Source organism: Vibrio cholerae ATCC 14035, assembly GCF_000621645.1.
Taxonomy (GTDB): Bacteria; Pseudomonadota; Gammaproteobacteria; order Enterobacterales; family Vibrionaceae; genus Vibrio; species Vibrio cholerae.
Window position 1 is genome coordinate 1 of record NZ_JHXR01000019.1, and the last position, 57,011, is coordinate 57,011.

Annotated in this window: 57 protein-coding genes, 1 rRNA gene and 1 riboswitch (1 of these 59 running past the window's edge); of the genes, 35 read left to right on the plus strand and 23 right to left on the minus strand. The window is 49.7% G+C overall.

All coding sequences use genetic code 11. The features are described 5' to 3' along the window. Together T411_RS0111515 and T411_RS1000000121105 are read right to left on the minus strand one after the other, a co-directional pair. Positions 1-123: ribosomal RNA gene (locus T411_RS0111515) — 16S ribosomal RNA — on the minus strand; the annotation flags it as partial. Positions 124-301: 178 nt separating this feature from the next. After that, complete coding sequence (locus tag T411_RS1000000121105) at positions 302-442, minus strand: hypothetical protein (RefSeq protein ID WP_000615344.1); 141 nt, start codon at positions 440-442, stop codon at positions 302-304. Positions 443-630: 188 nt separating this feature from the next. On the opposite strand from T411_RS1000000121105, the gene T411_RS0111525 reads away from it, so the two are divergent. Beyond that, complete coding sequence (locus T411_RS0111525; protein WP_000095101.1) at positions 631-1,182, plus strand: gamma carbonic anhydrase family protein; 552 nt, start codon at positions 631-633, stop codon at positions 1,180-1,182. Here T411_RS0111525 and T411_RS0111530 read toward each other — a convergent pair. From T411_RS0111530 to tsaC, 4 genes are all read right to left on the minus strand, one after another. Then, positions 1,163-1,438 (minus strand): DUF1488 family protein, encoded by a 276-nt coding sequence (locus T411_RS0111530; protein WP_001076442.1) that lies wholly within the window; start codon positions 1,436-1,438, stop codon positions 1,163-1,165. The two genes, T411_RS0111525 and T411_RS0111530, sit on opposite strands and share 20 nt — an antisense overlap. Next, positions 1,435-2,271, minus strand: a complete 837-nt coding sequence (gene aroE, locus T411_RS0111535; protein ID WP_000168154.1) for a shikimate dehydrogenase — start codon at positions 2,269-2,271, stop codon at positions 1,435-1,437. Before aroE ends, T411_RS0111530 begins: the two co-directional genes overlap by 4 nt. A 61-nt stretch (positions 2,272-2,332) precedes the next feature. Next, positions 2,333-3,250 carry an oxygen-dependent coproporphyrinogen oxidase gene (hemF, locus tag T411_RS0111540; protein ID WP_000443976.1) on the minus strand — a complete coding sequence of 306 codons (918 nt, stop codon included), beginning with the start codon at positions 3,248-3,250 and terminating at the stop codon, positions 2,333-2,335. Between the two features lie 18 nt (positions 3,251-3,268). Next, positions 3,269-3,826 (minus strand): L-threonylcarbamoyladenylate synthase type 1 TsaC, encoded by a 558-nt coding sequence (tsaC, locus tag T411_RS0111545; RefSeq protein WP_001911770.1) that lies wholly within the window; start codon positions 3,824-3,826, stop codon positions 3,269-3,271. A gap of 166 nt (positions 3,827-3,992) precedes the next feature. Between tsaC and purE the strand changes: the two genes are divergently transcribed. Beyond that, positions 3,993-4,478, plus strand: a complete 486-nt coding sequence (purE, locus tag T411_RS0111550; protein ID WP_000215768.1) for a 5-(carboxyamino)imidazole ribonucleotide mutase — start codon at positions 3,993-3,995, stop codon at positions 4,476-4,478. A 3-nt stretch (positions 4,479-4,481) separates the two neighbouring features. Beyond that, entirely contained in the window at positions 4,482-5,615 is a 1,134-nt protein-coding gene (locus tag T411_RS0111555; RefSeq protein ID WP_001265400.1) for a 5-(carboxyamino)imidazole ribonucleotide synthase, read from the plus strand. 72 nt (positions 5,616-5,687) lie between these two features. Here the strand turns inward: T411_RS0111555 and T411_RS0111560 are convergent, their stop codons facing one another. Genes T411_RS0111560 through T411_RS0111575 form a run of 4 tightly spaced genes read right to left on the minus strand, consistent with a single transcriptional unit; the run spans position 5,688 to position 8,991 of the window. After that, a complete protein-coding gene (locus T411_RS0111560) occupies positions 5,688-6,254 on the minus strand; it encodes a DNA topoisomerase family protein (RefSeq protein ID WP_000087525.1) in 567 nt (188 codons plus the stop codon). Between the two features lie 15 nt (positions 6,255-6,269). After that, positions 6,270-6,746 (minus strand): DUF494 family protein, encoded by a 477-nt coding sequence (locus T411_RS0111565; protein ID WP_000979769.1) that lies wholly within the window; start codon positions 6,744-6,746, stop codon positions 6,270-6,272. 2 nt (positions 6,747-6,748) lie between these two features. Beyond that, positions 6,749-7,864 (minus strand): DNA-processing protein DprA, encoded by a 1,116-nt coding sequence (dprA, locus tag T411_RS0111570; protein WP_000654772.1) that lies wholly within the window; start codon positions 7,862-7,864, stop codon positions 6,749-6,751. Then, positions 7,864-8,991, minus strand: a complete 1,128-nt coding sequence (locus T411_RS0111575) for a LysM peptidoglycan-binding domain-containing protein (protein ID WP_000113384.1) — start codon at positions 8,989-8,991, stop codon at positions 7,864-7,866. The genes dprA and T411_RS0111575 overlap by 1 nt, the downstream gene beginning before the upstream one ends. Before the next feature lie 139 nt (positions 8,992-9,130). On the opposite strand from T411_RS0111575, the gene def reads away from it, so the two are divergent. The 6 genes from def (at position 9,131) to T411_RS0111605 (ending at position 15,405) form a co-directional block, all read left to right on the plus strand. After that, entirely contained in the window at positions 9,131-9,640 is a 510-nt protein-coding gene (def, locus tag T411_RS0111580) for a peptide deformylase (RefSeq protein ID WP_000115010.1), read from the plus strand. Between the two features lie 17 nt (positions 9,641-9,657). Beyond that, positions 9,658-10,605, plus strand: coding sequence for a methionyl-tRNA formyltransferase (gene fmt, locus T411_RS0111585; RefSeq protein ID WP_000083540.1), 948 nt, complete (start codon positions 9,658-9,660; stop codon positions 10,603-10,605). 55 nt (positions 10,606-10,660) lie between these two features. After that, complete coding sequence (gene rsmB, locus T411_RS0111590) at positions 10,661-11,941, plus strand: 16S rRNA (cytosine(967)-C(5))-methyltransferase RsmB (protein WP_001102807.1); 1,281 nt, start codon at positions 10,661-10,663, stop codon at positions 11,939-11,941. A gap of 61 nt (positions 11,942-12,002) precedes the next feature. Then, a complete protein-coding gene (gene trkA / locus T411_RS0111595; RefSeq protein WP_000691366.1) occupies positions 12,003-13,379 on the plus strand; it encodes a Trk system potassium transporter TrkA in 1,377 nt (458 codons plus the stop codon). Positions 13,380-13,390: 11 nt separating this feature from the next. Continuing rightward, a complete protein-coding gene (locus T411_RS0111600) occupies positions 13,391-14,836 on the plus strand; it encodes a TrkH family potassium uptake protein (RefSeq protein ID WP_000933527.1) in 1,446 nt (481 codons plus the stop codon). A gap of 11 nt (positions 14,837-14,847) precedes the next feature. Then, entirely contained in the window at positions 14,848-15,405 is a 558-nt protein-coding gene (locus T411_RS0111605) for a DUF3157 family protein (protein WP_000733640.1), read from the plus strand. Between the two features lie 38 nt (positions 15,406-15,443). On the opposite strand, the gene trhA is transcribed toward T411_RS0111605, so the two are convergent. Together trhA and T411_RS0111615 are read right to left on the minus strand one after the other, a co-directional pair. Then, on the minus strand, positions 15,444-16,085 hold the full coding sequence (gene trhA / locus T411_RS0111610) for a PAQR family membrane homeostasis protein TrhA (protein WP_000072082.1): 642 nt from the start codon (positions 16,083-16,085) through the stop codon (positions 15,444-15,446). 83 nt (positions 16,086-16,168) lie between these two features. Beyond that, positions 16,169-16,960, minus strand: a complete 792-nt coding sequence (locus T411_RS0111615) for a sporulation protein (protein ID WP_000008126.1) — start codon at positions 16,958-16,960, stop codon at positions 16,169-16,171. Positions 16,961-17,520: 560 nt separating this feature from the next. Between T411_RS0111615 and T411_RS0111625 the strand changes: the two genes are divergently transcribed. The 4 genes from T411_RS0111625 (at position 17,521) to T411_RS0111640 (ending at position 21,295) form a co-directional block, all read left to right on the plus strand. Continuing rightward, positions 17,521-17,787, plus strand: a complete 267-nt coding sequence (locus T411_RS0111625; RefSeq protein WP_000649654.1) for a YihD family protein — start codon at positions 17,521-17,523, stop codon at positions 17,785-17,787. A 416-nt stretch (positions 17,788-18,203) separates the two neighbouring features. After that, positions 18,204-19,628, plus strand: a complete 1,425-nt coding sequence (gene ccoG, locus T411_RS0111630; protein WP_000076153.1) for a cytochrome c oxidase accessory protein CcoG — start codon at positions 18,204-18,206, stop codon at positions 19,626-19,628. 47 nt (positions 19,629-19,675) lie between these two features. Next, positions 19,676-20,662, plus strand: coding sequence for a serine/threonine protein kinase (locus T411_RS0111635; protein WP_000189625.1), 987 nt, complete (start codon positions 19,676-19,678; stop codon positions 20,660-20,662). A gap of 30 nt (positions 20,663-20,692) precedes the next feature. Then, the gene (locus T411_RS0111640; RefSeq protein ID WP_000732282.1) at positions 20,693-21,295 is read left to right on the plus strand and encodes a thiol:disulfide interchange protein DsbA/DsbL; all 603 of its coding nucleotides are present in this window, start codon (positions 20,693-20,695) and stop codon (positions 21,293-21,295) included. 76 nt (positions 21,296-21,371) lie between these two features. Here the strand turns inward: T411_RS0111640 and T411_RS0111645 are convergent, their stop codons facing one another. After that, on the minus strand, positions 21,372-22,256 hold the full coding sequence (locus tag T411_RS0111645) for a 1-acylglycerol-3-phosphate O-acyltransferase, YihG family (RefSeq protein ID WP_000881906.1): 885 nt from the start codon (positions 22,254-22,256) through the stop codon (positions 21,372-21,374). 89 nt (positions 22,257-22,345) lie between these two features. After that, positions 22,346-23,869 (minus strand): YifB family Mg chelatase-like AAA ATPase, encoded by a 1,524-nt coding sequence (locus T411_RS0111650; RefSeq protein ID WP_000521788.1) that lies wholly within the window; start codon positions 23,867-23,869, stop codon positions 22,346-22,348. Positions 23,870-24,402: 533 nt separating this feature from the next. On the opposite strand from T411_RS0111650, the gene ilvG reads away from it, so the two are divergent. The 6 genes from ilvG to acuI all read left to right on the plus strand — a co-directional run bounded on the left by ilvG (position 24,403) and on the right by acuI (position 31,910). Further along, the gene (gene ilvG / locus T411_RS0111655) at positions 24,403-26,049 is read left to right on the plus strand and encodes an acetolactate synthase 2 catalytic subunit (protein ID WP_000145254.1); all 1,647 of its coding nucleotides are present in this window, start codon (positions 24,403-24,405) and stop codon (positions 26,047-26,049) included. A gap of 11 nt (positions 26,050-26,060) precedes the next feature. Further along, positions 26,061-26,345: an acetolactate synthase 2 small subunit gene (ilvM, locus tag T411_RS0111660; RefSeq protein ID WP_001190200.1), complete on the plus strand. Its 285-nt coding sequence runs from the start codon at positions 26,061-26,063 to the stop codon at positions 26,343-26,345. Positions 26,346-26,356: 11 nt separating this feature from the next. After that, complete coding sequence (gene ilvE, locus T411_RS0111665; RefSeq protein ID WP_000201999.1) at positions 26,357-27,295, plus strand: branched-chain-amino-acid transaminase; 939 nt, start codon at positions 26,357-26,359, stop codon at positions 27,293-27,295. Positions 27,296-27,304: 9 nt separating this feature from the next. Next, entirely contained in the window at positions 27,305-29,146 is a 1,842-nt protein-coding gene (gene ilvD, locus T411_RS0111670; RefSeq protein ID WP_001127457.1) for a dihydroxy-acid dehydratase, read from the plus strand. Positions 29,147-29,149: 3 nt separating this feature from the next. After that, positions 29,150-30,682 (plus strand): threonine ammonia-lyase, biosynthetic, encoded by a 1,533-nt coding sequence (gene ilvA / locus T411_RS0111675; protein WP_000524712.1) that lies wholly within the window; start codon positions 29,150-29,152, stop codon positions 30,680-30,682. A 247-nt stretch (positions 30,683-30,929) separates the two neighbouring features. Then, positions 30,930-31,910: an acrylyl-CoA reductase (NADPH) gene (acuI, locus tag T411_RS0111680; RefSeq protein ID WP_000481249.1), complete on the plus strand. Its 981-nt coding sequence runs from the start codon at positions 30,930-30,932 to the stop codon at positions 31,908-31,910. A gap of 171 nt (positions 31,911-32,081) precedes the next feature. On the opposite strand, the gene T411_RS0111685 is transcribed toward acuI, so the two are convergent. Further along, entirely contained in the window at positions 32,082-32,267 is a 186-nt protein-coding gene (locus T411_RS0111685) for a hypothetical protein (protein ID WP_000958278.1), read from the minus strand. Between the two features lie 135 nt (positions 32,268-32,402). Between T411_RS0111685 and tusA the strand changes: the two genes are divergently transcribed. Continuing rightward, positions 32,403-32,651, plus strand: a complete 249-nt coding sequence (gene tusA, locus T411_RS0111690) for a sulfurtransferase TusA (RefSeq protein ID WP_000143763.1) — start codon at positions 32,403-32,405, stop codon at positions 32,649-32,651. 86 nt (positions 32,652-32,737) lie between these two features. On the opposite strand, the gene T411_RS0111695 is transcribed toward tusA, so the two are convergent. Next, positions 32,738-32,995: a hypothetical protein gene (locus tag T411_RS0111695; protein ID WP_000958000.1), complete on the minus strand. Its 258-nt coding sequence runs from the start codon at positions 32,993-32,995 to the stop codon at positions 32,738-32,740. Between the two features lie 105 nt (positions 32,996-33,100). Beyond that, positions 33,101-33,655: a TMEM165/GDT1 family protein gene (locus T411_RS0111700; protein WP_000114374.1), complete on the minus strand. Its 555-nt coding sequence runs from the start codon at positions 33,653-33,655 to the stop codon at positions 33,101-33,103. A gap of 91 nt (positions 33,656-33,746) precedes the next feature. Beyond that, positions 33,747-33,857: riboswitch (yybP-ykoY riboswitch) on the minus strand. Between the two features lie 213 nt (positions 33,858-34,070). Here T411_RS0111700 and glyQ point away from each other — a divergent pair. The 3 genes from glyQ (at position 34,071) to T411_RS0111715 (ending at position 38,644) form a co-directional block, all read left to right on the plus strand. After that, positions 34,071-34,988 carry a glycine--tRNA ligase subunit alpha gene (gene glyQ / locus T411_RS0111705; protein WP_001174901.1) on the plus strand — a complete coding sequence of 306 codons (918 nt, stop codon included), beginning with the start codon at positions 34,071-34,073 and terminating at the stop codon, positions 34,986-34,988. A gap of 14 nt (positions 34,989-35,002) precedes the next feature. Beyond that, a complete protein-coding gene (gene glyS / locus T411_RS0111710) occupies positions 35,003-37,069 on the plus strand; it encodes a glycine--tRNA ligase subunit beta (protein ID WP_001040221.1) in 2,067 nt (688 codons plus the stop codon). A 318-nt stretch (positions 37,070-37,387) separates the two neighbouring features. Beyond that, positions 37,388-38,644, plus strand: coding sequence for a valine--pyruvate transaminase (locus T411_RS0111715; protein WP_001200164.1), 1,257 nt, complete (start codon positions 37,388-37,390; stop codon positions 38,642-38,644). An 87-nt stretch (positions 38,645-38,731) separates the two neighbouring features. Here T411_RS0111715 and T411_RS0111720 read toward each other — a convergent pair whose 3' ends face one another. The 6 genes from T411_RS0111720 to dnaA all read right to left on the minus strand — a co-directional run bounded on the left by T411_RS0111720 (position 38,732) and on the right by dnaA (position 46,526). Then, positions 38,732-39,169, minus strand: coding sequence for an Hsp20 family protein (locus tag T411_RS0111720; RefSeq protein ID WP_001261062.1), 438 nt, complete (start codon positions 39,167-39,169; stop codon positions 38,732-38,734). 401 nt (positions 39,170-39,570) lie between these two features. Beyond that, positions 39,571-39,993 carry a hypothetical protein gene (locus tag T411_RS0111730; RefSeq protein ID WP_000934723.1) on the minus strand — a complete coding sequence of 141 codons (423 nt, stop codon included), beginning with the start codon at positions 39,991-39,993 and terminating at the stop codon, positions 39,571-39,573. Positions 39,994-40,417: 424 nt separating this feature from the next. Beyond that, positions 40,418-42,835 carry a DNA topoisomerase (ATP-hydrolyzing) subunit B gene (gene gyrB, locus T411_RS0111735; protein ID WP_000070020.1) on the minus strand — a complete coding sequence of 806 codons (2,418 nt, stop codon included), beginning with the start codon at positions 42,833-42,835 and terminating at the stop codon, positions 40,418-40,420. A gap of 20 nt (positions 42,836-42,855) precedes the next feature. Continuing rightward, positions 42,856-43,947, minus strand: coding sequence for a DNA replication/repair protein RecF (gene recF / locus T411_RS0111740; protein ID WP_001884355.1), 1,092 nt, complete (start codon positions 43,945-43,947; stop codon positions 42,856-42,858). 17 nt (positions 43,948-43,964) lie between these two features. Beyond that, a complete protein-coding gene (gene dnaN, locus T411_RS0111745; protein WP_000673176.1) occupies positions 43,965-45,065 on the minus strand; it encodes a DNA polymerase III subunit beta in 1,101 nt (366 codons plus the stop codon). Positions 45,066-45,122: 57 nt separating this feature from the next. Further along, entirely contained in the window at positions 45,123-46,526 is a 1,404-nt protein-coding gene (gene dnaA / locus T411_RS0111750; RefSeq protein ID WP_000099214.1) for a chromosomal replication initiator protein DnaA, read from the minus strand. Positions 46,527-46,837: 311 nt separating this feature from the next. Between dnaA and T411_RS0111755 the strand changes: the two genes are divergently transcribed. From T411_RS0111755 to T411_RS0111805, 12 genes are all read left to right on the plus strand, one after another. Further along, complete coding sequence (locus tag T411_RS0111755) at positions 46,838-47,584, plus strand: amino acid ABC transporter substrate-binding protein (RefSeq protein WP_000683500.1); 747 nt, start codon at positions 46,838-46,840, stop codon at positions 47,582-47,584. Positions 47,585-47,661: 77 nt separating this feature from the next. Continuing rightward, the gene (locus T411_RS0111760) at positions 47,662-48,333 is read left to right on the plus strand and encodes an amino acid ABC transporter permease (RefSeq protein WP_000505205.1); all 672 of its coding nucleotides are present in this window, start codon (positions 47,662-47,664) and stop codon (positions 48,331-48,333) included. After that, entirely contained in the window at positions 48,330-49,067 is a 738-nt protein-coding gene (locus T411_RS0111765) for an amino acid ABC transporter ATP-binding protein (protein ID WP_000593852.1), read from the plus strand. The genes T411_RS0111760 and T411_RS0111765 overlap by 4 nt, the downstream gene beginning before the upstream one ends. A 241-nt stretch (positions 49,068-49,308) precedes the next feature. Then, on the plus strand, positions 49,309-49,446 hold the full coding sequence (rpmH, locus tag T411_RS0111770) for a 50S ribosomal protein L34 (protein WP_000044781.1): 138 nt from the start codon (positions 49,309-49,311) through the stop codon (positions 49,444-49,446). A gap of 45 nt (positions 49,447-49,491) precedes the next feature. After that, a complete protein-coding gene (rnpA, locus tag T411_RS0111775; protein ID WP_000957257.1) occupies positions 49,492-49,815 on the plus strand; it encodes a ribonuclease P protein component in 324 nt (107 codons plus the stop codon). After that, the gene (gene yidD / locus T411_RS01000000119375; protein ID WP_001886301.1) at positions 49,782-50,039 is read left to right on the plus strand and encodes a membrane protein insertion efficiency factor YidD; all 258 of its coding nucleotides are present in this window, start codon (positions 49,782-49,784) and stop codon (positions 50,037-50,039) included. Before rnpA ends, yidD begins: the two co-directional genes overlap by 34 nt. 2 nt (positions 50,040-50,041) lie before the next feature. Further along, positions 50,042-51,667, plus strand: coding sequence for a membrane protein insertase YidC (gene yidC, locus T411_RS0111780; RefSeq protein WP_000378235.1), 1,626 nt, complete (start codon positions 50,042-50,044; stop codon positions 51,665-51,667). Between the two features lie 93 nt (positions 51,668-51,760). Continuing rightward, positions 51,761-53,122 (plus strand): tRNA uridine-5-carboxymethylaminomethyl(34) synthesis GTPase MnmE, encoded by a 1,362-nt coding sequence (gene mnmE / locus T411_RS0111785; protein ID WP_000205956.1) that lies wholly within the window; start codon positions 51,761-51,763, stop codon positions 53,120-53,122. Positions 53,123-53,131: 9 nt separating this feature from the next. Beyond that, positions 53,132-53,566 carry an FMN-binding protein MioC gene (gene mioC / locus T411_RS0111790; protein ID WP_000581314.1) on the plus strand — a complete coding sequence of 145 codons (435 nt, stop codon included), beginning with the start codon at positions 53,132-53,134 and terminating at the stop codon, positions 53,564-53,566. Between the two features lie 474 nt (positions 53,567-54,040). Next, on the plus strand, positions 54,041-55,936 hold the full coding sequence (gene mnmG / locus T411_RS0111795; protein ID WP_000965608.1) for a tRNA uridine-5-carboxymethylaminomethyl(34) synthesis enzyme MnmG: 1,896 nt from the start codon (positions 54,041-54,043) through the stop codon (positions 55,934-55,936). Beyond that, positions 55,936-56,568 carry a 16S rRNA (guanine(527)-N(7))-methyltransferase RsmG gene (rsmG, locus tag T411_RS0111800; protein WP_001068942.1) on the plus strand — a complete coding sequence of 211 codons (633 nt, stop codon included), beginning with the start codon at positions 55,936-55,938 and terminating at the stop codon, positions 56,566-56,568. Before mnmG ends, rsmG begins: the two co-directional genes overlap by 1 nt. A gap of 14 nt (positions 56,569-56,582) precedes the next feature. Further along, positions 56,583-57,011 carry the 5' portion of a ParA family protein gene (locus tag T411_RS0111805; protein ID WP_000516546.1) on the plus strand. Its footprint extends 345 nt past the window's final position, so only the first 429 of its 774 coding nucleotides appear in the window; its start codon is at positions 56,583-56,585; its stop codon lies beyond the right edge, outside the window.

The following is a 57,011-nucleotide window of genomic DNA, read 5'->3' on the forward strand; positions in this document are numbered from 1 at the left end:
GCATTACTCACCCGTCCGCCGCTCGCCACCCAAGGAACAAGTTCCTCTGTGCTGCCGCTCGACTTGCATGTGTTAGGCCTGCCGCCAGCGTTCAATCTGAGCCATGATCAAACTCTTCAATTAAAAGTTTTTTGAAGCTTTCGCTTCGGCTCAATGAATACTGATTACATTCTTTGCTTAATTAAAAAGCGAAGTAATGTTGAATTGACTGTGCTGAATGATTGCTCATTCAAATGGTCACTCAGTTCATTGATAAATCTTTTTGATTATCATCAACGAGTGCCCACACAGATTGATTGGTTTATATTGTTAAAGAGCGTTCTTCTTTGCAGTCTGCTTCAGAATAGGCGGCCATTTTAGCGAGATAAACTGTTGTGTCAAACACTTTTTTCAGTTTATTTTCGTTGGCGATTTCGCGACCTAAAACACCGAGCTGAATCACTGCTAACGCTTACTGCGTCTGCCGTATCAGTGAGGGCGGATTATAGAGAACCTAGTTATATTGGCAAGTACTTTTTAGAAGTTTTTTAAAGTTTTCGAGCACTTGGTGATGTTTTAGGCAGAACAGGCTATTTGTTAATGATTAAGCCATCTACTATACCTACCACTTGCTTATAAAAGGGTGAAATGATGAGTTCAATTCGTAGCTACAAAGGCATAGTGCCCAAGCTTGGTGAAGGGGTTTATGTAGATAGCAGTGCTGTGCTTGTGGGTGATATAGAACTGGGCGACGATGCCAGTATTTGGCCTTTAGTGGCAGCACGGGGCGATGTTAACCATATTCGGATTGGTAAACGCACCAATATTCAAGATGGTTCGGTACTGCATGTCACTCACAAAAATGCCGAAAACCCGAATGGGTATCCGTTATGCATTGGGGATGATGTGACCATTGGCCATAAGGTTATGCTGCACGGCTGCACCATTCATGATCGAGTTCTCGTCGGCATGGGGTCTATCGTGTTAGACGGGGCGGTGATTGAAAATGATGTCATGATCGGTGCGGGAAGTTTAGTTCCGCCCGGGAAAAGGCTCGAAAGTGGCTTTCTGTACATGGGTAGCCCGGTCAAGCAAGCACGTCCTCTCAGTGATAAGGAGCGTGCTTTTCTCGTTAAATCGTCCAGTAATTATGTTCAGAGTAAGAATGACTATCTGAATGACGTTAAAACCGTTCGCGAGTGATCTCAATTTGGCCTAGAGAGTTAAACATTTCGTTTTCAATCGCCTGTTCGGCGAGTTCCTCTAGGTCAAAACGCCACTCACTGAAGGCCGTCATCACGTGTTGCGATTCTGCTAAAGCTTCACCTGAGAGCTCTTGTAGAACTTGTCGCGCCACAAGACATTCGATTAATGCTCCGTTTTGCTGAGCAAAAAATACAACAGCTTGTTTTGCCTCATCCCAATGCTGTAAATCGGGAAACAAGATGGATTGGTTCATAGCGCACCTTCTAGATTTTTACGCAGTTCACGCAAAATTTGTTTCGTGCCCGGACGTAAACCACGCCATAGCATAAAACTTTCAGCCGCTTGTCCCACTAACATGCCTAAGCCATCGATCGCTTGCGCGCAGCCATGTTGTCGCGCCCATTGATTAAACACGGTATAGCCTTTGCCATACATCATGTCATAGCAGACGGAGCGAGATGAAAAGATCACCGGATCAATCGCAGGCAATTCGCCATCGAGACTGGCAGAGGTCGAGTTGATGATCACATCATAACTTTGTTTAAGCTGTTCGAACGCTTGCGCCTTTACCTCACCATAAGCGGCCACAAGCTCAGCCAACTGCTCCGCTTTCGCAAAGGTACGATTCGTGACGGTAATAGAGGCCGGCTGCTGATCTAATAACGGCTTGAGCACGCCACGCGCCGCACCACCAGCACCAATCAACAAAATCGTCGCGCCTTTCAGTAGCACTTGCTGCGCGAGTAGATCTTGCACTAAGCCTTCACCATCGGTGTTGTCTCCGAGTATTTCGCCATCATCCAGCTTTTTTAACGTGTTTACCGCACCGGCTAAACGCGCGCGCTCCGTTAAGCGATCGGCAAAGCGGTACGCCTCCTCTTTAAATGGCACGGTAACATTACAACCTCGTCCACCTTGCGCAAAAAAATGTTTCGCCGCCTCAGTAAACCCATCCACTGGCACGCACTGTGCGGTATAGATCATGGACTGCTGAGTTTGTCGTGCAAACAGCGTATGAATAAAAGGGGATTTACTGTGATTAATGGGGTTACCAAAAACGGCATACTGATCGATTTGAGAAGCCATATCCTTGCCTAAACAATCAAAAGGGTCACTTGCGCGACCCTATCACTCAGAACCTTGCCTGTCACCATTCACGAGGCACTAAAAACTCGCTTAGCTTGGCTTCTGGCGTTCCTGCTTGCGGTTGATATGCGTATTCCCAACGCGCTAAGGGAGGCATCGACATCAAGATTGATTCGGTACGCCCACCGGTTTGAAGGCCAAACAGCGTGCCGCGATCCAACACCAAGTTAAATTCAACGTATCGACCGCGACGATAGAGTTGAAATTGGCGCTCGCGCTCTGTAAAGGGCGTGTTTTTGCGTTTTTCGACAATCGGCACATAAGCTTGGGTATAACCTTCGCCGACCGCCTGCATATAAGCGAAACATTGCTCGAATGACCATTCATTGAGATCATCAAAAAACAATCCGCCGATGCCGCGTGTTTCATTGCGGTGTGGTAAGTAGAAATAGCGATCACACCATGCTTTATGTTCGTTATAGATTTCTGACCCAAAAGGGGCGCAGATATTTTTAGCAGTTTGATGCCAGTGCTGGCCATCCTCAACAAAGGGATAAAACGGCGTAAGGTCAAAACCACCACCAAACCACCAGATCGGAGCTTCGCCCTCTTTTTCAGCAATAAAAAAGCGCACATTGGCATGAGAGGTCGGAACATACGGATTTTTCGGGTGCATGACCAGAGAAACGCCCATGGCTTCAAAGCGGCGACCTGCCAATTCTGGACGATGGGCCGTCGCAGAGGCAGGCATCTGCTCACCAAATACATGGGAAAAGTTCACGCCACCCTGTTCGAAAACAGCGCCCTCACGCATGACTCGCGTACGGCCACCACCACCCAGTTTCTCACCCGGTTCACGCTGCCACGCATCTTCAATAAATTGCGCTTGGCCATCTGTGGCTTCCAATTGTTGGCAAATCTTATCTTGTAGCTGCAGTAAAAAGTGCTTCACTGCTTGTTTATCGACTATCGACTCCACATTCTCTCCTGCGCAGGGTTATCCCTGTCTTAACACTTGTAAGCTGCGAGCATCACGAATTTCGCTCGGTCCATGACGGCCACTGGTCTTCCCTTCTACTACCACAGCAATCTGATTGCCTAGCTGAACCATGACTTCTTGTTGAGTTACGCACGCGGGCTGGCCACTTAGATTAGCACTGGTTGACGTCAGTGGCTTCCCAAAGGCGAGACATAACTTCTGAACGACCGGATGATCCGAAACACGCACGGCAACGGTATCAAACTGACCACGAACCCAGCTTGGCGTATCACCGCTGGCTGGCATGACCCAAGTCAGTGGCGCGGGCCATGAAGCCAGCACTTGTGTCAGTTGCTCTGCGGTTAATTGCGTTTCATCGACATAAGGGCGCAACTGCGCATAGCTAGCGGCAATTAAGATCACCCCTTTTTCCACGGGGCGCTGCTTGATCGCCAATAAGCGCAGCATAGCGGTTTGGTTATCCGGATCACACCCCAAACCAAACACCCCTTCGGTTGGATAGGCAATAACGCAACCTTTGCGCAGCGCATCCACCGCCTGTTGTAGATTCTCCACCAGAGCCACTCCTCTTTCATTTGTGCTCAGTGTACAAATCGTGGAGCAATTGACCAGTTCTTCTCATCAACCAGAAAAAGCAAACGTTTGCTTGAGAAAAAAATCCCCGTATAATGCGCCGCAAGCGGGCTTGCTTGTCCGATAAATAACACTGAAGGAGTTTGAGATGACAGTCGGTATTATCATGGGTTCCAAGTCAGACTGGCCAACCATGAAACACGCAGCAGAGATGCTTGACCAGTTTGGTGTGGCTTACGAGACTAAAGTGGTTTCTGCGCACCGAACTCCTCATCTTTTGGCCGACTATGCCTCTAGCGCCAAAGAACGCGGTTTACAAGTGATCATCGCTGGAGCGGGCGGCGCTGCGCATCTTCCCGGAATGACCGCCGCATTCACTAGCTTGCCAGTGTTAGGCGTGCCCGTTCAATCTCGCGCTCTGTCTGGGCTCGACTCGTTATACTCCATTGTGCAGATGCCAAAAGGCATTGCGGTGGGTACGCTCGCCATTGGTGAAGCTGGTGCCGCTAATGCAGGATTACTTGCCGCACAAATCATCGGCATTCATAACCCAGAAGTGATGAGTAAAGTGGAAGCTTTCCGCGCTAAGCAGACTCAATCTGTGTTGGATAACCCAAATCCGGCTGAGGAGTAACAGATGCGTGTGTTGGTTCTCGGCGCTGGTCAGCTGGCGCGCATGATGTCGCTCGCCGGAGCACCGCTCAATATTGAAACGATCGCTTTTGATGTGGGTAGCGAAAACATTGTGCACCCCTTAACGCAAACTGTGCTTGGGCATGGATTGGAGCAAGCGATTGAACAAGTCGATGTGATCACCGCTGAGTTTGAACACATTCCGCATCCGATCCTCGATCTCTGTGCACGCAGTGGCAAACTTTACCCAAGCGCTGAAGCTATCAAAGCTGGCGGCGATCGTCGTTTAGAAAAAGCCTTGCTGGATCGCGCCCAAGTGGCGAATGCACGTTATACGATGATCCGCAGCCGAGACGACCTAACCTCAGCCATCGCCGAGATTGGATTGCCTATGGTGCTGAAAAGTGCACTCGGAGGCTACGATGGAAAAGGCCAATGGCGCTTGAAAGAACCAACGCAGATCGAATCGGTTTGGCAAGAACTTGCGCAATATCTGGCAGCCAACCCCGAACAAGCAATTGTGGCAGAAGAATTTGTCGCTTTTGATCGCGAAGTGTCACTGGTCGGTGCACGTAACCTAGTCGGCGATGTTGTGGTGTATCCTTTAGCGGAGAACGTTCATACCCAAGGTGTGTTGAGCCTTTCTACCGCCATTGATGCTCCTGCGCTACAAACTCAAGCGAAAGCCATGTTTAAAGCGGTAGCCGAGCAGCTCAATTATGTCGGTGTATTAGCGCTGGAGTTTTTTGAAGTACAAGGCCAGTTACTGGTCAATGAAATTGCACCACGAGTTCATAACTCCGGTCACTGGACTCAGCAAGGTGCGGAAACCTGTCAGTTCGAAAACCACTTACGCGCAGTGTGTGGCTTACCGCTGGGTAGCACCAAACTGGTTCGTGAGACCGCGATGATTAATATTCTTGGTGAAGATCAGCTGCCCGCAGAAGTATTGGCACTGGAAGGCTGCCACGTACATTGGTACGGCAAGGCCAAGCGCTCAGGACGCAAGATGGGGCATATCAATGTGACCGCCGATTACAGTGGTGAGTTGCAACGCAAATTATGCCAATTAGCGACTGTGTTAGATGAAAAGGCTTTTCCTGCCGTACACGCCGTAGCAAAGGAAATTCAGCCTTAATCCATACCCCACTAATGCAATAAAGCCGCGTCTAACGCGGCTTTAACTTTGTATGCGATGAGCATGATGAAGCTAGCATTCCTGAATATGCCCACATTGACGATTAGCGCATTGATAGCGCATGCCTGCTGCACTTTTCTTTTCCACCATCACCGTAAAGCCACACTGAGCACAAGCCTGAGCAATCGGTTTACTATTTAAAGCAAACTTACACTTAGGATACGCATCACACGCATAAAACAGTTTACCGAAGCGAGATTTGCGTTCGATAAGGTGGCCTTTGCCGCATTCCGGGCAAAGGATATCTGGCGATGTTTCCTCTTGCGAAGGGGAATCCATCGACTCGATATGGTGGCACTGCGGGTAGTGGCTACAGCCAATAAACATCCCGTAACGACCTTGGCGCAGCACCAGTTCATGTCCACATTCAGGGCAAGGCACACCGAGTTCTTTGATGATATGCCCATCATTTTGATGCAGAGGTTTGATGTAGTCACACTCTGGGTATGCAGTGCAACCTAAAAAAGGACCATGTTTGCCGTGGCGCAGTTGTAATGCTGCGCCACATTGCGGACAAGGGGAAGATTGCAGCGCATGCTCATGAGCGGCAAACAGTTGCGGGTCAATTTTACGACTCATAGACACATCACACGCTTAATGCAAAATGCCTTGTTCTTTGCTGTACAGCAGCTCTTCCATCACTGTGTAAGCATTTTCATTACCCGGGACATTGAACAGCACCATCAGGATGATCCATTTCAGGTCATCAAGCTCAAACTCATCGGTTTCTAATCCCATGACACGGTCGATCACCATTTCACGAGTTTCTGGGGTCAGCACATTGATGTGTTCAAGAAACAGCAGGAAACCACGCGATTCGAGATCCAGTCGTTCAATCTCTTCCGGCGCGTAAATACGCATTGAAGTGGGTGCACTTTTCGCAATTGCAGTTTGTGCATCGGTTTGTTGCAAAGCCGCCAGCTCTTCCAACCAGTGGAGGGCCTTGTAGATGTCTTTTTGGTGAAACCCAGCACGCAGCAGTTCATCTTCCAGCTGGTCCTGATCCACTTGCAAATCTGCATCGCTATGGACGTAGGTTTCGAACAGATACATCAAAATATCCATCATCATAGCTAGCCTCTCCCCTTTCTAATATAGCCACCAGGTACTGCAACCACATGCCCAAGGAGCTCAAGCTCCAAGAGCTGCATCATGATATCTTGCACCGGTATCTGGGTCCGGCTTGCGAGAATATCAATAGGTGTAGCTTCTATTCCTACGTTAGCTAACAGCTCGGGAAATGGCAATTCTTCATCGCTCTGTACAGCAGAAAAAAGTGTTGCTTGATAAGGAACTTGTTCAGAGAGTGACCAAGTCAGCGCATTTTTGAGCTCTTGATGAATTTGTTGCACACTTTGCACCAAACAAGCGCCTTGGCGAATCAATTGGTTGCTACCTTGGCTGGCGGCATTAAAAATTGATCCGGGAACCACAAAGACCTCACGCCCTTGCTCAGCCGCGTAGCGTGCAGTGATGAGTGAGCCGCTTTTCTCCGCAGCTTCTACCACCACAACACCGAGCGATAAGCCGCTGATAATTCGGTTACGGCGCGGAAAGTGATCGGCTTTAGGCGGTGTGTGAGGGGCAAACTCAGAAACCAAGGCCCCTTGGGCGATGATTCGCTCCGCTAACCCTTGATGCTGTTTGGGGTAAACCTGCGCCAGCCCTGAACCTAATACTGCTACGGTTTGCCCTTGTGCTTGCAAAGCGCCATCGTGCGCATAGCCATCAATACCAAGCGCTAAACCACTGGTGACCACTAAACCTGACTGCGCGAGCTCAGTGGCAAACTGGCGAGCGATCTGCCGCCCATCAACACTGGCATTGCGGCTACCGACGATAGCCACCGCAGGGTCATGCACCGCTTCCCATATTCCTTCAATAAACAGGACGGGAGGCGATGAGTTAATCTCTTTCAATAAACGAGGGTAAAGCGGGCAATGAGGAGTGACGATATAGCGGTTATTGGCTGCTGATCGCCATTGCAAACACTGCTCGGCTTGTTTAGCCGCTTGAGTGGTTAAAAACACCAGTTGTTCGGGCTTAAGCCCGCAGGCCAACCATTGCTTAGGCGTAAAACTTTGCAACTGGGCTGGCAAACGGGTCGCAAGCAGGTGAGAAATGGTTTTGCTGCCTAGTTTAGGAGTAAAACAGAGCGCCAACCATGCCGCTAAATCCTGATCTTTCATTAACTGGCATCATCAACCAAATCGATTTGTTCAGACAATTGCACTACATCTGGCTGCTCGGTTTGAGGCTCTGCCTGCGGAGACAGTGCGTGCACTTCAGCACTGATCGGTGCCGAACTGTTAGTAATCAGTGCCAAGCTAAAACGCTCATAAGGGCGAATCACCATCAAAGCGCCCACTTTTACACTTGGTAACTGTACGTCCGTGTTCGAACGCTCAGACAGGAAAGTAGACGAATCTTGCTTAGCTTTGACTTGGACTGCGGCTTGATACAGTTCAAACATACTGCCTTGCGCGACGCCATCACTGCGGCCTTGGTCAATCACCACCACTTGATTCTGTCCGGCGTATTGACTCCCTTCAAGCGAACCCAGAATGCGAGCTTCACTCCCTGCAGGCGCTGGCTGCGGATAGAAGGTTGTCGACAGTTGGCGCTCCTCAAGATCGACTTCTGGCAAAGCAATATCATTGGCTAAAATCTCTTGATTTTGCTCTAGCAAGCTTAGTCCACTAAAGTTGCCCCCAGTCATCGCCAATTCACCCACCGCCACTAAACGCAGCGCCACCATGACTTCATCATCACGTTGATACTGTGCTACCTCGCGATAAATCCCCCACTTTTTCTCGCTGTGTACACCGGAGATGTAAAGCTGATCTTGCTTGGTGAGATATTGACGCCCCTCACTGGAGCCAATCACACGCACGCTACCTTGCAAGGCGGTTTTCGCCATCAAACGGTCAGATTGTAAATAAGGCAGCACCAAGCCTTCTTGCACAGTCGGAACAGCTTGTTTCTCCAACACACGCACTTGCGGGCTCAGTTTGCGCATCGGTTTTAGACTGAGTACGGGTTGCCCATCACGCCAAAACAGCGTCAATTTATCACCGGGGTAGATCAAATGTGGGTTATCAATTTCTGGGTTCACTTGCCAAAGTCTTGGCCACAGCCATGGACTGTCGAGATACAAAGCGGAAATATCCCACAAGGTGTCACCTTTCACCACGGTATAGGTGGTCGGTGCATTTGGTTTGAGTGCCAGCGGCGTTTGCTCATCGGCGGTCACCTGTCCACTGAGCAGAGTGAAAGGCAATAAAGCGTAGGTAATATAACGGGTTAATCGTGCCATGACCTTGCTTCCTTGGTCGAAAAAATGACTGGGTTTCGGAGAAATCACGTCCGGATGCTGTCATTTGGGTCATAAAATGTCTAGAATTGAGCCAACACGCATTAAGCTGTTTCGGCACAGTTCAACATTTCGAGTGTATATGTCTGTATTGCAAGTATTAACATTCCCAGATGATCGACTGCGTACCGTTGCGAAACCGGTCGAACAAGTCACCCCAGAAATCCAACAAATCGTCGATGATATGTTGGAAACCATGTATGCCGAAGAAGGCATCGGTTTAGCGGCGACCCAAGTCGATATTCACCAACGTATCGTGGTGATCGATATTTCTGAAACTCGCGATCAGCCTATGGTGTTGATTAACCCAGAGATCATCGAAAAGCGCGGTGAAGATGGCATTGAAGAAGGCTGTTTGTCCGTCCCGGGTGCGCGGGCTTTAGTGCCTCGCGCCGCAGAAGTGACCGTAAAAGCGCTGGATCGCAATGGTCAAGAGTACCAGTTTGATGCAGATGACCTACTGGCTATCTGTGTACAGCACGAACTCGATCACCTCGCGGGCAAACTGTTTGTTGACTATCTGTCACCACTCAAACGCAACCGCATCAAAGAGAAGCTAGAGAAAATCAAACGCTTCAATGAGAAAAAATAAATTACTGTGAGGTAACCTTGAGCCAATCACTACGTATTGTCTTTGCAGGTACTCCGGATTTCGCCGCCCGTCACTTGGCGGCGTTATTGTCTTCGGAGCATGAGATTATTGCGGTCTACACCCAACCGGAGCGCCCAGCGGGGCGCGGCAAAAAACTCACCGCCAGCCCAGTCAAAACCCTTGCACTTGAGCACAACGTTCCGGTTTATCAGCCAGAGAACTTTAAATCAGACGAGTCTAAACAACAGCTTGCCGCACTCAACGCCGATTTAATGGTGGTCGTGGCTTACGGCTTGCTACTGCCTAAAGTAGTTTTGGATACACCTAAACTTGGCTGTATTAATGTGCACGGTTCGATTCTGCCGCGTTGGCGGGGTGCTGCGCCGATCCAGCGTTCCATTTGGGCGGGTGATAGCGAAACTGGCGTCACCATCATGCAGATGGATGTCGGCCTTGATACGGGCGATATGCTGAAAATCGCGACGCTGCCGATTGAAGCGAGCGACACCAGTGCCTCGATGTACGACAAACTGGCAGAACTTGGTCCACAAGCGCTGCTCGAGTGCTTACAAGATATCGCTCAAGGCACAGCGGTTGCGGTCAAACAAGATGATGGATTGGCGAACTACGCGCATAAACTCAGCAAAGAAGAAGCGCGTATTAACTGGAGTGATGCAGCGACACATATTGAGCGCTGTATTCGTGCCTTTAATCCTTGGCCGATGAGCCATTTTGAAGTAGCAGAAAACAGCATTAAGGTTTGGCAAGCGCGTGTTGAAACACGAGCAGTAACTCAAACTCCGGGTACCATTATCCAAGCAGATAAGAGCGGGATTTACGTGGCAACCGGGCAAGATGTACTAGTGCTCGAAAGCCTGCAAATTCCGGGCAAGAAAGCCTTGCCAGTACAAGATATTCTCAATGCGCGTGCCGACTGGTTTAGTGTCGGTTCCCAACTCAGTTAATCCTGAACCCTAGCCTATGGATGGCTAGGGTTTGGCTTTTTGTTTAGGTTTTATTATGAATGTTCGCGCCGCTGCTGCGTCGGCTCTTTACCAAGTGGTTGATTTAGGGCACTCACTGTCCAATGCTTTGCCTGCGGCTCAGCAGCAAATTCGCCCACGTGATCACGCCCTGCTGCAAGAGATCTGCTATGGCGTTTTGCGCCAATTGCCGCGTTTGGAATCCATCAGCCAAGCTCTGATGGGAAAACCGTTGAAAGGCAAACAACGCGTATTCCACTTCCTGATCCTCGTCGGCTTATACCAACTGAGCTTTATGCGCATTCCCGCACATGCTGCGGTAGGGGAAACCGTCGAAGGCGCGCAAGATTTGAAAGGCCCTCGTCTGCGCGGCTTGATCAATGCGGTGCTGCGTAACTATCAGCGTGACCAAGAAGGCTTAGATGCTCAAGCCACCAGCCATGACGCAGGGCGCTACGGCCATCCGGGCTGGTTATTGAAATTGCTCAAAGAGAGCTACCCAGAGCAGTGGCAACAAATTGTTGAAGCCAACAACAGCAAAGCGCCGATGTGGCTACGCGTCAATCATCAACACCATACTCGTGCTGAGTATCAAGCCCTGCTCGAACAAGCTGGCATCGTCACTACGCCTCATGCGCAAGCCGAAGATGCGCTGTGCTTAGAAACGCCTTGCGATGTACACCAACTGCCGGGTTTCGCTGAAGGTTGGGTTTCAGTACAAGATGCCGCTGCGCAGTTAGCACTGACTTACCTTGCACCGCAAGCAGGAGAGCTGATTTTAGATTGCTGCGCTGCCCCTGGTGGCAAAACTGCGCACATCTTGGAGCGCACACCAGAGAGCCAAGTCGTTGCGATTGATTGTGATGAAACTCGCCTCAAACGCGTGCGAGAAAACCTGCAGCGTTTAGAGCTCACTGCGCAAGTGATTTGTGGCGATGCGCGTTACCCGCAACAGTGGTGGCAAGGCGAACAGTTTGATCGCATCTTGCTGGATGCACCTTGCTCGGCGACCGGCGTGATTCGCCGCCATCCCGACATCAAATGGCTGCGCCGCGCAGACGATATCGCGGCATTAGCCGAGCTACAGCGCGAAATTTTGGATGCGATGTGGCAACAACTCAAACCCGGTGGTAGTTTGGTGTACGCAACGTGCTCGATCACACCACAAGAAAACCGCCTACAGGTCAAAGCGTTCCTTGAACGCACGCCAGATGCGCGCTTAGTGGGTTCCGATCCCGCGCAGCCCGGCCGCCAAATCCTTCCCGGAGAGGAAGCGATGGACGGTTTCTATTACGCCGTATTAAGCAAACAACACTGATTCGGTCAACCAAGGTGAGCCACAACTCACCTTGGGCGTGAGCAAACAAAGAGAACAAGTTATGAAAATCATCATTCTTGGTGCAGGACAAGTCGGCGGTACGCTCGCTGAAAACTTGGTAGGCGAAAACAACGACATTACTGTGGTCGATAAAAACGCTGACCGACTGCGCGATTTACAAGATAAATATGATTTGCGTGTAGTCAATGGTCACGCCAGCCACCCTGATGTGCTGCGCGAAGCTGGCGCACAAGATGCTGACATGCTGGTCGCGGTCACCAATACCGATGAAACCAACATGGCCGCTTGTCAGGTCGCCTTTACTCTGTTTAACACGCCCAACCGGATTGCGCGTATCCGCTCTCCACAATATCTCGCTGAAAAAGAAGCGCTGTTTCAATCTGGCGCGGTCCCGGTCGATCACCTGATTGCACCGGAAGAACTGGTCACCAGCTATATCGAGCGCTTGATCCAGTATCCGGGCGCGCTGCAAGTGGTGAGTTTCGCCGAAGAAAAAGTCAGCTTGGTGGCCGTTAAAGCGTATTACGGTGGTCCACTGGTTGGTAACGCCCTTTCTGCCCTACGCGATCACATGCCGCACATCGATACTCGCGTGGCAGCGATTTTCCGTCAGGGACGCCCAATTCGTCCGCAAGGCACCACCATTATTGAAGCGGATGATGAAGTGTTTTTCGTCGCCGCGAGTAACCATATTCGCTCGGTGATGAGTGAGTTGCAGCGCCTTGAAAAACCGTATCGTCGGATCATGATTGTCGGCGGCGGTAACATAGGTGCCAGCCTCGCTAAACGCCTAGAGCAAACTTACAGCGTTAAGCTGATTGAACATAATTACCAACGTGCGGAACAGTTATCTGAACAGTTGGAAAATACCATCGTCTTTTGTGGAGATGCCGCGGACCAAGAGCTGCTGTCGGAAGAGAATATCGATCAGGTCGATGTGTTTATCGCCCTCACCAATGAAGATGAAACCAACATCATGTCGGCCATGCTTGCCAAACGCATGGGAGCCAAGAAAGCCATGGTGCTTATCCAACGCAGCGGCTATGTCGATTTAGTCCAAGGCGGTGTGATTGATGTAGCGATCTCCCCGCAGCAAGCGACCATTTCTGCGCTACTCACTCACGTGCGCCGCGCCGATATTGTCAACGTCTCTTCATTACGCCGTGGAGCGGCAGAAGCCATTGAAGCGATTGCCCATGGCGATGAATCAACCTCTAAGGTAGTAGGACGAGCGGTGGGCGATATTAAACTGCCTCCGGGCACGACAATTGGCGCTATTGTGCGGGGCGAAGAAGTGCTGATTGCCCATGACCGCACTGTCATCGAGCAAGACGATCACGTCGTCATGTTCTTGGTCGATAAAAAATATGTGCCCGACGTGGAAACGCTATTCCAGCCGAGCCCATTCTTCTTGTAAAGGTTGGCGCTATGCTCAACTTACGCCCAATTACGTTTATCATCGGGCTAGTGCTGTCTAAGCTAGCCCTATTCATGTACGTGCCGACTCTAGTGGCATTTTTTACTGGCAGCGGCGGTTTTCTCGATTTCGCGCAAGCCGTCATCATTACCCATCTGGTGGCGTTTCTCTGCTTAAGTATCGGTCGCACTGAACATTTTCGGCTCAACGTACGTGATATGTTCCTGATCACCAGCTTGGTATGGACGATTGCCAGCGCATTTGCTGCTCTGCCTTTTGTGTTTATTAACCACATCAGCTTTACCGATGCCTATTTTGAAACCATGTCCGGCCTTACCACCACAGGCTCCACGGTACTCAGTGGCTTAGATGATATGCCGCCCAGTATTTTGTTGTGGCGCTCCATTTTGCAATGGTTAGGTGGCGTGGGCTTTATCGTGATGGCGGTAGCGGTGTTGCCGATGCTCAATGTTGGGGGGATGAAGCTGTTCCAAACCGAATCGTCTGATTGGTCGGATAAAAGCAGCCCGCGCGCGAAAACCGTCGCGAAAAACATTGTGGCGGTGTATCTGGTTTTGACTGGGCTCTGTTTTTTGAGCTATATCGCCACAGGTATGACGCCGTTTGAAGCGATTAATCACGCCTTTACCACGCTTTCCACCGGCGGCTACTCGACCAGTGATAGCTCGATGAACCGCTTCTCACACGGCGCGCACTGGGTTGGCACACTCTTTATGTTTCTTGGTGGCCTGCCATTTTTACTGTTTGTGCAGGCTCTGCGCAAACAGAGTGCACGAGCCCTACTCAAAGATGAGCAGGTACGCGGCTTCTTCTGGCTCTTTATGATCTCCAGTTTGCTGGTCGCAGGTTGGTTGTGGCTCAAAAACGATTACGCGATATTGGATGCGCTGCGAGTTTCGATGTTTAACATTGTCTCCGTCGTCACAACCACGGGCTATGGTCTGGATGATTTCACCGCGTGGGGCGCGCTCCCCTCAACCATTTTTGCCTTCCTATTGATGGCCGGCGCTTGCTCGGGTTCTACCTCTGGCGGAATTAAGGTCTTTCGTTTCCAAATCGCGATGGCACTGCTCAAAAAGCAACTGCTGAACCTCATCCACCCTTCTGGCATTTTTATCCAGCGCTATAACAAGCGCCCGGTCAATGAAGAGATCATCCGCTCCGTAGTCGCCTTTGGCTTGACGTTTTTCATCACTATCGTGGTACTGGCTGGCGCGTTATCGGCAATGGGATTGGATTCGGTGACCAGTATCTCTGGCGCGGTCACTGCCGTGGCTAACGTGGGTCCAGGTATGGGCAGCATCATTGGCCCAACGGGTAACTTTGCCCCTCTACCGGATGCCGCCAAATGGCTCTTGAGCTTTGGAATGTTGATGGGACGTTTAGAAATTCTGACGATTTTGGTGCTCTTTTTCCCTGCATTCTGGCGTCATTAAAAGGAAACATAATGAAAAAACTCATATTGGTAGCCAGCATAGTGAGCTTATCCACTTGGGCAAGCGAAACCTTACAGCTCAAGGATGGCCGCTATATTCAGCTCAACGATGACTTTACTTGGCAGTATGTACCACAAGAGACTCAGCCCCAGCAGACAAGCGAGCTGGCTCCTCTCGTGCTCGCTGCACCGGTGATCGCTCAACCGACATTGAGTGGTGTGACAATCACTGTGGGTGATCATCGCCCTGTTTTGCAACTCAGTGATTCAGGCGTCGATGTGGTACTGAGCGCTCCGCGCTATGAGCATGGCCAGCTCAAGCTGAGCAGTGCCATCACCAACCAGAGTAGTCAGTCAGTGATTGCGGTTCGTCTCGCGATTCGAGTACAGGATGCACAAGGCGTGTGGAGTGAAGAACAGGAAGTGACGATTTGGCAGTCGATCAAACGAATGGCGGAAACCTATTTACGCCCGCGCACTTCAGTGGAAGGCAAACCACTGGAGTTAAACCTCGCAGAGCAGAGTCAGTACACACTACACGCTACCATCAAACAGATTGAAACGCGCTAAATGCGCGTTTCCTCTTTTACCCATCTTATCCGTCAAAGCTAAATCGGCTCGACATACAGATAAATGGCTAAGAAATGGCATGCGCATCCCGCCAGCACAAAAGCGTGCCAAATGGCATGGTTGTAAGGGATCCGTTTGGCGACGTAGAAAATCACCCCGAGTGAATAGATAAGTCCACCTGCCGCCAGCAGAGTGAGCCCACCCACCTCAAGATGAATGGCAAGCTGGTAAATCACGATCAGCGAAAGCCAACCCATGGTCAGATACGTCACCAAAGAGAGCTTTTTGAAGCGGTAGACAAAAGCAATTTTCATCAGAATGCCAATAAGCGCGAGCGACCAGATCACTATCATCAAACCAACCGCCAGTGGTGTACGCAAACTGACCAGTAAAAATGGGGTATAACTGCCCGCAATCAGTAAATAAATAGCACAGTGATCAAAGGTTTTTAGCCAACGCTTTGCACGCTGATAAGGGATAGCGTGGTACAGCGTAGAAGCCAAAAATAGCGCAATCATACTGCCGCCATAAATGCTCATGCTGGTAATAGTCAATGCATCGGCTTGCTGATCCACCGCTTTGACCAACAGCAGCACTAAACCAACTATCCCTAAGATAAGGCCAACGCCATGACTTATCGCATTGGCCACTTCTTCTTTAAAGCCATAACTGTTCGACATACTCACTCAATCCGAGTCTGAAACTTGGCTTTAGTATCGCACATTGAGCTTACAGGTGTTAGCTAAAATTTCAGACCGCGTGATCAGCAGCTGCGATCAAGAAACGCCAACACTTGCTCCCCGGCTTCCTGTGGTGATGTGCGCGCAGGTAAAGTGAGATGTCGCTTGAGCTCACCGCGCCCTAGCAAGCTGGCCAACATGCCGGATGCGCCTCGTTGATAACGATCGACTTCAAACCAGAGCTGTAAGGCTTCAGGATCACGATAAGCCACGATTTCAACTTCACGCCAGCGACCTTGAAATGGCCCCGTGGTAGGGACAAATTCGAACTCTTGCACAAAAGGCAGTGCGAAGCCTTTGGCTTGCTCACACTCAACCTGACGTAAACGCAAACCTTGTGCTTCCAGCGCACTAAAAATACCATCCATCATCGGCTCAGGGCGCACGGTGAGAATGTCCTTATCGGTAGGATCCAGCGCTAACGCAATATCGAGTCCAGTCTCTAACCAAACTTTGGCATCCCCTATCGTCACTGGGGTATTCCAAGGGATGCTGAGTTCGATATCAAAATTACGCGTTTCACCCGCCTCAATCGTAAAGGCGTACGGTAAAGACCAGTTGGCTAAGGTGTAGGTATGAGGAACTCGGCGCATTGGCTGGCCTTGTTGCTGACCGCGCTCATCCGCCACTTCTGCAATATAACAGCAACAAAGTTTGAGCTCGATGTTATCAATGACTTGCGCTGTTGCACCGCCATAAACATGGATGATGACCTTAACGGATTGGCCGGGATAGAGCACTTCCTGCTGCAACACCGAATCGACTTTCGCAGAGCCAATCCCAAAACTGGCGAGGGTTTTCTTGATAAACGACATAGACACCTCCTGTTGTGAGAATTGCATAGTAAGGGCTAACCCTTGTCTCACTCAATCCACGCAGTTGAAAATAAATGTTACGCAAAATTGGTCAACTATCGATCATTTTAGTAACTGGTGCTACTCTATTTGCGATATGAACGCATATCATTATTCCTGTCTCATTGTTCGGATCGGCAATCGCCAAAAGAGTGAATCTCGGTTACGTCCTGTACTCAAGAGCCACTCATAATGAGCCAGGGTGTAGCATCGGCAATGGATATGCCTGACAGTTAGGTTATGTCATGCGCCCAACAACCGTCAGGTTTTCAAATACAAACCGTAGTGCAATGCGTCGCCGCAGTGGTTTTGCAGTGGCTCCCGTTGCGAAAAAAACAGCAACAGCCCCCACGCTGGTTGAAAGAAATGCGTTGACCGCATCCCCCGAAACCAAAGTGGTTCAGGCAGCTTAATTGAAAAGCGCAGTAAAACCTGCGCTTTTTTCTTGCCCGCGAATTGGTATTGCTCAGCGCTTTTGGTACCTTTAGCCACAAATCACTATAAAAATTGTGGAGAAAGTCATGAAATGTCATCGCGTAGAAGAACTACTGCAACTGCTTGAGCCTGAATGGCACAAAGATTCCGAGCTCAACTTGATTCAATTCTTACTTAAACTGGCTCAAGAAGCAGGTTACCAAGGTGCTCTCGAAGATCTGACCGATGATGTACTGATTTACCATCTCAAGATGCGTAACAGCGCAAAAGATGCGGTGATCCCAGGACTTAAAAAAGATTATGAAGATGATTTCAAAACCGCCATTTTACGTGCACGAGGCATCATCAAATAATTCTGCTGACAAATAATTCTGCTGATATACCCAAACAACTTGGAGTTGCAGGTAGGCGGCAAGTAAGTGAATCCCCATGAGCATAGGCAAACTATGTGATTGGGGTGAACGAGCGTAGCAAACACCGCTGCAGCTTCAAGTAGGAAAGGTATAACGTTCGGCAGCCCAGATCCAACCCCAAAATGAGCAAGCGGCGAAAGCCGCTTTTTTTATCAAGTCGTTAATAGGGTGAAGAATTGTAAGGAAATTTGTTGTTAAAGGTTGATTGCCTTAAAGAAATGAACGTTTGATTGACGCTATACTTACGGCCTAAAAAACCATCAGTCCCCTCTTACATCAGCCTTTAAGAGGGAATGAGCAATGTATTTGAGTGTGAACAAAAGAAATCACACCGAATGCCTGAAAAGGATAGTGTCATGAGTCAGGATAAAATCGATGTTAAAGATGTGACTCCCAAAGTGTTCAATCCCAAGACCCATAAAGGGCAAGGCGGGGATCGCTTTAACCCAAGTAATCGCATCTATGTTCGTGAAAGTAAAGGAACCTACCAGAAACTGCGCCGTTATGGTGGCTGGTTTCTGCTGCTGTTGTTTGGATTGGTTCCTTGGATCTCTTATGGCGATCGGCAAGCCATCTTGCTTGATATTGGCAACCAGCAATTTAACTTCTTCGGAACCACACTCTACCCGCAAGATCTGACCTTATTGGCGCTGCTGTTTATGATCGCCGCCTTCGGCCTGTTCTTTATCACTACCTTCTTAGGCCGTGTCTGGTGTGGTTATCTCTGCCCGCAAACCGTGTGGACATTTATGTACATCTGGTTTGAAGAAAAACTCGAAGGCAATGCCAACAAAAGACGTAAGCAAGACAACAGTCCGATGACGGCAGAACTCGTGGCGCGTAAAACCTTAAAGCACATCGCTTGGTTGGCGATTGCCTTAGTCACTGGTTTCACTTTTGTCGGCTACTTTGTGCCCATCCGCGCACTGGTGATCGACTTCTTTACTTTAAGTGCCGCGTTCTGGCCAGTGTTTTGGGTACTGTTTTTTGCCCTTTGTACTTACGGCAACGCAGGCTGGATGCGCTCAATCATGTGTATCCACATGTGCCCATATGCGCGCTTCCAATCCGCCATGTTCGATAAAGATACCTTTATTGTCGGCTATGATGTCGCGCGCGGCGAACAACGTGGGCCACGCTCTCGCAAAGCGGATCCCAAAGCGCTCGGTTTAGGCGACTGTATTGATTGCGATCTCTGCGTGCAAGTCTGCCCAACCGGTATCGATATTCGTGACGGCTTGCAGTATGAGTGCATCAACTGCGGGGCGTGTATTGATGCTTGTGACAACACCATGGAACGTATGGGCTACGCGAAAGGGCTGATCAGCTACACCACAGAACATCGCCTATCTGGCAAACACACCAAAGTGATGCGACCCAAACTGCTCGGTTATGGAGCGGTGTTCTTGGTCATGATTGGCTTGTTCTTTGCTCAAGTGGCCGCCGTGGATCCCGCGGGGTTAACCGTTCTTCGCGATCGCACTCAACTGTTTAGAACCAACAGCTCGGGCGAAATTGAAAACACTTACAACCTCAAAGTGATCAACAAAACCCAGCAGCCACAGACCTATCAGCTGTCGGTTAAAGGATTGGATCCAGTCTCTTGGTACGGCAAACAAAGTGTGGTTGTGCAACCGGGTGAAGTACTCAATCTCCCGATGACGCTCGGAGCCAAACCAGAAAATCTCAGCTCTGCGGTCACGACAATTCAGTTTATACTGCACGACGAAAGCCACCAATTTACCCTTGAAGTCGAGAGCCGATTTATTCAAAAGCTCTGACACTCACCAGTATGGTAAAGGGCTCAGTAATGAGCCCTTTTTATTCAATGACCCAAGCCACGTTTCATTTTGATGCTTTAACTCCCGATCTGATTTGGTACGCGCTGGAAAGTATCGGCATTCGTGCTGAGTCAGGCTTTTTGCCACTCAACAGCTATGAAAACCGCGTCTACCAGTTTACCGATGAAAAGCGTCGCCGCTTTGTGGTGAAATTTTATCGCCCACAACGTTGGACCGATGAGCAGATCCAAGAAGAGCATGATTTCGCGCTCGAACTGGAACAAGAAGAGATCCCTATAGTCCCGCCGCTGAGACTCAATGGCGCGACCCTACACCACTACCAAGGCTACCGTTTTGCCCTGTTTACCAGCATGGGCGGTCGCCAATACGAAGTGGATAATGAGGAACACTTAGAGTGGGTTGGCCGCTTTCTGGGGCGCATTCACAAAGTCGGAGCAAGTAAACCCTTTCTCCACCGCCCAACTCTGTCGCTGGATGAATACTTACATCAACCCAGACATACCTTGGAGTACAGTCACTGCATTCCTGCCCATTTGCAGCGGGTGTTTTTTCACGATCTCGATATTTTGATTGCTGAAATCAAGCAGCATTGGGTACCCACCCAGCCTCAGATCCGTCTGCACGGAGACTGCCACCCCGGCAATATTTTATGGCGCGATGGCCCGATGTTTGTCGATCTGGATGACGCACGCAACGGCCCTGCCATTCAAGATCTCTGGATGCTGTTGCATGGTGATCGCCAAGACAAACTGATCCAATTAGATATCGTTTTGGAAGGCTACCAAGAGTTTTGCGATTTTAATCCTCAACAATTGAAACTAATCGAGCCTTTACGTGGTCTACGCATGGTGCACTACATGGCATGGCTCGCCAAACGCTGGCAAGATCCGGCTTTTCCAATCGCATTTCCGTGGTTTAATGACGCGAAATACTGGGAGAATCAGATCCTCGCTTTTAAAGAGCAGATTGCCACTTTACAAGAACCCCCGTTATCATTGCAGCCGCAGTGGTAAGCCAACACAATAAATCCAATGGAGAAAGTCATGAAAAAGCTGTTTGCACTGGTTGCAACTCTGATGTTAAGCGTGTCAGCCTATGCGGCTCAATTTAAAGAAGGTGAACACTACCAAGTGTTAAAAACACCCGCCTCTTCTTCACCAGTCGTCAGTGAGTTTTTCTCATTCTACTGCCCGCACTGTAACACTTTCGAACCCATTATTGCTCAGTTGAAGCAGCAGTTGCCTGAAGGCGCGAAATTCCAGAAAAACCACGTCTCTTTCATGGGTGGTAACATGGGTCAAGCGATGAGCAAAGCGTACGCAACCATGATTGCTCTGGAAGTGGAAGATAAAATGGTACCTGTGATGTTTAACCGCATCCACACTCTGCGTAAACCACCGAAAGATGAACAAGAGCTGCGCCAAATCTTCCTAGATGAAGGAATTGATGCGGCGAAATTTGATGCGGCTTACAACGGCTTTGCCGTGGATTCTATGGTGCGCCGTTTCGATAAACAGTTCCAAGATAGCGGCCTAACCGGTGTACCTGCCGTTGTTGTTAACAACCGTTATTTGGTACAAGGTCAGTCCGTCAAATCCCTCGACGAATATTTTGACCTAGTGAACTACCTGCTGACGCTGAAGTAATCTCAACCCATGATTCGGTATTGAGAAAAAGACAAAGGGAGCCCATGGCTCCCTTCGCTTTATCACCCTCTCAGTGCTAATCGGCTTTGTAAATCTGCTCTAATCGCTGATCTTTACGCTGCCACACCTCGCTCAGCCAGAGCTGAAACTGACGCTTAAACTGCTTATCGTTGAAGTAATCACCTTGCACCTGTTCATCCACCGGTAGCAAATCAATGTGCACCACAATTCGCTGCATACGACCCATCAATAAATCACGAAACGGTTGTTGACGGTTATCCGGATAGGCCAAAGTCACATCAATAATATGCTCGAACTGCTCACCCATGGCGGCTAACGTGTAGGCAATACCACCGGTTTTCGGCTGCAATACATGCTGATATCCCACGCCGCTACGTTGCTGCTTCTGTGAATTAAAACGTGTCCCTTCCACATAATTCACGACAGTGGTAGGCACGGCGCGGAATTTTTCGCACGAACGGCGCGTCGTCGCTAAATCTTGGCCACGTTTGTGCGGATGGCGCAGCAGATACTCACGCGAATAGCGGCGCATAAACGGCATATCCAGCGCCCAACACGCCATACCAATGAAAGGCACATACAACAGTTGCTGCTTGAGGAAAAATTTCGGCATTGGAATGCGGTCTTTAAACACGCAGCACAGCACCACAATATCCGTCCAACTCAAGTGATTGGAAATCAGCAGATACCATCCCTGCTTAGTCAGGGTTTCACCGCCTTGAATATCCCATTCCACGCGGTTGGAAAGCTGCAAAACCCAAGCGTTCACACTCGCCCATGACCACATCACCCAATTCGCCGCTTGCGTGGCCTGCGCTTTCCATGCGGCTGACGGCAGCAAAAGTTTAATCAACGCAATCAAGCAGATCAGCAGCGAATGAAAGGCCGAATTTAACACCACCACGGTCACATTCAGCGTAAGGAGCAAGTAAGCCAACATAGTTCTCAGTTCAAAGATGAGTAAAAAAACAGCGTGTGATTATACAAACTTGTCATCGTAATGAAACATGAACTCTGCAGGTCAGAGTACTAGACGTTTTGCGCACTGAGCTGTTTGAGTAAGCGATCCATGGCTCGATAGCCCAACGCCTCGGCCAAATGTGGACGAGCGATCTGCGCTTCACCTTGCAAATCCGCTATGGTTCGCGCCACTTTAATGATGCGATGGTAAGCCCGAATTGATAAACCCAAGCGATGCAGCGCGCTTTCTAGAAATTCCGCATCCGCTTTAAGCAAAGGGCAATACTGTTCAATTTCTCGACTTTGCAGCAAAGCATTCACTTTGCCCGATCGCGCCAACATACGCTCACGCGCTACCCACACTCGCTGGCGCACAGCCGCCGTCGATTCACCACGATCGCCCCCATTGGCGAGCGTACCTTTGGGTAACGCTGGGATCTCAATCGACATATCAAAGCGATCCAACAAAGGGCCCGAAAGCCGACTCAAATAGCGCAAAATACTCTGCGGATTGGCACGCGCCTGACTGCCTTCGTAGTAGCCCGTGGGGCTTGGATTTAACGCGCCGACCAATTGAAAGCGTGCTGGAAAACGGGTTTTCCCCTGCGCGCGCGAAATCACGATCTCACCCGATTCCAGCGGTTCACGCAGTGAATCAAGCACTTTACGCTCAAACTCCGGCATTTCGTCCAAAAACAGTAGTCCATTATGGGCGAGAGAAATTTCACCGGGGCGCGGAATGGTGCCGCCCCCGACCAAAGCCGCCATTGAGCTTGAATGGTGCGGTGCACGAAAAGGGCGTAACTTCCAGTTATGTTGGTTAATCTCTTGCTGCGTAAGAGAGGCAATCGAAGCTGTTTCCATTGCCTCTTCATCACTCATTTCTGGCAGTAAATCGCACAGCCGTGAAGCGAGCATGGTTTTACCCGTCCCCGGAGGGCCGAGAAACAATAGGTTGTGATTGCCAGCCGCAGCGATTTCCAAAGCTCGTTTTCCCTGCTGCTGACCTATGATGTCTTGCAGATCGCGGGTCTGACTTACTTGTTGCACACTGGGCGAACTTTGAAACAAAGATAGAGTTTGCTGACCACACAAGTCTGCGCACACTTCGAGTAAGCTTTGCGCCGACTTATGCCGCTCAACCCCGACCAAAGCCGCCTGATCACCATTACTGTGCGGCACCACCAAACAGCGCTCCACTTGGTTAGCCGCGAGCGCGGCAGGCAAAACCCCTTTCACGCCACGAATTTCGCCCGATAGCGCCAATTCGCCGATAAATTCGTAACTTTCGAGCTTATTTCGCGCAATTTGATCCGAGGCCGCCAAAATGCCAAGTGCAATCGGCAAATCAAAACGTCCCCCCTCTTTGGGTAAATCGGCTGGCGCTAAATTGACCGTAATGCGCTTCGCTGGAAACTCAAAGCGAGAATTGATGATCGCGCTGCGCACCCGATCGCGCGACTCTTTTACTGTGGTTTCTGGCAATCCTACCAAGGTAAACCCCGGCATCCCGTTACTGATGTGAACCTCAACCGTGACCGGAGGTGCCTGCACGCCAATACTGGCGCGGCTATGAATGATCGCAAGTCCCATTGCTTCCCTTAGTATTTGATCAAAAAGCCTTCAGCGCCTGAATAAGTGGCGATAAAAAGCACAGAATGGGTTATATAGCGTGGTGAGATAAAACGGGAATGTGAAAAAAGAATGAGTTTTTGCTTGTCATGTAACGAAGATGTGTGTTAACACTAGAAGCGCAAACACATTGGTAAGATATTAGTTCAACCCTAAAAAACGACTTTACTATGAACTTGAACGCTCGCATCAACGCTCTAATTAACCTAATTATCGTGGTCATTCTAGTGACGACGCGGGGGCGAGTGGGCGAAAAATAAGTAACCAAATCCAAAAAAACCCCCGCACTGAAAAGTCCGGGGGTTTTTTTACAACTCAGACAGACTAAAAAAAGCACATTCTGAACAGGTTATACCCAAGCTCGGATAGATACAGGTCAGTACTTATCCGTTGGAATACCCCCAGAATACGCAGGAAGAATGGGAGCGGCACATGAAGTGCAAACACAACACACAGGAAGGCAGCGACACGTATTGTTGCCATAAGGAGGCACGATGACCGGAGCACAGTTAGTCGTTGCCGCATTGAAACAACAGGGCATCAAAACCGTTTTTGGTTACCCTGGCGGCGCTATCATGCCGATTTATGATGCGCTGTATGACGGAGGTGTTGAGCACATCCTCTGCCGCCATGAACAAGGTGCGGCGATGGCCGCGATTGGTATGGCGCGCTCAACGCAGAAAGTGGCGGTGTGCATGGCCACATCTGGCCCCGGCGCCACCAACTTGGTGACAGGTTTGGCGGATGCCTTTCTTGATTCGGTTCCGCTGGTCGCCATCACCGGCCAAGTGGCCAGCTCACACATCGGCACCGATGCGTTTCAAGAGATGGATGTGATCGGCATGTCGCTCTCTTGTACCAAGCACAGCTACTTAGTCACCGACATCAACGAGCTAGCACCCACGTTAGCCGAAGCGTTTGAGGTCGCGCAGACCGGTCGTCCCGGCCCCGTGCTGGTGGACATAGCCAAAGACGTACAGCTCGGCAAAGCGCCGATCTCCGCTTTGCCAAGCTTTACTCCACCCGCCATGCCACACGTGGATGCAACACATCTGGCGAATGCGCAAGCCTTACTTGCACAAAGCAAACGCCCTGTATTGTATGTGGGTGGAGGTGTACAACTGGCGAATGCCACAGACACAGTGCGTGAGTTTTTACGCCTCAATCCTATGCCTTCAGTGAGCACACTCAAAGGCTTGGGCACCATCGAGCGTCACGACCCACACTATCTTGGCATGCTCGGCATGCACGGCACCAAAGCGGCAAACTTAATCGTACAAGAGTGTGATTTGCTGATCGCGGTTGGTGCGCGTTTTGATGACCGCGTGACAGGCAAGCTCGATACCTTTGCGCCTCATGCCAAAGTGATTCATGTCGATATTGATGCCGCCGAGTTCAACAAACTGCGTCATGCCCATGCTGCACTGCGCGGTGATATCAACCTCATCCTGCCGCAGTTGGAACTGAGCCACGACATCTCCCCTTGGGTGCATCATAGTGAGAGCCTGCGTAGCGGGTTCAAATGGCGCTACGATCATCCGGGCGACAACATCTTCGCACCACTGCTGCTCAAGCAACTGTCGGACATGATGCCGGACTCTTCGATTGTCTCGACCGATGTCGGCCAACACCAAATGTGGGCCGCGCAGCACATTCAACCGCGCGCACCACAAAACTTCATCTCGTCCGCAGGCCTTGGCACCATGGGCTTTGGTTTACCGGCGGCAATGGGTGCTGCGGTTGCGCGTCCTGACGATCAATCGATCCTGATCAGTGGTGATGGTTCTTTCATGATGAACGTGCAAGAACTTGGCACACTCAAGCGTCGCCAGATCCCCGTCAAAATGGTGCTACTGGATAACCAACGTTTGGGCATGGTACGCCAATGGCAATCACTGTTCTTTGATGGTCGCCACAGCGAAACCATTTTGGATGACAACCCAGATTTCGTGATGCTGGCCAAAGCCTTCAACATCCCCGGCAAAACCATCAGCCGCAAAGAAGAAGTCGAACCTGCGCTGCGTGAAATGCTGGCCAGCAAAACCGCTTATCTGCTGCACGTGCTGATTGATGAAGAAGAGAACGTGTGGCCACTGGTGCCACCGGGCGCATCCAACACTGACATGCTTGAGAACACCTAAGGAGAGGCCACATGCAACGTTATCTACTCGATATTAAAGCGGACGATAAACCGGTGTTATTAGAGCGCGTATTGCGCGTAACGCGTCATCGTGGATTTGTCATCAAGCAAGTCGCGGCAACCCAAAATCATGCTAGCAAAATCGCCAGCGTTGAGATCATTGTCGACAGTGACAGACCGATCACGACCCTGACCAATCAAATTGAAAAACTGTGGGATGTGCGTACTGTGGAAGTCACAGCGATCAGAAATGACGAGCTGCCCAATAACAACTTACAACAAAAGATTTGCGCATAAGGAAGGCAATCATGGCAACAAAAACTGCTGATTATATTTGGTTCAATGGCGAGATGATCCCATGGGCGAATGCGACCGTTCACGTACTCACCCATGCAATGCACTACGGCACTTCGGTGTTTGAAGGTGTTCGCTGCTACAACACCCCAAAAGGCCCTATCATCTTCCGCCATCGCGAACACGCGCAGCGCCTGCTTGATTCAGCCAAAATCTACCGCTTTCCAATCCCTTATTCGATCGAGACCATCATGGAAGCGACGCGCGAAACCTTACGCGTCAACAAACTCGATAACGCTTACATTCGCCCATTGGCGTATGTGGGTAACGTGGGTCTTGGCGTGTGCCCGCCAGTCGGCACTGAAATGGATCTGATGATTGCCGCTTTCCCTTGGGGGGCTTACCTCGGTGAAGAAGCGCTAGAAAATGGCGTGGATGCCATGGTTTCAAGCTGGCATCGTGCGGCACCGAACACCATTCCAACCGCGGCAAAAGCTGGCGGTAATTACCTATCTTCTCTACTGGTTGGTGGCGAAGCACGTCGCCACGGTTACGCGGAAGGCATTGCGCTGAGTGTGGATGGTTATCTCTCTGAAGGCGCAGGCGAAAACATTTTCGTGGTGAAAAACGGCGTGATCCTGACCCCACCGACCACCAGCTCTATCCTGCCGGGTATCACCCGTGATTCGATCATGACGCTGGCACGCGACATGGGTTATGAAGTGCGCGAAGCCAACATCTCCCGTGAAGCGCTCTATCTGGCCGATGAAATTTTCATGACAGGTACCGCCGCCGAAGTGGTTCCCGTGCGTAGCGTGGATAAGATTACCGTAGGCGCAGGCAAGCGCGGCCCCATCACCAAGGTAGTACAAGATGCTTACTTTGGTCTGTTCAAAGGCACCACAGAAGATAAGTGGGGCTGGTTGGATTACGTTTACCCAGCAGCGAAGTAAGGAGTTTCCATGCCTAAGTACCGTTCCGCCACCACCACACACGGACGTAACATGGCGGGTGCGCGCGCATTATGGCGCGCCACCGGCGTCAAAGAGGAAGATTTTGGTAAACCGATCATTGCGGTGGTCAACTCCTTCACCCAATTTGTTCCCGGCCATGTGCATTTAAAAGATCTCGGCCAACTGGTCGCACGCGAAATTGAAGCCGCGGGCGGCATTGCCAAAGAATTCAACACCATTGCGGTCGATGACGGCATCGCCATGGGCCACGGCGGCATGCTCTACTCGCTGCCATCGCGTGAACTGATCGCCGATTCCGTCGAATACATGGTCAATGCGCACTGCGCCGATGCCATGGTGTGTATCTCCAACTGTGACAAAATCACTCCAGGAATGCTGATGGCGGCGATGCGCCTTAATATTCCGGCGATTTTCGTCTCTGGCGGCCCGATGGAAGCGGGAAAAACCAAGCTTTCTGACCAAATCATCAAGCTCGACTTGGTCGATGCCATGATGCAAGGCGCTGACCCCAAAGTATCGGATGCCCAAAGTGAGCAGATTGAACGCTCGGCCTGTCCTACTTGTGGCTCTTGCTCGGGGATGTTTACCGCCAACTCAATGAACTGCTTGACCGAAGCGCTGGGTCTCTCTCAGCCGGGTAACGGCTCACTGCTCGCCACGCATGCCGATCGCAAACAGCTGTTTTTGACTGCTGGGCAACGGATTGTTGAGCTGACTAAACGTTACTACGAGCAAGATGATGCCTCAGTTTTGCCACGCAACATTGCCAACAAAGCAGCGTTTGAAAACGCCATTGCGCTGGATATTGCGATGGGCGGCTCCACCAACACGGTGTTACACCTGTTGGCCGCTGCGCAGGAAGGCGAAGTGGAATTTGATATGACCGATATCGATCGCATGTCTCGCCAAGTGCCACACTTATGTAAAGTCGCGCCTTCCACTCAGAAATACCATATGGAAGATGTACACCGCGCGGGCGGTGTAATGGGCATTTTGGGTGAGCTACAACGTGCAGGTCTACTCAAGGATCAAACCCGCACCGTACTAGGCATCTCGCTGCAAGAGCAGCTGGCGCAATACGACGTGAAACAAACCCAAGATCCAGCGGTACATACTATGTTCCGCGCAGGCCCTGCTGGCATTCGCACCACTCAAGCTTTCTCACAAGATTGCCGTTGGGATACGCTCGATGACGATCGCCAAGAGGGGTGTATTCGCGATAAAGCGCACGCATTCAGTCAAGATGGTGGCCTTGCCGTACTCAAAGGCAACTTGGCGATTGACGGCTGCATCGTAAAAACTGCTGGCGTGGATGAAAGTATCCTCAAATTCCGTGGTCCTGCTGTGGTGTATGAAAGTCAGGAAGACGCGGTCAACGGCATTCTTGGCGGCCAAGTCAAAGCCGGTGACGTCGTGGTTATTCGTTATGAAGGGCCAAAAGGCGGTCCGGGCATGCAAGAGATGCTCTACCCAACCACCTACCTCAAATCGATGGGACTGGGTAAACAGTGCGCGCTACTGACCGATGGCCGCTTCTCCGGTGGTACGTCCGGCTTGTCGATTGGTCACGCCTCTCCGGAAGCGGCGAATGGCGGTACGATCGGCTTGGTACGCAGTGGCGATAGCATCGCGATTGATATTCCCAACCGTTCGATCACGCTCGAAGTCAGCGAATCTGAGCTAGCAGCTCGCCGCGCTGAACAAGATAAACTCGGCTGGAAACCAGTGGATCGCCAGCGTACCGTTTCTTTGGCGCTGAAAGCTTATGCCAGCATGGCAACCAGCGCCGACAAAGGTGCAGTGCGCGATAAGTCCAAACTTGAGGGCTAAGCCATGGGGTTAACCAATCAAACTGGCGCAGAGTATCTGCGCCAGATCTTGCGCTCTCCGGTGTATGAGGTAGCGAACGTCACGCCATTGCAAACCATGCCGCGTCTTTCGGCGCGGATTGGTAACCAAGTGCAGATCAAACGTGAAGATCGCCAGCCAGTACACTCGTTTAAACTGCGCGGCGCTTACAACATGGTGTCGCACCTAACCGAAGCACAAAAAGCCGCGGGCGTAATTGCCGCTTCCGCAGGTAATCATGCCCAAGGTATGGCGCTGTCAGGAACGAAACTTGGCATCAAAACCACCATCGTCATGCCACGCACCACGCCAGACATTAAAGTTGAAGCGGTACGCGGATTTGGCGGCGAAGTACTGCTGCATGGCAGCAATTTCGATGAAGCCAAAGCCGAAGCCGAACGTTTATCCAAAGAGCAAGGCTACACCTTTGTACCTCCGTTCGATCACCCTTTGGTGATTGCCGGTCAAGGCACGATTGGCATGGAAATGCTGCAGCAAAACGGTCATTTGGATTACATTTTTGTGCCGGTCGGTGGCGGCGGTTTAGCGGCGGGAGTGGCGGTTCTGGTCAAACAGTTGATGCCGGAGATCCAAGTCATCGCGGTTGAACCGGAAGACTCAGCCTGCCTCAAAGCAGCCTTAGATGCGGGTAAACCTGTGGTGCTGGATCAAGTCAGCATGTTTGCTGATGGTGTGGCAGTAAAACGAATTGGCGATGAAACCTTTCGCCTTTGCCAGCAATACATTGACGGCCACGTGACGGTGTCCAGTGATGAAATCTGCGCGGCGGTGAAAGACATTTTTGAAGATACGCGCGCCATCGCTGAACCTTCTGGCGCATTGGCGCTGGCGGGACTAAAGAAATTTGCCGAACAGCAGCAGCTCAAAGGCAAACAGTTGGGTACGGTACTTTCTGGCGCCAACACCAACTTCCACGGTTTGCGTTATGTGTCGGAGCGCTGCGAACTGGGTGAAAAACGCGAAGGCTTACTGGCGGTGACCATTCCAGAGCGCAAAGGGGCGTTTTTCGACTTCTGCCAAATTATTGGTAACCGCGCCGTCACCGAATTTAACTACCGTTACAATGATGATCAACTGGCCAATATTTTTGTCGGTGTGCGTTTAGTCGGCGGCCCAGATGAGCTGAAATCGATCATTCACGAGCTGCGCCAATCCGGCTATCCGGTGCAAGATCTCTCGGATGATGAAATGGCCAAGCTACACATTCGCTACATGATTGGTGGTCGCCCTTCCAAACCACTGACCGAGCGTTTGTACAGCTTTGAGTTTCCTGAATACCCCGGCGCACTGCTCAAATTCTTGAGCATGCTCGGCACCCACTGGAACATCAGCTTGTTCAACTACCGCAACCACGGCGCAGACTACGGCCGCGTGCTGTGTGGTTTTGAACTGGATACACCAGACCTAGTGCGCTTTTCAGAGCATTTGGTTGAACTCGGTTATCGCTATAAAGATGAAACCGATAACCCTGCGTATCGTTTCTTCCTAGCTAAATAATCTTCGCCCCACCTTATGTGGGGCTCTTTCTCTTTACCGGCGAGCCATCAGCATCGAGCGAAGTGGCCAAGGTCAAGTGTTGAAAAATCAACCATTTCATTCCTGAACAATTCTTGCTAAAACTTGTTCTATATCCAGTCCGCTCTATAGATAGGCTGGCATACTCCTCGCTTTCGCTTGGCTTTACCATCCATACCCGACTACTTGTCCATTCAGGTAGAAAAGGCATAACAGAGGGAAATCCCATATGTTCAACGCGTTGCTGCTTACTCAACAAGACAAAATCACTCACGCGACGGTCACTCAAATTAACGATGATCAGCTGCCCGCAGGCAATGTGACGGTAGCGGTCAACTACTCTTCACTCAATTACAAAGATGGCCTCGCCATTACTGGCAAAGGCAAAATTATCCGTGAATTTCCTATGGTTCCGGGGATTGATTTTGCAGGCACAGTCTTGGAATCAGCCGATGCGCGTTATCAAGTCGGTGATGCCGTGGTTCTGACCGGATGGGGTGTGGGTGAAAATCATTGGGGGGGCATGGCGCAAAAAGCGCGATTAAATGCCGATTGGTTGGTGAAATTGCCACAAGGCTTAACCAGCCAGCAAGCCATGATGATTGGTACTGCAGGCTTTACCGCCATGTTGTGTGTACAGGCGCTGATTGACGGTGGCATCAAACCGGAAGATGGCGAAATCTTAGTCACCGGAGCCAGTGGCGGTGTCGGCTCTGTCGCCGTCACTTTACTTGCTCAGCTTGGCTATAAGGTCGTGGCGGTGACAGGACGCGTAGCACAGAATGGCCCTCTTTTAGAACAACTCGGTGCCTCGCGCGTTATCGATCGCCAAGAATTTAGTGAAGCCTCCAGACCGCTCGAAAAACAGCTCTGGGTTGGTGCGGTCGATACCGTAGGCAGTAAAGTGTTAGCAAAAGTGCTGGCACAAATGCACTATAACGGGGTCGTTGCCGCTTGTGGTCTGGCAGGTGGTTTTGATCTGCCGACCACAGTCATGCCATTTATCCTGCGCAATGTACGTTTACAGGGCGTTGACTCCGTCTCTTGCCCTGTCGAGAAACGCCTTGCTGCATGGAAGAAGCTGGCGGAGTTGTTGCCTGCAAGCTACTACGCTCAAGCGTGCCACGAAATCAGCTTGTCACAAGTGCCAGAATACGCCGAAGCGATTACTAATGGCCAAGTGACAGGCCGCGTGGTCGTTAAACTCTAAGCCAAAACGTATTGATTCGAATGGAAAGAAACCCGCACTGTTGGCGGGTTTCTCATTGTGAACCTTATCTGGTTATAAATAGCAGGCAAAAAAATCCCGCCTTTCAGCGGGGAAGCCCAAGAAAAATGGGGATAGTGTCGGAATGTAATTGAGCGTAGTCAGTCACGTTGGTTAACGATGTGGTTGCTGAGTGGTGTCTTGTTCGCTACGCATCTCTAGCCAAATACCAAAGATGGAGGCAGCAGTACCTAACACTGGCATCAATTGAGCTTGTGTGGTCTCTCCCAAGCCCAAAGCACACAAGGAAATAAAACACAAAACGGCATAGATGGTCAGTCTATCGAGTGTGGTTAACATCATTCCCTCGCTCAACTTGTTACTAACTTGTTAAGGAAGTTATAACAAAATGATCCTTTTGCCAAGCGATTATTGAATAATTTTTCTCCACCAGTATCATCTACGCCTTAATTGTGACACCCAACAGGTTTTAGCATGACTTTCAATCCGAACATTGCCACGCATACTTTAGAAGCAGAAGGATTACGCTGCCCAGAGCCAGTGATGATGGTCAGGAAAACCATTCGTACGATGCTAGACGGCGAAGTGTTATTGGTTACGGCCGATGACCCCTCCACCACGCGTGATATTCCCAGCTTCTGCCGCTTTATGGATCACCAATTACTCGGTGCGCAGATCGACCAACTGCCTTATCAGTACCTGATTAAAAAAGGGTTGGCCTAACAAACAATCACTACCGCTAAAAGCGGTGGTTTAGGGATGACAATAAAAAAGACTGCCGAGGCAGTCTTTTTTGATAGCAATCTGATTTACTCTTCTTCGAGGTTACGCAGCTCTGCTTGCAACCTATTGAGTTGTTTTTGCAGCGTTCGCACTTCATCGTGCAGCGGAATAATATGGGCAACGCGAATCCAAGATTCGACCGCTAACGCCGTCATCACAATCGCGCCCACCACCATCGGCATCCATAAATCGGTTAACGCCATACCGAGTAACGTTAACACTAAGCCAAAACTGAATAAGTAACTCTGGCTTTTTGGTGTCATCCCCATGTAACGAGTCAGCATAATGGTGTACTCTTACTCTTGAACCCTGCTCATACCCTAGCATGATAATCCACATCAGGATGGGTGATAGGTCACGCTGCACAGTCGAAATCCGCGCGTTACGACTCAAAAAAACGCCGTAGCCAGTGCCATTAGCAAGAATAACCCTGCCGTTACTTTACGGATCAAACCCAGCGGCATTTTGTCGGCGGACAATTTACCAATCAGCACCACTGGAACATTCGCAAGCAACATACCTAAGGTCGTCCCAACAATCACCCAACTGAGGGCATCGGCATACTGCGCCCCTAAAATCGAGGTGGCAATTTGGGTTTTATCGCCAATTTCAGCCATAAAGAAGGCAATAAAACTTGCCACAAAAGGACCGCGAGTAGAGATAGACTCTTCTCCATCCAATTTATCTGGGATGAGAATCCAACCCGCCATCGTAAGGAAACTAACCACCAACACCCATTTTAAAATGTCGGGAGAAAGATAATCCGCCACCACCACACCTAACCAAGCGGCCAGTGCATGATTGGCTAACGTCGCAAGAAAAATGGCGGCAATAATCGGAATGGGTTTACGGTAACGGCTGGCGAGTAACAAGGATAACAGTTGGGTTTTATCCCCGATCTCGGCTAAAGCCACAGTAGTAATCGAAATAGCTAAAACGCTCATGACATGCTCTGTGGGACAGGGATTTATTATCGAACCGTAGACAAACAATCACGCCCTATCCCAGTTCGCGTTGTTTGTCTAAGGTCTTGCTAAACCTGAAGGCTCAGGTCTCACACACCATGGTAATTGAGTACCAAATATGTTGATGTGTGAATCACCAAGTTGAAAACTTAGAGACCAGCTACTCCCCAAAGACGGAGCGAATTCTAACCACCGGAATCCAGAATCGCAACCCTCGTTACCCACTTTTCCATGACTCAGAGAGAAATTGGCACAAAAGTCGGGAAAAATGAGCGTAAAAGAAATTATTGTCGATTAATTCAGCAAGATTTCCGCTACTTTGTCAGGGAATATCTGGGTATACTTCAGTGTTATTTTTTATCAATTCAGACAGAAGAATCGCGCGAACCTGACTATGCAAAAATACGACATCAAAACCTTTCAGGGTATGATCCTCGCGCTGCAGGATTATTGGGCCCAACAAGGCTGTACTATTGTGCAACCTCTCGACATGGAAGTGGGTGCAGGTACTTCTCACCCGATGACTTGCTTACGAGCATTAGGCCCTGAACCTATCGCAACCGCGTACGTTCAACCCTCACGCCGCCCAACTGACGGCCGCTACGGTGAAAACCCAAACCGTCTGCAGCACTACTACCAGTTCCAGGTGATCATCAAACCCTCACCAGACAACATCCAAGAGCTGTACCTAGGTTCACTGCGTGTACTGGGTGTTGACCCTTGTGTGCATGACATCCGCTTTGTGGAAGACAACTGGGAAAACCCAACCTTAGGTGCTTGGGGTCTTGGCTGGGAAGTGTGGCTAAACGGCATGGAAGTGACTCAGTTCACTTACTTCCAGCAAGTTGGCGGTCTTGAGTGTAAGCCTGTGACCGGCGAAATCACTTACGGTATTGAGCGTCTGGCAATGTACATTCAGGGCGTGGATTCGGTTTACGATCTGGTCTGGACCGATGGCCCACTGGGCAAAGTGACTTACGGCGACATCTTCCACCAAAACGAAGTTGAACAATCCACTTACAACTTTGAACACGCGGATGTGGATTTCCTCTTCACTTACTTCGACCAGTGTGAAAAAGAGTGTAAATACCTGCTAGAGCTTGAAAAGCCACTGCCTCTGCCAGCCTACGAGCGTATTTTGAAAGCGGCACACGCCTTCAACTTGCTCGATGCACGCAAAGCGATCTCAGTGACTGAGCGTCAGCGCTACATTCTGCGCATTCGCAACCTAACCAAATCGGTCGCCGAAGCTTATTACGCATCCCGTGAAGCTCTGGGCTTCCCTATGTGTAAGAAGTCAGAACAGAAGTAAGGGGAAGACGTCACATGGCAAAAGAATTTTTAATTGAGCTAGGCACAGAAGAGCTGCCACCAAAGCAACTGCGCACACTGGCTGAAGCCTTTGCGGCGAATTTTGCGGCAGAACTGGCAACAGCTGACATCGCCCATGAAGGCGTAACTTGGTTTGCCACGCCACGCCGTTTGGCACTGAAAGTGGCCAATTTGGCAGAAAGCCAACCGGATCGCGTCGTTGAAAAACGTGGTCCTGCCGTCAACGTTGCGTTTGATGCCGATGGCAAGCCAACCAAAGCCGCTGAAGGCTGGGCGCGTGGCAATGGCATCACGGTAGAGCAAGCAGAACGTCTCGTCACAGACAAAGGCGAATGGCTGCTCTTCAAAGAACAAGTGCAAGGCCAACAAACCGCTTCTGTGGTTGTGGAGATGGCGGCCAAAGCGCTGGCTAACCTGCCGATTGCGAAACCGATGCGTTGGGGCGACAAAGAAACCCAATTTATCCGTCCAGTAAAAACTCTGACCATTCTGTTTGGTAGCGAACTGATCCAAGGCGAAATCTTGGGTGTTGCTTCTGCACGCACCCTCCGTGGTCACCGCTTTATGGGTGAAGCGGAATTCACCATCGAATCGGCTGAGCAGTACCCTGCGATCCTTGAAGAGCGCGGCAAAGTCATCGCTGACTACGCGACTCGTAAAGCGATGATCATCGAAGGCTCACAACAAGCGGCTCAGCAGCTCGGCGGTATCGCGGATCTGGAAGATGCGCTGGTAGAAGAAGTGACCTCGCTGGTGGAATGGCCAGTGGTGATGACGGCGAAATTTGAAGAAAAATTCCTCAAAGTTCCAGCAGAAGCTTTGGTGTACACCATGAAAGGTGACCAAAAATATTTCCCAGTCTATGACGCAAGCAAAAAACTGCTGCCTAACTTCATCTTCGTTTCGAACATCGAATCGAAAGAGCCTCGCCACATTGTGGAAGGTAACGAGAAGGTAGTTCGTCCACGTCTGGCAGATGCAGAGTTCTTCTTTAATACTGACCGCAAGCGCCCATTGGTGGATCGCTTACCTCTGCTCGAAAACGCGATTTTCCAACAGCAACTCGGCACGATTAAAGACAAAACCGACCGCATTACTGAACTGGCTGGCTACATCGCAGAGCAGATCGGTGCTGACGTGGAGAAATCTAAGCGTGCAGGCCTACTGGCAAAATGTGACCTAATGACCTCGATGGTGTTTGAATTTACCGACACCCAAGGCGTGATGGGTATGCATTATGCGCGTCACGATGGCGAAGCAGAAGAAGTTGCAGTTGCGCTGAATGAGCAGTACATGCCACGTTTCGCGGGTGATGAACTGCCAAGCCGTGGTGTTTCAGCTGCGGTCGCGATGGCTGACAAACTCGATACTATCGTCGGTATATTTGGTATTGGTCAGGCGCCGAAAGGCAGTGACCCATTTGCGCTGCGTCGTGCTTCACTGGGTGTACTGCGTATTCTGGTTGAGTACGGCTACCAGTTGGATCTGGTGGATTTGATCGCCAAAGCCAAATCACTGTTTGGTGACCGCCTGACTAACGCCAACGTTGAGCAGGAAGTGATCGAGTTTATGCTTGGCCGTTTCCCAACCTGGTACCAAGATGCCGGTTTTAGCATCGACATCATCCAAGCGGTACTGGCGCGTAACCCAACCAAACCAGCCGACTTTGATCAGCGTGTGAAAGCCGTATCGCACTTCCGCGCTCTTGAAGAAGCCGAAGCACTGGCTGCTGCCAACAAGCGTGTAGGCAACATTCTGGCTAAGTACGATGGTGAATTGGGTGAAGAAATCGATCTCGCTCTGCTGCAAGAAGATGCGGAAAAAGCCTTAGCCGAAGCCGTCGAAATCATGGCAGAAGCGTTAGAACCTGCGTTTGCAACCGGCAACTACCAAGAAGCTCTGAGCAAACTGGCTGGCCTGCGCGCGCCTGTCGATGCCTTCTTCGACAACGTGATGGTGATGGCTGACGATGAAGCACTGAAGAAGAACCGTCTCACGCTACTCAACAAGCTGCGTAACCTGTTCCTGCAAATTGCCGACATTTCGCTGCTGCAAAAATAATCTGCAGCACGACAATTTCGTCAACAAACTTTAAGCCCAACTCAAAAGAGTTGGGCTTTGTTTTTGCTCGCGCTCCCCAAACGACTTGGAGTTGCAGGTAGGCGACAAGTGAGTTCATCCCCATGAGCATAGATAAACTATGTGATTGGGGTGAACGAACGCCGCCAACACCGCTGCAGCTTCAAGTAGGAAGGGGACACAAAAATATTGCTTTGCCTCGCAAATACATTGCGGTATGTTCAAGAACTATTCTAAACGGCGGAGATTCCACCGGTATATCGTTTCGCAAACACACAGCAATCATTAGGTAGTCGAGCAATGCAGTATTCCTCTTTTGGCGAAAAGTTTAATCGCTACTCCGGTATTACCCAGTTAATGGATGATTTGAACGATGGTCTGCGCACTCCAGGCGCGATCATGCTTGGTGGCGGTAATCCTGCTGCCATCCCTGCCATGCTCGATTATTTCCATAACACCAGCGCCGAAATGTTGGCCGATGGTTCACTGCTCAATGCCATGACCAATTACGATGGTCCACAGGGCAAAGATGTGTTTGTAAAATCGCTCGCTACACTGCTGCGTGAGACGTATGGCTGGAATATCAGCGAAAAGAACATCACCTTGACCAACGGCAGCCAGAGTGGCTTTTTCTACCTGTTTAACTTGTTTGCCGGTAAACAGCCCGATGGTGCACACAAAAAAATCCTCCTACCCCTCGCGCCCGAATACATTGGCTACGGTGATGCTGGCATTGATGACGATATTTTTGTCTCCTACCGTCCGGAGATTGAGCTGCTCGATCAAGGACTGTTCAAATACCATGTGGACTTTTCTGAGCTGAAAGTCGATGAATCGGTGGCCGCGATCTGTGTGTCTCGCCCCACCAACCCAACCGGTAACGTGTTAACCGAAGAGGAAATCCACAAACTCGACCAACTGGCACGTGATAACGGTGTGCCGTTAATTATCGACAATGCTTACGGCGTGCCATTCCCGAATATCATTTTTGAAGACATTGAACCGTTTTGGAATGACAACACCATCTTGTGCATGAGCCTATCCAAACTGGGCTTGCCCGGTCTGCGCTGCGGCATTGTGATCGCCAATGAAGCGGTAACTCAAGCGCTGACCAACATGAATGGCATCATTAGCTTAGCACCCGGCAGTATGGGACCCGCACTGGTGCAACGCATGATAGAAAAAGGCGATCTGCTGAGACTTAGCGAGCAGGTGATCAAGCCGTTTTATCGCCAAAAAGCGCAACATGCGGTAGAGCTGCTGCAAAGTGCGATTACGGATCCGCGTTTTCGCATCCATAAACCCGAAGGGGCGATCTTCCTCTGGCTGTGGTTTGATGAACTGCCGATCACCACAATGGAGCTTTACCAACGTTTGAAAGCGCGTGGGGTATTGATTGTACCGGGCGAATATTTCTTTATCGGCCAGCCGCAAGAATGGCCACACGCTCATGAGTGCTTGCGTATGAACTATGTGCAGAACGAGCAAGCGATGGAACAAGGCATTGCCATCATCGCCGAAGAAGTACAAAAAGCGTATCAACAAGCCAACGTCTAAACACCCAAACTAAGCAATGCAAAAAGCCCGCGAAATTCGCGGGCTTCGTTTTATCTCGCGTTCAGTGCGTTAAAACGCTGCGCAGAGTTATTTGTTTTCCAGTAGGTGCTTGCCGTTAATCGCAATTTTACGTGGCTGCATCGCTTCTGGAATTTCGCGCTCTAAATCAATGTGCAGCAGACCATGTTCCATAGTCGCGCCAGTCACTTTCACGTAATCCGCTAATTGGAATTTACGTTCAAAATCGCGCTCGGCAATGCCCTGATAGATGTAGTTTTTGCTCTCTTCAGGTTTACGCTCACCGCGCACAATCAAAGTATTCTCTTGTTGAGTAATATCGATCTCTTCATCGCCAAAACCCGCTACCGCCATGGTAATGCGATATTGGTTGTCTTCTTTTTGCTCGATATTGTATGGAGGGTATCCGCCTTGGGCGTTTTTCGCCGCGCTGTTTTCCATCATGTTCAGTAGACGGTCAAAGCCAATCGCGTTGCGGTACAGTGGAGTAAAATCTACAGTTCTCATATTCCTATCCTCTTTGATTAAGCAATAGTCTTAACAATGACTTGTTAAGTCGCTCGATCCATTCTTATGACCTGAATCGGCGTGATTTCAGTTAGGTAACACACTCCTCAATTGAGCAAGGGTGTTAGTCTCATTCAGAGGTCCTAGCGGCATCCTCTTCAATTCTAGATATAAGGTCACTCAAAACCATTTCAAGTTTTTGCCCAAAAATTTTTTTGAAAAAAAGCCCGACATTGAGTCGGGCTAGTCATTTGGATAATGCACTTTATCCTTAATTAACGGCCTTTGCTTTTGCGTGGCTTAATCACTGAGCTCTCTTGCGCTTTTTCTTGCTTCAGCTTGCGCTTCTCTTTGAGGCTGAGTTGTGGTTTTTTCATCTCTTGTTTACTCATGACAAACTCCTAATTACTGACATAACAAGCATGGCAAAGCTTGGTTGGCTTACCCTGCATTGAGTGCTGAACGTGAGTAATGGCAAAGCAATGGGGTTGTCCCCAAATCGACAAGGTAAACACTTCATGCTGACGACGGCCAAGTAAAGCGGCACCAAGTAGGGAATCGCACGTCACGCCACCCTGGACTTCGTGCTGATTTTCAGACGTGGTCAGAGTGACTTGAAACGACAACTGACGATGAGCATCAACAAGGCTCACCGTATCCCCAAGCTTAATGCGCTGTGGCGCTCGTTCAATGGGCGAGCGAGGATGCTCCAGCTTCTCGAACAATTCGAGCAGCAACAGCGGAGATTGATAGGTCAAAAAGCGGCTACGTAGCCACCAACCGGCGAGAAAACGCCGAATATTCAAAGATAACCGGTTCAGCATGATACTTCCTTTGCTCATTCCATTACCAACAGTGACAAATCGATGAGTATGCCCGGGAGTGAAATACACTCCCGGTTCAATTCACAAAGGCGACCATCCTGACCTCCAGTCAAAAAAATAAGGAATAACGATAGGGTTCACAGACCACTATAGACACTAAAAAAATGAATGCAACCTCATGAAATTTAGAGAAAAAAGGAAAGTCTAATAAAGCTGTTTTCAGGATAGAAAAGTCTTAGTTAACCTCTGATTTTGGTGCTTTAGCCCAACAACCTAGGATATTCGACACAAAATTTTTATGGCTCCCTTTTGTCATTGCTTGAGGCTGCCGTCATCCAACAGAGGGAAGGGACAAAATGCAGAGATAAAAAAAGCAGCGCCACAGCGCTGCTTTTTTATCGCAGATTGTTAATCAACCAAACGCTTATACGTCGAGGTTGGCCACTTTCAGTGCGTTGGTTTCGATAAATGCACGACGTGGTTCAACTTGATCGCCCATGAGCGTCGTGAACAGTTCGTCCGCGCCTACCGCATCTTCGATAGTGACTTGCATCATACGACGCGTTTCTGGATCCATCGTAGTTTCCCACAGCTGATCAGGGTTCATTTCGCCCAGACCTTTATAGCGTTGGATAGACAGACCGCGGCGCGACTCTTTGATCAGCCAATCCAGCGCGGCGGCAAAGCTGCTGATCGGTTGTACTCGCTCACCACGTTTGATAAACGCTCCCGCTTCAATCAAACCGTCCAGCGCTTCCGACAGATCGGCTAACTTAGCGTACTCTTTCGAGTTGATCAGATCCGCGCTCAGTAAGTATTCATGAGTCACACCGTGAGTACGCACCTGAATTTTTGGCAAGTACACATTCAGCTCAGCATTGTGTTCAACCAGAACGCTGTATTGGCTCGCACCCACTTCTTTAGCATTCAACTGTTCGACTAAACGCTGTGTCCAAGCTTCAACCGCGGCTTTATCCGCACACAGCTCGGCATTGATGCGTGGTACGTAAATCAGCTCATGCAGCATCGCGTAAGGGTAACGGCGGCTCATGCGCTCAACCAGCTTGATCGCGGCGTTATATTGCTGAACCAGCTTCTCCAGCGGTTCACCCGCTAACGCTGGCGCATCGGCATTCACGTGCAGCTCTGCACCATCCATCGCCAGTGCCACTTGGTACTGGTTCATCGCCTCTTCATCTTTGATGTACTGCTCTTGTTTGCCTTTCTTCACTTTATACAGTGGTGGCTGAGCAATGTAGATGTAACCACGCTCAATCAACTCAGGCATTTGGCGGTAGAAAAAGGTCAACAGCAGAGTACGAATGTGCGAGCCGTCGACGTCCGCATCGGTCATGATGATGATGTTGTGATAACGCAGTTTATCTGGGTTGTACTCATCACGGCCGATACCACAGCCTAATGCAGTGATGAGGGTCGCGACTTCTTGTGAAGACAACATCTTGTCAAAACGCGCTTTTTCTACGTTGAGGATTTTACCTTTCAGCGGCAGAATCGCTTGATTCTTACGGTTACGGCCTTGTTTGGCTGAACCGCCCGCTGAGTCACCCTCCACTATGTAGAGTTCAGACAATGCTGGGTCTTTTTCCTGACAATCCGCCAGTTTGCCGGGTAAGCCAGCAAGATCCAGCGCGCCTTTACGGCGAGTCATTTCCCGGGCTTTACGCGCCGCTTCACGCGCACGCGCCGCATCAATAATCTTCGAACAAACGTTTTTCGCTTCGCTTGGGTTTTCCGCTAGGAAATCCGCCAGCTTCTCATTCATGGCTGACTCAACCGCGGATTTTACTTCCGAAGAAACCAGCTTATCTTTGGTTTGGCTTGAGAATTTAGGATCCGGCACTTTCACCGAAACCACTGCCGTTAAGCCTTCACGCGCATCATCACCCGAGGTTGCCGCTTGCGCTTTCTTCGAGAAGCCTTCTTTGTCCATGTAGTTGTTCAAAGTACGGGTCAACGCACCACGGAAACCGGCTAAGTGGGTACCACCATCACGCTGTGGGATGTTGTTAGTAAAGCAGTAGATGTTTTCTTGGAAACCATCGTTCCACTGCATTGCCACTTCCACGCTGATGCCATCTTCACGCTCTTGGTTAAAGTGGAAGACTTTCTCATGGATTGGCGTTTTGTTACGGTTCAAGTGGGTCACAAACGCTTGAATACCCCCTTCATACATGAAGTGGTCTTTTTTATCTTCTTCACGTTCATCGGTCAGCTTGATCGACACGCCAGAGTTCAGGAATGACAGCTCACGCAGGCGTTTAGCCAAAATGTCGTAATGGAATTCGATATTGGTAAAAGTCTGTGCACTAGGCCAGAAACGTACGGTAGTACCGGTACGCTCTGTCTCACCTACCACAGCCAACGGTGCTTGTGGCACACCATGATGGTAAGTTTGCGAATGGATCTTGCCACCACGATAAATGGTAAGCAGCACTTTTTCAGAAAGCGCGTTAACCACCGACACACCTACCCCGTGCAGACCACCGGAGACTTTATAGGAGTTGTCGTCAAATTTACCGCCGGCGTGCAGTACAGTCATGATGACTTCTGCCGCAGACACTTTCTCTTCAGGATGCATTTCGGTCGGGATACCACGACCGTCATCGCTGACTGACACTGAGTTGTCTTCGTGGATGGTGACCACGATGTCTTTACAGTAACCTGCCAACGCTTCATCAATTGAGTTATCCACCACCTCAAAAACCATGTGGTGCAGACCGGTGCCATCATCAGTGTCGCCGATGTACATACCCGGACGCTTGCGTACCGCATCCAGACCCTTCAGTACCTTAATACTCGATGAATCGTAATTGTTCGACATGAGTTACTCTCTCACTCTGTTTATCCTTGCTCTATTACACCGTGGGCAACGTGAAATGTTTTACTGGACTCATCTAACATGTCCGCCACTTGGCTTTCGGTAATAGAACTTACAAAAACCTGCGCCCCCGTCCCTTTTAGGCTATCTGCCAAACGTTGGCGACGTAGGCTATCCAATTCGGAAGCAAAATCATCGATAAGATAAATGCATTGCTTTCCCGTCAACTCGGTCAGGTGCTGCCCTTGCGCCACGCGCAACGCACACACCATCAACTTCAGTTGTCCCCGCGACAACACATCTTCCACCGGGGTTGCGTTCACTTTAATCCGCAAATCCGCTTTGTTAGGCCCGCTAAAGGTATAGCCCAACTGCTGATCCCGTTCGAAGTTTTTTTCCAGAATCGATTGATAAGGCTGATCTTTTTCCCAACCTCGATAATACTTTAAGTCGATATCGAATTCTGGCAAAAATGTGCGACATAACTGCTCTGCCACATTTTTCAATTGATTGACGTAACTTTCACGCCACTGGTCAATCTGCTCAGCCAAACGGGCTAATTCTTGATCCCAATAACTGAGTTCACGATAGCTTTGCGCGCTTTTTAGCAGTGCATTACGCTGCTTGCTGAGCCGCTTAAACCGCCCCCATGCATCGAAAAAAGCGGGCTCAGTATGAAACACGCCCCAATCGATAAAAGCCCGACGCTGTTTCGGTCCATCGGTCAGCAGTTCAAAGCCTTCCGGATGAATCAATTGCAGTGGCAAAATCTGCGCTAATTGCGCCAATTTTTGCCCTGTTTGGCCGCCTATTTTAACCTCAGTTGAGCCGTCACGCTGCTTATTAATGCCAACGGGTAGCTCAAATTGATCAGAGCTCAAAGAATGCTCACAAATCCGGCCATGCACAAACAGTTCTGAGCACTCATTTTGAATGATCCGTCCGGTCAGCGAGCTTTTAAATGAACGGCCATGGCCGAGCAGATAAATCGCTTCAAGCACGCTGGTTTTACCGCTGCCATTCGGCCCGATAAGAAAGTTAAAGCCTGCTGATAGGCGAATATCACAGGCTTTAATATTACGAAACTGTTGGATCATTAACCGGGAAAGCGGCATGGTAACTCGGTTATACCTTACAGACGAATTGGCATGACCACGTACATGGCACTGTCATCATCGACATTCTCCACCAAGGCACTGGCGTTGGCATCCGACATCGAAACGCGCACATTGTCGCAGCGCAGGGTGTTAAGCACATCCAAGATATAGCTGACGTTAAAGCCAATCTCAATCGGCTCGCCTTCAAAGCTCACATCCAGTAGCTCTTCCGCTTCTTCTTGCTCTGGGTTATTGGCGGTAATGCGCATTCCGTTGTCAGCCAAATTAACCCGTACACCACGGAATTTTTCATTCGATAGAATCGCGGCACGCGAAAATGCTTGGCGTAACTCTTCGCAGCCCGTTTGTAGTGTTTTGCTGGTATGTTGCGGCAATACACGGCGATAATCAGGGAAACGACCATCAACCAGCTTCGAAGTAAACACAAAGTGATTCACTTCTGCACGCAAGTTAGAGTGGCCGATTTGCAGCACCACAGGTTGCTCTGGCGCATCAAGCAATTTCACCAGCTCAAGCACCCCTTTACGCGGCACAATGATCTGCTTTTGCGCAAAATCCGCACCGAGCTGAGCTTGCGCCACCGCCATACGGTGACCATCAGTCGCCACAGAACGCAAGGTGGTGCCATCAATTTCAAACAGCATGCCGTTTAAGTAGTAGCGTACATCTTGGTTGGCCATAGAAAACTGCGTTTTCTCAATCAGGCCACGCAGTTCCGCTTGAGTGAGCGAAACTTGCACTTCACTTTGCCAATCTTCAATGTTCGGAAAATCACTGGCAGGTAAGGTGGCGAGTGAGAAACGGCTACGACCAGAACGCACTTGAATGCGATCGCCTTCAAGCAGCACAGTGATCACCGCACTATCGGGCAAACCACGGCAAATATCTAAAAACTTACGCGCAGGAACGGTAATACTGCCTGCTTCAAATTCACCTTCTAACGTCACACGGCTGATCAGTTCCACTTCCAAATCGGTGGCGGTCATCGACAGTTGATTCTCTTCCACCTTGAGCAACAAATTACCCAAGATCGGCAAGCTGGCGCGACCACCTAAAGTGCCAGACACCTGCTGCAATGGTTTAATCAAGTGGCTACGTTCAATGGTAAATTTCATAGTCTTCTCTTAAACGGGTGAAAGCGAAATACGCAAGTGCGCTAACCATAGCGCAAATTAAGAGGAAAGCGTACGAATCAGGTTCGAATAATCTTCTTTGATATCGTGACTCTCTTCGCGCAACTGCTCGATTTTACGGCAAGCGTGTAACACAGTCGTGTGGTCACGGCCGCCAAACGCATCGCCAATCTCTGGCAAGCTGTGGTTGGTCAGCTCTTTAGCCAGTGCCATCGCCAATTGACGAGGACGAGCGACTGAGCGCGAACGGCGTTTTGAGAGCAGATCCGCCACTTTAATTTTGTAGTATTCGGCAACGGTCTTCTGAATATTATCAATCGTGACCAGCTTTTCTTGCAGCGCTAATAAGTCACGCAGTGCTTCACGCACGAAATCAATCGTGATTGGGCGACCGGTAAAGTTGGCGTTGGCAATCACGCGGTTCAGTGCGCCTTCCAACTCACGCACGTTAGAGCGCAGGCGTTTCGCAATAAAGAAAGCCACTTCATCCGGCAGATGAATCTGGTGATCTTCCGCTTTTTTCATCAAGATCGCGACGCGGGTTTCCAACTCCGGCGGCTCGATCGCCACCGTTAAGCCCCAGCCAAAACGCGATTTGAGACGATCTTCTACACCACTGATCTCTTTTGGATAGCGGTCAGAAGTCAAAATAATTTGTTGGTTGCCTTCCAGCAGTGCGTTAAAGGTGTGGAAGAACTCTTCCTGCGAACGCTCTTTGTTGGCAAAGAATTGAATATCGTCGATCAACAAGGCATCTACACTGCGATAGTAGCGTTTGAATTCTTCAATCGCGTTGTTCTGCAGGGCTTTTACCATGTCTTGCACGAAACGCTCAGAGTGCATGTACACCACTTTAGCGTTCGGGTTGTTATCAACAATCGCGTTACCCACCGCATGCAGCAAGTGCGTTTTACCCAAACCGGTGCCGCCATACAAAAAGAGGGGGTTATACGCCGCACCTGGGTTATCAGAGACTTGGCGAGCCGCGGCCAGACCTAACTGGTTAGATTTACCTTCCACGAAGTTGTTGAACTTGTGTTTCGGGTTCACATTTGAGCGGTGAGTAATATCAGCCGCAGCACTGTCATCATCCCAGGTTTTATGGATAGGTTTACGCTGCGCCAATTGCGCAGGCGCCGACGATTCCGCCGCGACATCCGCAGCCGTACGTACAGGCGCGGGTTTTGGCGCCACCACAGGGCGGCTCCCCACTTCAAAGCGCAAATTAGGCACATCATTGCCACTGAATTCCATCAGCAGACGATTGATGTTATTGAGGTACTTATCGCGTACCCAATCCAACACAAAGCGGTTCGGGGCGAATAAAGTGAGAGTATTGTCATTGAGCTCCGCTTGAAGCGGACGCACCCACATACTGAATTCTGCGGCAGGTAGCTCTTCCTGAAGCCGTTGCAAACATTGCAACCATAGCGAAGATGACACGATTCCCTCACTCAAAAATCAACGATCGGTAAAGAGGAACAATTCTACCTGTTGATAACTCAGATCGCCAGCGCTGGATCGTCGATCCAGTGAATAAGATCTAAGTTATTCACATTATTTTTCGACCGATAACTAAGATCCTCACACATTTTGCCCGTGCTACCCACATAAAGATCCACATATCTCAAGATCTTTAGTAGTTATCCCCATGTTTTTGATTTTGATCAGTTATTGTTAATAACTACTGGTTATTTCTTTTAATGATTTAATTGCCAGTAGGATATAAACATAAATTATACAGGAGTCACACAATGAAACACTGGTTTAACATCGCTCTGGCTGCCCTAGCCCTTTCTTCTGCCACCGTTCAGGCAGCTACCGAGGTGAAAGTCGGCATGTCGGGCCGTTATTTCCCCTTCACCTTCGTGAAACAAGACGAGCTGCAAGGCTTTGAAGTGGATGTGTGGAATGAAATTGGTAAACGTAATGATTATAAGGTCGAGTTTGTTACTGCGAACTTCTCCGGTTTGCTTGGCCTGCTCGAAACTGGGCGCATCGACACCATTTCTAACCAAATCACTATCACAGATGCACGTAAGGCTAAATATCTATTCTCCGATCCGTATGTGATTGATGGTGCACAAATTACGGTGCGTAAAGGCAATGAAGCGATTAAAGGCATTGACGATTTAGCGGGCAAAACCGTTGCGGTTAATTTAGGTTCTAACTTTGAACAGCTCCTGCGCAACCATGATAAAGACGGCAAAATCAACATCAAAACCTACGATACCGGCATTGAACACGATGTGGCTTTAGGCCGTGCCGATGCGTTTGTGATGGATCGTCTGTCTGCGCTTGAGCTGATCGAAAAGACCGGTTTACCACTGCAACTCGCGGGTTCACCGTTTGAAACTATCGAAAACGCGTGGCCATTTGTGAATAACGAAAAAGGTCAGCAACTGCAAGGTGAAGTCAATAAAGCGCTCGCCGCCATGCGTGCTGACGGTACATTAAGCCAAATCGCGCTCAAATGGTTCGGTACCGATATCTCGCAATAATTCTGCTTCACCAAGCTAGACTCTATTCTATAAAGGTGGGACTTTCCCACCTTTGATTATTTTAGGAAGGAAAGCAGATGGGTTTTGACTTTCACTACATGCTTGAGCTGCTGCCAATCTTGCTCAAATATCTGGGTACGACTCTGGAAATGGCCAGCTGGGGGCTAGTTTTCGCGCTGATTTTGGCGCTGTTTCTAGCCAATATTCGGGTATTCAAAGTGCCAGTGTTGGATCCCCTTAGCCAGCTCTACATCAGTTTTTTCCGCGGAACGCCGCTGCTTGTACAGTTATTTTTGCTCTACTACGGTTTACCGCAAGTCTTCCCCCTGTTGGTTGGGCTTGATGCATTCAGCGCTGCGGTGATCGGTTTAACGCTACATTTTGCCGCTTACATGGCGGAAAGCATTCGCGCCGCGATCATCGGTATTGATCGCAGCCAAATGGAAGCCAGCTTATCCGTCGGAATGACCACTTCTCAGGCGATGCGCCGGATCATTTTGCCACAAGCCACACGCGTTGCTCTGCCTTCATTGATGAACTATTTCATTGATATGATCAAATCAACCTCCCTCGCCTTTACCCTTGGCGTGGCTGAGATCATGGCTAAAGCGCAGATGGAAGCTTCATCCAGTTTCCGTTTTTTCGAAGCCTTCTTGGCGGTAGCCCTCATCTATTGGGTGGTGGTTTTGGTGCTCACTCGCCTGCAATCTTGGGCAGAGCAGAAACTCAATAAGGCGTACGCACGATGATTAAATTGCAGAATATCCACAAAAGGTTTGGTACCAGTGAAGTACTAAAAGGCATTGATCTTGAAATCCAACGCGGAGAGATCGTGGTCATCATCGGCTCCAGTGGCACAGGTAAATCCACTCTACTGCGCTGCGTGAACTTTCTTGAGCAAGCCGATCAGGGCAGTATTCGTATTGATGAACTCACCGTCGATACCCAAAAACATACCAAAGCTGATGTGCTGGCACTGCGCCGTAAAACCGGTTTTGTGTTTCAAAACTATGCGCTATTCGCTCATTTAACCGCGCGACAAAACATTGCAGAAGCCTTGATCACGGTACGCGGCTGGAAAAAAGCTCAAGCGCACCAACGAGCACAGCAAATTCTCGATGATATCGGCCTTGGCGATAAAGGTGATAGCTATCCCGCAGCACTCTCTGGCGGCCAGCAGCAACGGGTTGGGATTGGCCGCGCGATGGCGCTGCAACCTGAACTGCTGCTGTTCGATGAACCGACCTCCGCCCTCGATCCTGAATGGGTGGGTGAAGTGCTGGCTCTTATGAAAAAATTGGCGACTCAACATCAAACCATGTTGGTGGTCACTCATGAGATGCAGTTTGCCAAAGAAGTCGCCGATCGGGTAATCTTTATGGCCGAAGGAAAGATTGTCGAGCAAGGTTCTCCACAGGATATCTTTGACCATCCACAGGATCCGCGCTTAAGAAAATTCCTCAATCAAGTCGGGATCCGTTAAGGATCCTTGAGATTTTGCGGTTTGTCCGTATAATCGGCCGACCGGAAATAAAGCGGCAACCAGAATGAGCCAGCTCATTGAGTGAGTTCAGACTGGGGAAAACCCAATCATTGACACCTTTTGTGACAGTGATTACAATTCCGCCTCTTTGTTGAGAGGCGTCGGCGTCTTCAGTGAAGACCTTAATGCCCACGCCGGGTTAACCAAGAACCTAAAACTACTGATCAGTAAAGGTAACATCATGTCTAAACGCACTTTTCAACCTTCAGTTCTGAAGCGCAAGCGTACTCACGGTTTCCGTGCTCGCATGGCGACTGCGAACGGTCGTAAAGTTCTGAATGCACGTCGTGCAAAAGGCCGTAAGCGCCTGTCAAAATAATCTCGAATTATTTTGAGTACGTACGCATTCAATCGGGAGTTACGTTTGTTAACTCCCGAACATTATCAAAAAGTCTTCCAGCAAGCTCACAGTGCTGGTTCTCCTCATCTCACAATCATCGCTCGCGCTAATAACCTTTCTCATCCTCGTTTGGGACTCGCGGTTCCTAAAAAGCAGATCAAAACTGCCGTCGGCCGTAATCGATTCAAACGTATTTGCAGAGAAAGCTTTCGCTTACATCAAAATCAACTGGCTAACAAAGATTTTGTTGTCATCGCCAAAAAGAGCGCGCAAGATTTGAGCAATGAAGAACTGTTTAACTTGCTTGGCAAACTATGGCAACGCCTCTCTCGCCCTTCTCGTGGTTAGCCATTGGTATTGTAAAACTTTACCAGTGGTTTATTAGTCCACTTATCGGCCCACGCTGCCGATTCACTCCTACTTGTTCCACGTATGCGATAGAAGCGCTGCGAGCTCACGGTTTTATAAAAGGATGTTGGTTATCCACCAAACGTCTATTAAAATGCCACCCTTTGAACGAAGGGGGCTTTGACCCCGTTCCACCAGTCCAAAAACAAGACAGAGATAAATAACGATGGATTCTCAACGTAATATCTTGTTAATCGCTCTGGCGCTGGTTTCTTTCCTACTGTTTCAACAATGGCAAGTAGCGAAGAACCCTGCACCGCAAGCGACACAGCAGGCCCAATCCACAGGCGCAGCTCCTGCTCCTTCATTTTCCGATGAGTTAGATCCAACGCCTGCACAAAATGTGGCGGCGAAGGCCAAGACCATTACCGTCTCAACCGATGTACTGACTCTGTCTATTGATACGCTCGGCGGCGATGTGGTTAGCGCAAAACTGAATCAATACTCAGAAGAGCTCAATTCGCCTGAGTCTTTTGTCTTGTTGCAAAACACCCAAGGCCATCAGTTTATTGCTCAAAGTGGTTTAGTCGGCCCACAAGGCATTGACGTCACTAGCAATAATCGTCCCGCTTACCAAGTGAGTGCCGATAGTTTCACTCTGGCCGAAGGCCAAGATGAACTGCGCATTCCTATGACCTATCAAGCCAATGGCATTGACTACACGAAAACCTTCATTCTTAAGCGTGGTAGCTACGCCGTGGATGTGGTGTTTGACGTCGCCAATAACTCAGGTAGCGAAGCCACACTAGGTATGTATGCTCACCTGCGCCAAAATCTGCTGGATTCTGGTGGCAACCTCGCCATGCCAACTTACCGTGGTGGTGCTTACTCAACCAGCGATGTGCGTTACAAGAAGTACAGCTTCGACGACATGAAAGATCGCAACCTCAGTGCACCAAACGATGTGACGGTAAACTGGGTCGCGATGATCCAGCACTACTTCGCTTCAGCATGGATCCCACGTGATGAGCCGCAAGCACAGCTTTACTCACGCGTTATCAATAATTTAGGTGATATGGGTATCCGTACACCAAACAAAACCATTGCCAACGGTGATAAAGCAGAGTTTGAAGCAACCTTATGGGTAGGCCCAAAACTGCAAGACCAAATGGCTGCAACAGCGCCTAATCTTGATCTGGTGGTTGATTATGGTTGGTTGTGGTTCATTGCTAAGCCACTGCACTGGTTGCTGTCTGTGATTCAGACCTTTGTTGGCAACTGGGGTGTGGCCATCATCTGCTTAACCTTTATTGTTCGTGGTGCGATGTACCCACTGACCAAAGCACAGTACACCTCAATGGCGAAAATGCGCATGCTGCAACCAAAACTGCAAGCGATGCGTGAGCGGATTGGCGATGATCGCCAGCGCATGAGCCAAGAGATGATGGAGCTGTATAAGAAAGAGAAAGTAAACCCACTGGGTGGCTGTCTCCCTATCCTTCTGCAAATGCCGATTTTCATTGCGCTGTACTGGGCACTGATGGAGTCGGTAGAGCTGCGTCACTCTCCATTCTTTGGTTGGATTCATGACTTGTCCGCGCAAGATCCTTACTACATCTTGCCACTGCTGATGGGTGCGAGCATGTTCGTTATCCAGAAGATGAGCCCGACCACGATCACCGATCCAATGCAACAGAAGATCATGACCTTCATGCCAGTGATGTTCACTTTCTTCTTCCTGTGGTTCCCATCAGGCTTGGTTCTGTACTGGTTGGTGTCGAACATCGTAACGCTCATCCAGCAAACGCTGATCTACAAAGCGCTAGAGAAAAAAGGCTTACACTCCAAGTAAGTTTGATTGAGTAATAAAGAGGCGGCCAAAAGGTCGCCTTTTTGTTGGCTGCTGATTACAATGGCGCTAATTCAATCCTGTTCAGGTAACACTATGACAACAGATACCATTGTCGCGCAAGCTACGGCACTCGGCCGTGGTGGTGTCGGCATTATCCGTGTATCAGGCCCACTGGCTGCCCACGTCGCGCAGACAGTCACTGGACGCACGCTCAGACCCCGCTATGCCGAATACTTGCCTTTCACCGATGAAGATGGCCAACAGCTCGATCAAGGCATTGCGCTGTTTTTCCCCAATCCTCATTCATTTACCGGTGAAGATGTGCTTGAGCTGCAAGGTCACGGTGGCCCGGTCGTCATGGATATGCTGATCCGCCGTATTTTGCAGATTAAAGGAGTGCGCCCAGCCCGTCCCGGTGAATTCTCAGAACGCGCTTTCCTCAATGACAAGATGGATTTAACCCAAGCGGAAGCCATCGCAGACCTGATTGATGCCAGCTCTGAGCAAGCCGCGAAATCCGCGCTGCAATCACTGCAAGGCGAGTTTTCTAAACGCATCCATACCTTGGTGGAATCGCTGATTCACCTGCGCATCTATGTTGAAGCCGCAATTGATTTCCCAGAAGAAGAGATCGATTTTCTGGCCGATGGTAAGGTTTCCGCTGATCTGCAAACCATCATAGATAATCTTGCCGCAGTGCGCCGTGAAGCCAACCAAGGTGCCATTATGCGCGAAGGGATGAAGGTGGTGATTGCTGGGCGTCCTAACGCGGGTAAATCGAGCCTACTCAATGCGCTTTCGGGGAAAGAGTCTGCCATCGTCACCGACATTGCCGGTACCACCCGTGATGTTCTGCGTGAGCATATCCATATTGATGGGATGCCGCTGCACATCATCGATACCGCGGGACTACGAGACGCTTCTGATGCGGTAGAAAAAATTGGTATTGAGCGCGCGTGGGAAGAGATCCGCCAAGCCGATCGCGTACTGTTTATGGTCGATGGCACCACCACAGAGGCCACCGATCCACAGGACATCTGGCCTGACTTTGTTGACAAACTGCCAGAGAATATTGGGATCACTGTGATCCGTAATAAAGCCGATCAAACCGGTGAACCACTTGGGATCTGCCATGTTAATCAACCCACCTTGATCCGCCTATCAGCCAAAACAGGCCAAGGGGTCGATGCCTTGCGTCAGCACCTCAAAGAGTGCATGGGTTTTTCAGGCAATCAGGAAGGTGGCTTCATGGCACGCCGCCGTCATCTCGATGCCCTAGAGCGAGCCGCAGAGCACTTAGCGATTGGCCAGCAACAACTTGAAGGCTATATGGCCGGAGAAATCCTCGCCGAAGAGCTGCGTATAGCCCAGCAACACCTTAACGAAATTACGGGCGAGTTCAGCTCCGATGATCTGCTTGGCCGCATTTTTTCATCATTCTGTATTGGGAAATAGAGTAACGCTATGATTCATATCATTACTGGCAGCACCCTAGGCGGTGCGGAATATGTGGGTGACCACCTGAGTGATTTACTGCAAGAACAAGGCTTTGACACCAAAATTCACAACCAGCCCAACATGAGTGAGATCCCTGCTAAAGGGACTTGGCTGATCATCACCTCAACCCATGGGGCTGGTGAGTACCCGGATAATATCCAGCCCTTTATTCAAGCTCTGCAGAATACACCACCGAATACCTCTGCACTACGTTATGCCGTGGTCGCGATTGGTGATTCAAGCTACGATACTTTCTGCGCGGCAGGTAAACATGCCTATCAGCTGCTGGGGGATATTGGTGCTAAACCTCTGGCCAACTGCTTTACCATCGATGTACAAGAACACCCAGTGCCTGAAGATGCCGCTGAAGCTTGGCTCAAACGCGTCATCAATCGCTTCTAAATAATGACCTATTCCATGCAGAGCGGCTTAATGCCGCTCTTTTTTTTGGATTGTGGATAAATTTAACGGTAGTGAAAAAATTGATTGATGCTTTTTCAATCAAATCTCATGTGGATAACTATACGATTATCCGGTGATCTTCCTATAGTTATCCATATAACAAGTTTTAGATCCCAAGGTGGCTGTGTATAACATAGGTTTTTGATCCCAGCTAATCCTTGAACAGATCAGTGGTTGATCACACGATCTGATCCTTCTGAATCGCATGATCTTGTTGATCATTTTTCACTTATCCACAAAGATCCTGCTCCTTAATAGTAGCTCTAATAAAAAGATCTCTATATAGATCTTTATATATATTTAATGACCCTCCTTGATCGAAAAAACAGGAAAGCGATTTTCTAGCCAACCGAAAGAGGTTAGAATACGCCTCTTTTGTTAACCCATAGTCTCGATGAATACCTGAGGTCGTTCATGCTTTATCACGAAACATTTGACGTCATTGTGGTTGGTGGCGGTCACGCAGGAACGGAAGCCGCTCTCGCTGCAGCACGTACAGGACAGCGTACGTTACTTCTTACCCACAATATTGACACCCTAGGCCAAATGTCCTGTAACCCTGCCATTGGTGGGATCGGTAAAGGTCATTTAGTCAAAGAAGTGGATGCAATGGGCGGTTTGATGGCGCAAGCTATCGATCACGCAGGTATTCAATTTCGTACACTGAACGCTTCAAAAGGGCCAGCCGTGCGTGCAACTCGTGCACAAGCCGATCGTGCTCTGTACAAAGCCTATGTGCGTAATGTGTTAGAAAACACCCCGAATCTCACCCTGTTCCAACAAGCGGTAGATGATGTGATCGTCGAGCATGATCATATTCGTGGTGTTGTGACTCAGATGGGCCTGAAATTTCATGCCAAAGCGGTAGTGTTAACCGTCGGGACTTTCCTTGGCGGTAAGATCCATATCGGCCTTGAAAACTATGCTGGGGGTCGTGCTGGGGATCCACCATCGATCGCTTTGGCGCACCGACTGCGTGAACTGCCATTTCGTGTTGATCGCTTAAAAACCGGCACACCACCACGTATCGATGCCAATAGCGTTGATTTCTCGGTATTGGAAGCGCAGCACGGTGATAATCCGACCCCAGTTTTTTCCTTCATGGGCAAGCGTGAGCACCATCCACGCCAAATTCCGTGTTACATCACGCACACCAATGAGCGCACCCATGATGTGATCCGCGCTAACCTTGATCGCAGCCCTATGTATGCCGGGATCATCGAAGGGATCGGCCCGCGTTACTGTCCATCGATCGAAGATAAAGTGATGCGTTTTGCCGATAAAGACAGTCACCAAATTTTTATTGAGCCAGAGGGTTTAACCACCACTGAACTCTATCCGAACGGCATTTCCACCAGCTTGCCATTTGACGTGCAAGTGCAGATCGTACGTTCAATGAAAGGTTTTGAGAACGCACATATCGTTCGTCCGGGTTACGCGATTGAATACGACTTCTTCGATCCACGTGATTTGAAGCAAACGTATGAAACCAAATATATCCATGGTTTGTTCTTTGCAGGACAAATCAACGGTACTACAGGTTACGAAGAAGCCGCTGCGCAAGGCTTGATGGCGGGTCTGAACGCCAGCTTGTACAGCCAAGACAAAGAAGGCTGGAGTCCACGTCGCGATCAGGCGTACATGGGCGTGTTGATCGACGATCTTTCGACCATGGGCACTAAAGAACCTTACCGTATGTTCACTTCGCGTGCGGAATATCGTCTGCTGCTGCGTGAAGACAACGCTGATCTGCGTTTGACCGAAAAAGCGCGTGAGCTTGGCCTTGTGGATGATGCGCGTTGGGCACGTTTCAACCAAAAAATCGACAACATGGCCAAAGAGCGTCAACGCTTACAAGAAACTTGGATGAATCCAAACTCGGTTGGCGTCGAACAGCTCAATACCCTGCTGAAAACGCCGATGTCGCGTGAAGCCAGTGGTGAAGACTTACTGCGTCGCCCTGAAATGACCTATGAGCTGCTGACCACTTTGCCGGCTTTTGCCCCTGCTTTGGAAGATGCAGAAGCCGCCGAACAGGTAGAGATTCAAGTTAAATACGATGGCTACATTCAGCGCCAGCAAGATGAAATTGAAAAATCGCTGCGCCATGAACATACCAAGCTGCCAGCTGAGCTTGATTATAAGCAAGTCAAAGGTCTTTCAAACGAGGTGGTATTGAAGCTCAATGCGGCTAAACCAGAAACCATTGGAATTGCATCACGTATTTCAGGTATCACGCCTGCGGCGATTTCTATTTTGCTGGTTCACCTGAAAAAACACGGCATGCTGAAAAAGGGAGAAGCGGCGTAATGAATCCGTTACGAGTCAAACTCGACGCCTTGATCAGCAAAACCAGCTTAACGGTGACAGAGCAGCAACGTGAGCAGCTCGTTGGGTATGTGCAGCTGCTCGACAAATGGAACAAAGCTTATAACCTCACTTCCGTGCGGGATCCGATGGAAATGTTGGTGAAACACATTCTTGATAGTTTGGTGGTCAGTCCGCATCTTGTCGGTGAGCGCTTTATTGATGTGGGTTCTGGGCCTGGATTGCCTGGTATTCCGCTTGCGATCATGCACCCAGATAAAGAGTTTGTGCTGCTCGATAGTCTTGGTAAACGGATCCGTTTTCTAAAACAGGTGATCCACGATCTCAAGATCAACAATGTGTTACCCGTGCAGAGTCGAGTGGAAGAGTTTGATCCTGAATCCGGTTTTGATGGCGTATTAAGTCGCGCTTTTGCGTCGATGACCGACATGGTCAACTGGTGTCAGCATCTACCAAAACCGAATGCTGGGGTATTTTTAGCCCTCAAAGGAGTACGGCCTGATGATGAAATCACCCTACTCCCTGAGTGGTGTTCTGTGACCGATATCAAAGCTTTGCAAGTTCCTGAGTTGGAAGGTGAGCGTCATCTTGTAATCTTATCGCGCAAGGGATAACAGCGAGGCATACCGTGGGTAAAATCGTAGCAATCGCCAATCAGAAAGGCGGAGTTGGGAAAACAACAACTTGTATCAATCTGGCCGCCTCTATGGCCGCCACCAAACGTAAAGTACTGGTGGTCGATCTTGACCCACAAGGTAATGCCACTATGGCTAGTGGCGTCGATAAATATCAGGTTGACTCCACGGCTTATGAGCTTTTGGTTGAAGATGCGCCGTTTGACCAAGTGGTATGTCGCAAAACCACTGGTCACTATGACTTGATTGCCGCCAATGGCGATGTCACTGCGGCTGAAATCAAACTGATGGAAGTGTTTGCCCGTGAAGTGCGCTTGAAAAACGCACTCGCCTCAGTGCGTGATAACTATGATTTCATCTTTATTGATTGTCCGCCTTCTTTAAACCTTCTTACAATCAACGCCATGGCAGCCGCCGATTCC

What these genes read in the sequence shown, in the direction of transcription:
- T411_RS0111525 (WP_000095101.1), top strand. Translation starts at nt 631, where the DNA reads ATGAGTTCAATTCGTAGCTACAAAGGCATAGTGCCCAAGCTTGGTGAA.
- T411_RS0111530 (WP_001076442.1), bottom strand. Translation starts at nt 1,438, where the DNA reads ATGAACCAATCCATCTTGTTTCCCGATTTACAGCATTGGGATGAGGCA.
- aroE (WP_000168154.1), bottom strand. Translation starts at nt 2,271, where the DNA reads ATGGCTTCTCAAATCGATCAGTATGCCGTTTTTGGTAACCCCATTAAT.
- purE (WP_000215768.1), top strand. Translation starts at nt 3,993, where the DNA reads ATGACAGTCGGTATTATCATGGGTTCCAAGTCAGACTGGCCAACCATG.
- T411_RS0111555 (WP_001265400.1), top strand. Translation starts at nt 4,482, where the DNA reads ATGCGTGTGTTGGTTCTCGGCGCTGGTCAGCTGGCGCGCATGATGTCG.
- T411_RS0111560 (WP_000087525.1), bottom strand. Translation starts at nt 6,254, where the DNA reads ATGAGTCGTAAAATTGACCCGCAACTGTTTGCCGCTCATGAGCATGCG.
- T411_RS0111565 (WP_000979769.1), bottom strand. Translation starts at nt 6,746, where the DNA reads ATGATGATGGATATTTTGATGTATCTGTTCGAAACCTACGTCCATAGC.
- dprA (WP_000654772.1), bottom strand. Translation starts at nt 7,864, where the DNA reads ATGAAAGATCAGGATTTAGCGGCATGGTTGGCGCTCTGTTTTACTCCT.
- T411_RS0111575 (WP_000113384.1), bottom strand. Translation starts at nt 8,991, where the DNA reads ATGGCACGATTAACCCGTTATATTACCTACGCTTTATTGCCTTTCACT.
- def (WP_000115010.1), top strand. Translation starts at nt 9,131, where the DNA reads ATGTCTGTATTGCAAGTATTAACATTCCCAGATGATCGACTGCGTACC.
- rsmB (WP_001102807.1), top strand. Translation starts at nt 10,661, where the DNA reads ATGAATGTTCGCGCCGCTGCTGCGTCGGCTCTTTACCAAGTGGTTGAT.
- trkA (WP_000691366.1), top strand. Translation starts at nt 12,003, where the DNA reads ATGAAAATCATCATTCTTGGTGCAGGACAAGTCGGCGGTACGCTCGCT.
- T411_RS0111600 (WP_000933527.1), top strand. Translation starts at nt 13,391, where the DNA reads ATGCTCAACTTACGCCCAATTACGTTTATCATCGGGCTAGTGCTGTCT.
- T411_RS0111605 (WP_000733640.1), top strand. Translation starts at nt 14,848, where the DNA reads ATGAAAAAACTCATATTGGTAGCCAGCATAGTGAGCTTATCCACTTGG.
- trhA (WP_000072082.1), bottom strand. Translation starts at nt 16,085, where the DNA reads ATGTCGAACAGTTATGGCTTTAAAGAAGAAGTGGCCAATGCGATAAGT.
- T411_RS0111615 (WP_000008126.1), bottom strand. Translation starts at nt 16,960, where the DNA reads ATGTCGTTTATCAAGAAAACCCTCGCCAGTTTTGGGATTGGCTCTGCG.
- T411_RS0111625 (WP_000649654.1), top strand. Translation starts at nt 17,521, where the DNA reads ATGAAATGTCATCGCGTAGAAGAACTACTGCAACTGCTTGAGCCTGAA.
- ccoG (WP_000076153.1), top strand. Translation starts at nt 18,204, where the DNA reads ATGAGTCAGGATAAAATCGATGTTAAAGATGTGACTCCCAAAGTGTTC.
- T411_RS0111635 (WP_000189625.1), top strand. Translation starts at nt 19,676, where the DNA reads ATGACCCAAGCCACGTTTCATTTTGATGCTTTAACTCCCGATCTGATT.
- T411_RS0111640 (WP_000732282.1), top strand. Translation starts at nt 20,693, where the DNA reads ATGAAAAAGCTGTTTGCACTGGTTGCAACTCTGATGTTAAGCGTGTCA.
- T411_RS0111645 (WP_000881906.1), bottom strand. Translation starts at nt 22,256, where the DNA reads ATGTTGGCTTACTTGCTCCTTACGCTGAATGTGACCGTGGTGGTGTTA.
- T411_RS0111650 (WP_000521788.1), bottom strand. Translation starts at nt 23,869, where the DNA reads ATGGGACTTGCGATCATTCATAGCCGCGCCAGTATTGGCGTGCAGGCA.
- ilvG (WP_000145254.1), top strand. Translation starts at nt 24,403, where the DNA reads ATGACCGGAGCACAGTTAGTCGTTGCCGCATTGAAACAACAGGGCATC.
- ilvM (WP_001190200.1), top strand. Translation starts at nt 26,061, where the DNA reads ATGCAACGTTATCTACTCGATATTAAAGCGGACGATAAACCGGTGTTA.
- ilvE (WP_000201999.1), top strand. Translation starts at nt 26,357, where the DNA reads ATGGCAACAAAAACTGCTGATTATATTTGGTTCAATGGCGAGATGATC.
- ilvD (WP_001127457.1), top strand. Translation starts at nt 27,305, where the DNA reads ATGCCTAAGTACCGTTCCGCCACCACCACACACGGACGTAACATGGCG.
- ilvA (WP_000524712.1), top strand. Translation starts at nt 29,150, where the DNA reads ATGGGGTTAACCAATCAAACTGGCGCAGAGTATCTGCGCCAGATCTTG.
- acuI (WP_000481249.1), top strand. Translation starts at nt 30,930, where the DNA reads ATGTTCAACGCGTTGCTGCTTACTCAACAAGACAAAATCACTCACGCG.
- T411_RS0111685 (WP_000958278.1), bottom strand. Translation starts at nt 32,267, where the DNA reads ATGTTAACCACACTCGATAGACTGACCATCTATGCCGTTTTGTGTTTT.
- tusA (WP_000143763.1), top strand. Translation starts at nt 32,403, where the DNA reads ATGACTTTCAATCCGAACATTGCCACGCATACTTTAGAAGCAGAAGGA.
- T411_RS0111695 (WP_000958000.1), bottom strand. Translation starts at nt 32,995, where the DNA reads ATGCTGACTCGTTACATGGGGATGACACCAAAAAGCCAGAGTTACTTA.
- T411_RS0111700 (WP_000114374.1), bottom strand. Translation starts at nt 33,655, where the DNA reads ATGAGCGTTTTAGCTATTTCGATTACTACTGTGGCTTTAGCCGAGATC.
- glyQ (WP_001174901.1), top strand. Translation starts at nt 34,071, where the DNA reads ATGCAAAAATACGACATCAAAACCTTTCAGGGTATGATCCTCGCGCTG.
- glyS (WP_001040221.1), top strand. Translation starts at nt 35,003, where the DNA reads ATGGCAAAAGAATTTTTAATTGAGCTAGGCACAGAAGAGCTGCCACCA.
- T411_RS0111715 (WP_001200164.1), top strand. Translation starts at nt 37,388, where the DNA reads ATGCAGTATTCCTCTTTTGGCGAAAAGTTTAATCGCTACTCCGGTATT.
- T411_RS0111720 (WP_001261062.1), bottom strand. Translation starts at nt 39,169, where the DNA reads ATGAGAACTGTAGATTTTACTCCACTGTACCGCAACGCGATTGGCTTT.
- T411_RS0111730 (WP_000934723.1), bottom strand. Translation starts at nt 39,993, where the DNA reads ATGCTGAACCGGTTATCTTTGAATATTCGGCGTTTTCTCGCCGGTTGG.
- gyrB (WP_000070020.1), bottom strand. Translation starts at nt 42,835, where the DNA reads ATGTCGAACAATTACGATTCATCGAGTATTAAGGTACTGAAGGGTCTG.
- recF (WP_001884355.1), bottom strand. Translation starts at nt 43,947, where the DNA reads ATGCCGCTTTCCCGGTTAATGATCCAACAGTTTCGTAATATTAAAGCC.
- dnaN (WP_000673176.1), bottom strand. Translation starts at nt 45,065, where the DNA reads ATGAAATTTACCATTGAACGTAGCCACTTGATTAAACCATTGCAGCAG.
- T411_RS0111755 (WP_000683500.1), top strand. Translation starts at nt 46,838, where the DNA reads ATGAAACACTGGTTTAACATCGCTCTGGCTGCCCTAGCCCTTTCTTCT.
- T411_RS0111760 (WP_000505205.1), top strand. Translation starts at nt 47,662, where the DNA reads ATGGGTTTTGACTTTCACTACATGCTTGAGCTGCTGCCAATCTTGCTC.
- T411_RS0111765 (WP_000593852.1), top strand. Translation starts at nt 48,330, where the DNA reads ATGATTAAATTGCAGAATATCCACAAAAGGTTTGGTACCAGTGAAGTA.
- rpmH (WP_000044781.1), top strand. Translation starts at nt 49,309, where the DNA reads ATGTCTAAACGCACTTTTCAACCTTCAGTTCTGAAGCGCAAGCGTACT.
- yidD (WP_001886301.1), top strand. Translation starts at nt 49,782, where the DNA reads ATGGCAACGCCTCTCTCGCCCTTCTCGTGGTTAGCCATTGGTATTGTA.
- yidC (WP_000378235.1), top strand. Translation starts at nt 50,042, where the DNA reads ATGGATTCTCAACGTAATATCTTGTTAATCGCTCTGGCGCTGGTTTCT.
- mnmE (WP_000205956.1), top strand. Translation starts at nt 51,761, where the DNA reads ATGACAACAGATACCATTGTCGCGCAAGCTACGGCACTCGGCCGTGGT.
- mioC (WP_000581314.1), top strand. Translation starts at nt 53,132, where the DNA reads ATGATTCATATCATTACTGGCAGCACCCTAGGCGGTGCGGAATATGTG.
- mnmG (WP_000965608.1), top strand. Translation starts at nt 54,041, where the DNA reads ATGCTTTATCACGAAACATTTGACGTCATTGTGGTTGGTGGCGGTCAC.
- rsmG (WP_001068942.1), top strand. Translation starts at nt 55,936, where the DNA reads ATGAATCCGTTACGAGTCAAACTCGACGCCTTGATCAGCAAAACCAGC.